Origin of the sequence: Actinoalloteichus sp. GBA129-24, from assembly GCF_001941645.1 — a bacterium.
Lineage (GTDB): Bacteria > Actinomycetota > Actinomycetes > Mycobacteriales > Pseudonocardiaceae > Actinoalloteichus_A > Actinoalloteichus_A fjordicus.
On the sequence record NZ_CP016077.1, the window covers coordinates 1491466 to 1549136 of the forward strand.

General features: G+C 70.4%; 49 protein-coding genes, 2 tRNA genes and 1 pseudogene (2 of these 52 only partly in view). 32 read left to right on the forward strand and 20 right to left on the reverse strand.

Going from position 1 to position 57671, the window contains the following annotated elements; genetic code table 11:
* The 3 genes from UA75_RS06830 to UA75_RS06840 form a co-directional block, all read left to right on the forward strand.
* On the forward strand, positions 1-138 hold the end of the coding sequence (locus UA75_RS06830) for a DUF7019 family protein (protein ID WP_075739531.1). 588 nt of this gene lie to the left of the window's left edge; only the last 138 of its 726 coding nucleotides appear in the window; its start codon lies off the left edge, out of view; its stop codon occupies positions 136-138.
* A gap of 256 nt (positions 139-394) precedes the next feature.
* A complete protein-coding gene (locus UA75_RS06835; RefSeq protein ID WP_083683939.1) occupies positions 395-1144 on the forward strand; it encodes a chitinase in 750 nt (249 codons plus the stop codon).
* A gap of 394 nt (positions 1145-1538) precedes the next feature.
* Positions 1539-2099 carry a hypothetical protein gene (locus UA75_RS06840; RefSeq protein ID WP_075739533.1) on the forward strand — a complete coding sequence of 187 codons (561 nt, stop codon included), beginning with the start codon at positions 1539-1541 and terminating at the stop codon, positions 2097-2099.
* 257 nt (positions 2100-2356) lie between these two features.
* Here the strand turns inward: UA75_RS06840 and UA75_RS06845 are convergent, their stop codons facing one another.
* From UA75_RS06845 to UA75_RS06860, 3 genes and pseudogenes are all read right to left on the reverse strand, one after another.
* On the reverse strand, positions 2357-3535 hold the full coding sequence (locus UA75_RS06845) for an epoxide hydrolase family protein (protein ID WP_075743497.1): 1179 nt from the start codon (positions 3533-3535) through the stop codon (positions 2357-2359).
* 203 nt (positions 3536-3738) lie between these two features.
* Positions 3739-4314 (reverse strand): TetR/AcrR family transcriptional regulator, encoded by a 576-nt coding sequence (locus UA75_RS06850; RefSeq protein ID WP_075739534.1) that lies wholly within the window; start codon positions 4312-4314, stop codon positions 3739-3741.
* 788 nt (positions 4315-5102) lie between these two features.
* A pseudogene (locus UA75_RS06860) lies at positions 5103-5300 on the reverse strand (helix-turn-helix domain-containing protein); the annotation flags it as partial.
* Positions 5301-5546: 246 nt separating this feature from the next.
* Here UA75_RS06860 and UA75_RS06865 point away from each other — a divergent pair.
* Positions 5547-6137, forward strand: a complete 591-nt coding sequence (locus tag UA75_RS06865; protein WP_075739536.1) for a TetR/AcrR family transcriptional regulator — start codon at positions 5547-5549, stop codon at positions 6135-6137.
* A 108-nt stretch (positions 6138-6245) separates the two neighbouring features.
* Entirely contained in the window at positions 6246-6980 is a 735-nt protein-coding gene (locus UA75_RS06870; RefSeq protein WP_075739537.1) for an SDR family NAD(P)-dependent oxidoreductase, read from the forward strand.
* A gap of 556 nt (positions 6981-7536) precedes the next feature.
* On the opposite strand, the gene UA75_RS06875 is transcribed toward UA75_RS06870, so the two are convergent.
* Positions 7537-7610, reverse strand: a tRNA-Leu gene (locus UA75_RS06875).
* Between the two features lie 77 nt (positions 7611-7687).
* Positions 7688-8104, reverse strand: coding sequence for a hypothetical protein (locus UA75_RS06880; RefSeq protein WP_157434037.1), 417 nt, complete (start codon positions 8102-8104; stop codon positions 7688-7690).
* Positions 8105-8257: 153 nt separating this feature from the next.
* Here UA75_RS06880 and UA75_RS06885 point away from each other — a divergent pair, with 153 nt between their 5' ends.
* Positions 8258-8479 carry a DUF3618 domain-containing protein gene (locus tag UA75_RS06885; RefSeq protein ID WP_075739539.1) on the forward strand — a complete coding sequence of 74 codons (222 nt, stop codon included), beginning with the start codon at positions 8258-8260 and terminating at the stop codon, positions 8477-8479.
* Positions 8480-8532: 53 nt separating this feature from the next.
* Here the strand turns inward: UA75_RS06885 and UA75_RS06890 are convergent, their stop codons facing one another.
* Positions 8533-9066 (reverse strand): hypothetical protein, encoded by a 534-nt coding sequence (locus tag UA75_RS06890; protein ID WP_075739540.1) that lies wholly within the window; start codon positions 9064-9066, stop codon positions 8533-8535.
* A gap of 168 nt (positions 9067-9234) precedes the next feature.
* On the opposite strand from UA75_RS06890, the gene UA75_RS06895 reads away from it, so the two are divergent.
* Together UA75_RS06895 and UA75_RS06900 are read left to right on the forward strand one after the other, a co-directional pair.
* Positions 9235-10044, forward strand: a complete 810-nt coding sequence (locus UA75_RS06895) for a DUF6319 family protein (protein ID WP_198042947.1) — start codon at positions 9235-9237, stop codon at positions 10042-10044.
* 311 nt (positions 10045-10355) lie between these two features.
* Positions 10356-13625 carry a S8 family peptidase gene (locus UA75_RS06900; RefSeq protein ID WP_157434038.1) on the forward strand — a complete coding sequence of 1090 codons (3270 nt, stop codon included), beginning with the start codon at positions 10356-10358 and terminating at the stop codon, positions 13623-13625.
* Positions 13626-13994: 369 nt separating this feature from the next.
* On the opposite strand, the gene UA75_RS06910 is transcribed toward UA75_RS06900, so the two are convergent.
* The 3 genes from UA75_RS06910 to UA75_RS06920 all read right to left on the reverse strand — a co-directional run bounded on the left by UA75_RS06910 (position 13995) and on the right by UA75_RS06920 (position 16552).
* Positions 13995-14189, reverse strand: coding sequence for a ferredoxin (locus UA75_RS06910; RefSeq protein ID WP_075739544.1), 195 nt, complete (start codon positions 14187-14189; stop codon positions 13995-13997).
* A 38-nt stretch (positions 14190-14227) separates the two neighbouring features.
* Positions 14228-15433 (reverse strand): cytochrome P450, encoded by a 1206-nt coding sequence (locus UA75_RS06915; RefSeq protein ID WP_075739545.1) that lies wholly within the window; start codon positions 15431-15433, stop codon positions 14228-14230.
* Between the two features lie 153 nt (positions 15434-15586).
* On the reverse strand, positions 15587-16552 hold the full coding sequence (locus tag UA75_RS06920) for a ketopantoate reductase family protein (RefSeq protein ID WP_075739546.1): 966 nt from the start codon (positions 16550-16552) through the stop codon (positions 15587-15589).
* A 91-nt stretch (positions 16553-16643) separates the two neighbouring features.
* On the opposite strand from UA75_RS06920, the gene UA75_RS06925 reads away from it, so the two are divergent.
* Complete coding sequence (locus UA75_RS06925) at positions 16644-17213, forward strand: TetR/AcrR family transcriptional regulator (RefSeq protein ID WP_075739547.1); 570 nt, start codon at positions 16644-16646, stop codon at positions 17211-17213.
* 420 nt (positions 17214-17633) lie between these two features.
* Here the strand turns inward: UA75_RS06925 and UA75_RS06930 are convergent, their stop codons facing one another.
* The 3 genes from UA75_RS06930 to UA75_RS06940 all read right to left on the reverse strand — a co-directional run bounded on the left by UA75_RS06930 (position 17634) and on the right by UA75_RS06940 (position 20990).
* Complete coding sequence (locus UA75_RS06930; RefSeq protein ID WP_232237660.1) at positions 17634-18944, reverse strand: cytochrome P450; 1311 nt, start codon at positions 18942-18944, stop codon at positions 17634-17636.
* Positions 18945-19008: 64 nt separating this feature from the next.
* Positions 19009-19617 carry a TIGR00730 family Rossman fold protein gene (locus UA75_RS06935; RefSeq protein ID WP_075739548.1) on the reverse strand — a complete coding sequence of 203 codons (609 nt, stop codon included), beginning with the start codon at positions 19615-19617 and terminating at the stop codon, positions 19009-19011.
* 74 nt (positions 19618-19691) lie between these two features.
* Positions 19692-20990 (reverse strand): Bcr/CflA family multidrug efflux MFS transporter, encoded by a 1299-nt coding sequence (locus UA75_RS06940; RefSeq protein ID WP_075739549.1) that lies wholly within the window; start codon positions 20988-20990, stop codon positions 19692-19694.
* Between the two features lie 802 nt (positions 20991-21792).
* On the opposite strand from UA75_RS06940, the gene UA75_RS06945 reads away from it, so the two are divergent.
* Entirely contained in the window at positions 21793-24348 is a 2556-nt protein-coding gene (locus UA75_RS06945) for a cellulase family glycosylhydrolase (RefSeq protein ID WP_198044231.1), read from the forward strand.
* A gap of 127 nt (positions 24349-24475) precedes the next feature.
* Here UA75_RS06945 and UA75_RS06950 read toward each other — a convergent pair whose 3' ends face one another.
* Complete coding sequence (locus tag UA75_RS06950; protein ID WP_075739551.1) at positions 24476-25480, reverse strand: CHAD domain-containing protein; 1005 nt, start codon at positions 25478-25480, stop codon at positions 24476-24478.
* A 449-nt stretch (positions 25481-25929) separates the two neighbouring features.
* On the opposite strand from UA75_RS06950, the gene tatA reads away from it, so the two are divergent.
* Both tatA and tatC read left to right on the forward strand, forming a co-directional pair.
* Complete coding sequence (tatA, locus tag UA75_RS06960) at positions 25930-26196, forward strand: Sec-independent protein translocase subunit TatA (protein WP_075739553.1); 267 nt, start codon at positions 25930-25932, stop codon at positions 26194-26196.
* 182 nt (positions 26197-26378) lie between these two features.
* Positions 26379-27242: a twin-arginine translocase subunit TatC gene (tatC, locus tag UA75_RS06965; RefSeq protein ID WP_083682991.1), complete on the forward strand. Its 864-nt coding sequence runs from the start codon at positions 26379-26381 to the stop codon at positions 27240-27242.
* A gap of 186 nt (positions 27243-27428) precedes the next feature.
* Here the strand turns inward: tatC and UA75_RS06970 are convergent, their stop codons facing one another.
* A complete protein-coding gene (locus UA75_RS06970) occupies positions 27429-28271 on the reverse strand; it encodes a PhzF family phenazine biosynthesis isomerase (protein ID WP_075739554.1) in 843 nt (280 codons plus the stop codon).
* A gap of 551 nt (positions 28272-28822) precedes the next feature.
* Between UA75_RS06970 and UA75_RS06975 the strand changes: the two genes are divergently transcribed.
* The 3 genes from UA75_RS06975 (at position 28823) to UA75_RS06985 (ending at position 32239) form a co-directional block, all read left to right on the forward strand.
* On the forward strand, positions 28823-30016 hold the full coding sequence (locus tag UA75_RS06975) for a Glu/Leu/Phe/Val dehydrogenase dimerization domain-containing protein (RefSeq protein WP_075743500.1): 1194 nt from the start codon (positions 28823-28825) through the stop codon (positions 30014-30016).
* Positions 30017-30059: 43 nt separating this feature from the next.
* Positions 30060-30485 carry an ectoine synthase gene (locus tag UA75_RS06980; protein WP_075743501.1) on the forward strand — a complete coding sequence of 142 codons (426 nt, stop codon included), beginning with the start codon at positions 30060-30062 and terminating at the stop codon, positions 30483-30485.
* Between the two features lie 665 nt (positions 30486-31150).
* Complete coding sequence (locus UA75_RS06985) at positions 31151-32239, forward strand: amidohydrolase family protein (protein WP_075739555.1); 1089 nt, start codon at positions 31151-31153, stop codon at positions 32237-32239.
* Between the two features lie 339 nt (positions 32240-32578).
* Here UA75_RS06985 and UA75_RS06990 read toward each other — a convergent pair.
* Positions 32579-32651, reverse strand: a tRNA-Arg gene (locus tag UA75_RS06990).
* 400 nt (positions 32652-33051) lie between these two features.
* Between UA75_RS06990 and UA75_RS07000 the strand changes: the two genes are divergently transcribed.
* Positions 33052-33984 carry a cation diffusion facilitator family transporter gene (locus UA75_RS07000; protein ID WP_075743502.1) on the forward strand — a complete coding sequence of 311 codons (933 nt, stop codon included), beginning with the start codon at positions 33052-33054 and terminating at the stop codon, positions 33982-33984.
* A gap of 72 nt (positions 33985-34056) precedes the next feature.
* On the opposite strand, the gene sigJ is transcribed toward UA75_RS07000, so the two are convergent.
* The 4 genes from sigJ to UA75_RS07025 form a co-directional block, all read right to left on the reverse strand.
* Entirely contained in the window at positions 34057-34989 is a 933-nt protein-coding gene (gene sigJ / locus UA75_RS07005; RefSeq protein ID WP_075739557.1) for an RNA polymerase sigma factor SigJ, read from the reverse strand.
* Positions 34990-35249: 260 nt separating this feature from the next.
* Complete coding sequence (locus UA75_RS07015) at positions 35250-36308, reverse strand: NAD(P)/FAD-dependent oxidoreductase (RefSeq protein ID WP_075739559.1); 1059 nt, start codon at positions 36306-36308, stop codon at positions 35250-35252.
* Positions 36309-36923: 615 nt separating this feature from the next.
* On the reverse strand, positions 36924-37811 hold the full coding sequence (locus tag UA75_RS07020; RefSeq protein WP_318533291.1) for a DUF305 domain-containing protein: 888 nt from the start codon (positions 37809-37811) through the stop codon (positions 36924-36926).
* Between the two features lie 14 nt (positions 37812-37825).
* Positions 37826-38704 carry a DUF3105 domain-containing protein gene (locus UA75_RS07025; protein ID WP_404799963.1) on the reverse strand — a complete coding sequence of 293 codons (879 nt, stop codon included), beginning with the start codon at positions 38702-38704 and terminating at the stop codon, positions 37826-37828.
* 270 nt (positions 38705-38974) lie between these two features.
* Here UA75_RS07025 and UA75_RS07030 point away from each other — a divergent pair, with 270 nt between their 5' ends.
* The 6 genes from UA75_RS07030 to rho all read left to right on the forward strand — a co-directional run bounded on the left by UA75_RS07030 (position 38975) and on the right by rho (position 47154).
* A complete protein-coding gene (locus tag UA75_RS07030) occupies positions 38975-39919 on the forward strand; it encodes a DALR anticodon-binding domain-containing protein (RefSeq protein WP_075739561.1) in 945 nt (314 codons plus the stop codon).
* A 2-nt stretch (positions 39920-39921) separates the two neighbouring features.
* On the forward strand, positions 39922-41343 hold the full coding sequence (gene lysA / locus UA75_RS07035) for a diaminopimelate decarboxylase (RefSeq protein ID WP_075739562.1): 1422 nt from the start codon (positions 39922-39924) through the stop codon (positions 41341-41343).
* A 1-nt stretch (position 41344) separates the two neighbouring features.
* Positions 41345-42652 carry a homoserine dehydrogenase gene (locus UA75_RS07040; protein ID WP_257787502.1) on the forward strand — a complete coding sequence of 436 codons (1308 nt, stop codon included), beginning with the start codon at positions 41345-41347 and terminating at the stop codon, positions 42650-42652.
* Positions 42653-42681: 29 nt separating this feature from the next.
* Positions 42682-43758 carry a threonine synthase gene (gene thrC, locus UA75_RS07045; RefSeq protein WP_075743505.1) on the forward strand — a complete coding sequence of 359 codons (1077 nt, stop codon included), beginning with the start codon at positions 42682-42684 and terminating at the stop codon, positions 43756-43758.
* Positions 43755-44633, forward strand: a complete 879-nt coding sequence (gene thrB / locus UA75_RS07050) for a homoserine kinase (RefSeq protein ID WP_075739563.1) — start codon at positions 43755-43757, stop codon at positions 44631-44633. The genes thrC and thrB overlap by 4 nt, the downstream gene beginning before the upstream one ends.
* 478 nt (positions 44634-45111) lie before the next feature.
* Positions 45112-47154 (forward strand): transcription termination factor Rho, encoded by a 2043-nt coding sequence (gene rho, locus UA75_RS07055; protein ID WP_075739564.1) that lies wholly within the window; start codon positions 45112-45114, stop codon positions 47152-47154.
* A gap of 217 nt (positions 47155-47371) precedes the next feature.
* Here the strand turns inward: rho and UA75_RS07060 are convergent, their stop codons facing one another.
* The gene (locus tag UA75_RS07060; protein WP_157434041.1) at positions 47372-47725 is read right to left on the reverse strand and encodes a hypothetical protein; all 354 of its coding nucleotides are present in this window, start codon (positions 47723-47725) and stop codon (positions 47372-47374) included.
* 269 nt (positions 47726-47994) lie between these two features.
* Between UA75_RS07060 and rpmE the strand changes: the two genes are divergently transcribed.
* The 10 genes from rpmE to UA75_RS07120 form a co-directional block, all read left to right on the forward strand.
* Complete coding sequence (rpmE, locus tag UA75_RS07065; RefSeq protein WP_075739566.1) at positions 47995-48207, forward strand: 50S ribosomal protein L31; 213 nt, start codon at positions 47995-47997, stop codon at positions 48205-48207.
* An 85-nt stretch (positions 48208-48292) separates the two neighbouring features.
* Positions 48293-49369 carry a peptide chain release factor 1 gene (gene prfA / locus UA75_RS07070; protein ID WP_075739567.1) on the forward strand — a complete coding sequence of 359 codons (1077 nt, stop codon included), beginning with the start codon at positions 48293-48295 and terminating at the stop codon, positions 49367-49369.
* Positions 49370-49712: 343 nt separating this feature from the next.
* Positions 49713-50585: a peptide chain release factor N(5)-glutamine methyltransferase gene (prmC, locus tag UA75_RS07080; protein WP_075739569.1), complete on the forward strand. Its 873-nt coding sequence runs from the start codon at positions 49713-49715 to the stop codon at positions 50583-50585.
* Positions 50586-51569: 984 nt separating this feature from the next.
* On the forward strand, positions 51570-52217 hold the full coding sequence (locus UA75_RS07090) for an L-threonylcarbamoyladenylate synthase (protein ID WP_075739571.1): 648 nt from the start codon (positions 51570-51572) through the stop codon (positions 52215-52217).
* A 94-nt stretch (positions 52218-52311) separates the two neighbouring features.
* Positions 52312-53595, forward strand: a complete 1284-nt coding sequence (glyA, locus tag UA75_RS07095; RefSeq protein ID WP_075739572.1) for a serine hydroxymethyltransferase — start codon at positions 52312-52314, stop codon at positions 53593-53595.
* 17 nt (positions 53596-53612) lie between these two features.
* Positions 53613-54779 carry a glycosyltransferase family 4 protein gene (locus tag UA75_RS07100; protein WP_075739573.1) on the forward strand — a complete coding sequence of 389 codons (1167 nt, stop codon included), beginning with the start codon at positions 53613-53615 and terminating at the stop codon, positions 54777-54779.
* A 571-nt stretch (positions 54780-55350) separates the two neighbouring features.
* Positions 55351-55839, forward strand: a complete 489-nt coding sequence (locus UA75_RS07105) for a hypothetical protein (protein WP_075739574.1) — start codon at positions 55351-55353, stop codon at positions 55837-55839.
* Between the two features lie 310 nt (positions 55840-56149).
* Positions 56150-56953 (forward strand): F0F1 ATP synthase subunit A, encoded by an 804-nt coding sequence (gene atpB / locus UA75_RS07110; protein ID WP_083682994.1) that lies wholly within the window; start codon positions 56150-56152, stop codon positions 56951-56953.
* A gap of 81 nt (positions 56954-57034) precedes the next feature.
* Positions 57035-57310: an ATP synthase F0 subunit C gene (atpE, locus tag UA75_RS07115; RefSeq protein ID WP_245856601.1), complete on the forward strand. Its 276-nt coding sequence runs from the start codon at positions 57035-57037 to the stop codon at positions 57308-57310.
* Positions 57311-57339: 29 nt separating this feature from the next.
* Positions 57340-57671, forward strand: the 5' portion of a protein-coding gene (locus UA75_RS07120; protein WP_232237661.1) for a F0F1 ATP synthase subunit B. It continues 211 nt past the right edge of the window; the window shows 332 of its 543 coding nt (coding positions 1-332); its start codon is at positions 57340-57342; its stop codon lies off the right edge, out of view.

The following is a 57671-nucleotide window of genomic DNA, read 5'->3' on the forward strand; positions in this document are numbered from 1 at the left end:
CTCGACGGTCCCACCCAACACGTCGAATTCGTTGCGAAACGGCTGTTGCACGGCCCAAGCACGCAGCGGACGGCAGCCGGGCAGGGCGCCGCAACCGTGTTGCTGGGCAGCCCGCTCTACGTCGCGCTCGTCGACTGACGGTGAATCAGCACAGCCCAGGCGACGCCGCGGCGGGCGCGACGGATCGCCTGCACCGCTCGACCCGGCAGCAGGACCGCCCGGCGGTGAAGAGATCACCGGATTCGGTTTAATCTCGTTCTTTCCTTGACTGGTGTAGACCAATCCGGTTCCCTGGTAGTCGTTCCATCCGGCTACCTCCAGCGACGCACTCGGCATGGCAGTTCGCATCGGCGCCCACCGGGTGTGCTTCGCAGTCCAACGAAGGAGCGATCACATGCCGAGGAAGCGCCTCATGGCCTCACTGGCCTCCTTAGCCCTCGCGGGTGCGCTGACCGTCGCCGTGCCGACGGTCGTCGCCTCCGCGGCGGCGCCGTCGCCCGAGACGAGTTCGACGACGGTGGAGCAGTCGTTCGTGGTGAGCGAGGCTCAGTTCAATCAGATGTTCCCGAACCGGAATCCCTTCTACACCTACAGCGGGCTGACCGCCGCCCTCGGCTCTTATCCCGGATTCACCAACACCGGCGACGAGACGACCCGGCGACGGGAGGCTGCGGCGTTCCTGGCCAACGTCAATCACGAGACGGGCGGACTCGTCCACATCGTCGAGCAGAACGAGGCCAACTACCCGCACTACTGCGACTGGAGCCAGCCGTTCGGCTGCCCGGCAGGCCAGGCGGCCTACTACGGCAAGGGGCCGATCCAGCTCAGCTGGAACTACAACTACAAGGCGGCGGGCGACGCGCTCGGCCTCGATCTGCTCAACAATCCCTGGCTGGTCCAGAACGACCCTGCGGTGGCCTGGCAGACCGGCCTCTGGTTCTGGAACACCCAGAGCGGCGCGGGTCACCGGCCCGCCCATGAGTCCATCGTGAACGGTCACGGCTTCGGCGAGACCATTCGCAGCATCAACGGCAGCATCGAGTGCAACGGCGGCAACCCCGCTCAGGTGGAGGCCAGGGTCAGCGCCTATCGGAACTTCACCGCGATCCTGGGCACCACGCCAGGTGAGGCCCTGTACTGCTGAGGTTCGGTTCCGCCCGGGCCGTGATCGTGTAGGCCCGCCGTTGCGCAGGCACGGTCGTGCCGAGTCGCCGAACTGCGGTGTCTTGGCACTGCGGTGTCCCTGCACCCGACGTCTGCCGAGTCCGCTGATCGCGGACCCCGCACTGCCGGTCCCTGACCACCCGGTCACCACCCTGCTACGACCGTGCTGCACGGCGGCGAGCCACCCTCCTGCTCGGCTCGTCGAGAACGACGTCCCCGCCTATCGGAGCCCACCGTAGGTCGACTCCGATAGGCGGAGCGCCGCCCGAGCCGCTCGGCAGACGGTGCAGCCCACCGACGGCCCGCCCTTCGGCGAATCCCTCGGTCGTTGACGGTCATTCGCCCTTCGGACCTGCTCGAATATCGTTCCGAGGATGCACATCCTCTTCCTCTGCACCGGAAACACCTGTCGATCTCCGATGGCGGAGGCGATCACCTCGGCCAAGGCCCACGCCAGAGGAGTCCCCCTCGAGGTGTCCTCCGCCGGTGTCCGTGCCGAGTCGACGATCGCCCCGCCCGCCGTGGCGGTGCTTGGAGCCAGGGGAATCGTGGTCGGCGACCGCCCGGCCGTCCAGGCGACGGCGGAACTGGTGCGGGCAGCGGATCTGATCCTCTGCGCCACCGTCGCCCATCGAGACCTGGTGTTCGCCGAGTTCGTGGCGTCGGGACCCGACGGCGGTGCCGAGTCCGCCGCCGACCCCGACATCGCGGGACGCATCGTCGTGTGGGCCGAGTTCATCGCCAGGGCGCAGACCGCGTCGCCGGGGACCGACCTGGCGGGCCTGCTCGCGTCGCCGCCCCTGCCGTTGTCCGCATCGGAGATCGATCTGGCAGATCCGGCAGGCCGGGGCGACCCGGCCTATGTGGCCGCCGCCGCGCAGATCGACGCCCTTGCCGACGCGTTGCTGGACGTCCTGGAACCCCGTCTTCGTTGATCGGCCCTATGCCGCGGACCTCTGCACCGGGCGGACCGGCAGCGCACTGAGCCGACGACCGGGCTGGAATGTGCCACTGAGGAAGTCGGCGTTCTGCTCAGGACCGCGTCGATGCTGGGGAGGCCGACCTCAGCGGCGCAGCTGGCCCGACCCGTTCGGCGCCTCAGGCAGGAGACGGCCGTACGGCGTCGCGACGTCTCTACGGTGAACAGGGCTCTCCCCGACTCCCCGATGCGCGGGCGGGGTCGCGCCGACGTCTACAGCTCCGCGAAGAACCGGACGATGTCCTCGGCAACCGGTTTCGGAACCTCCACCGGGGCGAAATGGCCACCGCGATCGAACACCTGATAGCGGGTGACGTCGTACAGCCGCTCGAGCCACTCGCGCGGCGGGACGCCGGGGGAGCGGCGGTAGTTGCGAAAGAGGGCGAAGGCAGTCGGCGTCGTCACCCTGCTGGTCTGCGTCAGGGCCGGTGGGAACGCGGTGTTGTCGGAGTAGTCCCGGATCGAGGTGCTCAGCGTTCCGGTGGCCCAGTAGATCATGATCGTGGTCAGCAACAGATCACGCGAGAGGTAGCTCTCGAAGTTCTCGCGGTGATCGGTCCACGCATGCCACTTGTCGACGATCCACGCGGCCAGCCCCACCGGGGAGTCGTCAAGGCCGTAGGCAAGCGTGGTCGGTCTGGTGGCCTGGATGGCGTGGAATCCGCTGTCGGTCTGGTAGAACAGTCGCGCCTCCTCGCGGTAGGCCGTCTCGGCATCGGTGAGCGGCGGCGCACCGGGGCCGAGGTAGGGCGTGATCTCCGGATGGGTGAGGTGCACCCCGATGACCGACTCGGGATGCTCGAGGGCGAGCAGCGTTGCGACGCCGGCGCCGAAGTCATCCCCGCCCACCCCGAAGCGCTGATAGCCGAGATTGCGCATGAGTCGATGCCAGAGGTCGGCGACGAAGCGATAGTTCACGTCCCGGCGGTCGGGTCGGTCCGAGAATCCGTATCCCGGGAGCGACGGCACGATGACGTCGAAGGCCGGACCGGGCAGGCCGACCGACTTCGGCTCCGTGAGGATGCGGACGAGCGGGAGGTACTCGGCGAAGGTGCTGGGCCACCCGTGCCCGAGGAGCAGGGGGATCCCGGACCCGTTGCGCGCGCGGTGGTGGACGTAGTGGACCCGGAGGCCGTCGATCAGCATCGTGTACTGCTGATAGCGGTTCAGTAAGCTCTCCTGAGACCGCCAGTCGTAGCCGGAGCGCCAGTAGTCGACCAGCCGACGCAGGTAGGCGGAGTCGACACCGTCCGCCCAGTCGGTCGACGGCGTCATCCTCGGCCAGCGGACCATGGCCAGCCGAGTGTGCAGATCGTGGAGGACGTCCTCCTCGATGTGGATGCGAAACGGCACGGCCTCTGCGGACGCGCGCGACTCCTGGCCAGCGGGCATGGTGTCTTCCTCACGGTCGGTGCGGTCGGTCTGTCGTCGGACGGCGGCTGCGCCGGGCACAGGTGCAGGCCGGAAGTCGAGTATGCGACCCGGCATCGCTCCTCGGGCGGCGCCGCCGATGCTGCTGCGGGCCGACGGACTCGGGACTGCTGCCGGCCGAAGGACTCGGGACTGCGGCGTGCGGAGGCCGAGGGCGTCGTGCGTCAGCCTGCGAGGGCCGGGGCGACGACCGCGACCACCCGGCGGGCGAGCGCGGGAACCTCGGCAGGCTCGTCGTGGCCGGCGAACGCCGCGAGGAAGGCCTCGAACATCGCCGCTCCGGTGAGCGTCACCGCGACGGCGTCGGTGTCGACCGTGGACGACACCCGACCGGCGGCGATCTCGGCGTCGAGATAGGACCGCACCGCTGCGGCGGCCAGGTGCGGCCCCTTCTGACGCGCGTTCATGCTCTCCCGGTGCGCGGCGAGCAGGCTGGGACTGCTGAAGATCGACGCGGCGATCGGGAAGCTCTGCGCATAGAAGCGGAGCAGCCCCTCGACGATCACCCGGAGATTGCCGGTGACGCTGCCCTGCCCCACCATGCCCGGGTCCATGGCGATGGGCGGCATCCGTTCGGTGAGCACCCGCACGAAGATCTCCTGCTTGTCGGCGAAGTGCTTATACAGCAGCGCCTCCGAACATCCCGCCGCCCGTGCGATCTCCTTCGTGGTCGTCTTCGCGAGGCCTTCCTCTCGCATGACTCGCGCTGCGGCGTCGAGGATTCGCTCTGTGGTCTCCATCGGGATCGGGTCCTGTCGTCAAGGTGAGTGACCGCTCACCGTAGCACCGGTCGGCCAGGCCGCCGGGTGACGATCAAGTGGGACGCGCCGACCTCGGCGCGGGCTCCTCGCGGCAGCAGTGCCGAAGCCTGCGACACGACGGCGAGGACTCCCGGTCAGACCGGGCGGGTGTGCCGCGTTCCGTGAGTCTCGGCGACGCAGACCAGCGCGTCGAAACAGTGGAAGGCAGGTTGGTCGCAGAAATAGTCCGCCGTGCGCATCCGGGGATAGGCCTCGGCATCCGAGACTGCGGTGGACGGGGGCAGATCGACGAGCGTCCATGCCTGCGAGGCAGGGAAGGCCGATTCGATCGTGTCATGTTCCAGCGCTGCGAGCGGCGCCTCCTGAAAGGGGAAATCGCCGGCTGAGGTGAAGTCGCCAGAGGCGACCCCGGCGTGACCAGCGCGTGCGGCGCTTCCACCGCGACGACGGTGAAGCCGCACCGCTCGACGAGGAAGCGCAGCATCCGATGGCGCACTGGTAGAACTCCTCGACGTGGTGGGAGCTCTCGCCCAGCCCCACCACGCGCGCCGATCCGACGATCTCCGCCAACGGGCCGAGGTCCTCCAGCGGAGCGTCGAGGTCGAGCGTGGACACCGAATGCCCGTGGGTGCGAATCCAGTCAGCCAGGCTGTCCGAAGCCCGCACCTGCGCCACGCGACCGAACGATGTCATGGGAAGTCTGCCTCCGAGCTCGAGTACGTCTGCCTTCGTTGTGCGGGGAACGCGCGAGGCATCGTGGAGAAGCCATTGCGTTCGCGAAACGGCACGTCCAACTCGTCGCACAACCGCTCGATCATGGCGCGGCTCGGCTGTGACCGGCCGGCCTCGATGAAGCTCAGGTGCCTGGTGGAGACGTCCGCCGCAATCGAGAGATCCAGCTGGGAACGTCTGCGTCGTTCTCTCCAGCGACGCACCAGGACGCCGATCGGCTCTTGCTGACTCATCTCGCCACGCTATGCCGCACCGGAGTACGTCCAGTACCTCCGAGCCGATCCACTCCCGGTTCGGTGCGGCCGCGACGACGGCGGCAGTCTGGTCGCTGATCGTGGACGGACTACTCACGACGGCCACCGGGAACTGTGGAAGACCACCGGGCGCGCGCGGTGAGCGGTGGCCGGTGGGCAGCGTGGCTGATGTCGCCTCGTGGCGCAATGATGGACCGGGCGGTCCACTATAGGTAGCCTGGGCGCATGCCGCGTCCACGCCAGTTCGATGAAGAGCGCGTCTTGGCGGCCGTGCAGGCGACGTTCTGGGACAACGGGTACGCAGGCACATCACTCGAAGATCTCCTGGCAGCCAGCGGACTGGGCAAGGGGAGTCTGTACGGGGCGTTCGGAGACAAGCGGAGCTTGTTCCTGCGCGTGCTGCGCGAGTACGACGAGGCCAATGATCGGATGCTGCGTACGTGGCTGGAGCAGGCCGACCACGCCATCGATGTGATTCGCGGTTTCGTGACCGGCCCCGTACGTGATCCTGGCGGCGAACAGGCACGTCGGGGTTGCCTGCTCGCCAATACCGCGATGGAGCTCTCCGTGAGCACCTCCGAGGTGGCGGCCGAGGCTCGGCGCAGCTACGCCGCGACCACTTCTGTGCTGGTCGACGCGATACGGCGAGCGCAGCGCGAGGGCGACATCGCGCCTCATGTCGACCCGGACGGCGCCGCCCATGCGGTGCTGGCGGGTCAGCTCGGACTGATCGTCCTCGGCCGAGTGGGTCAGGATCCGGCCGCTTTGTTGATCATGGCCGACACCCTGCTCGACGGTCTACTGCCTCAGTCTTGAGTGTTCTCGGAATGGCATGAGGTAGATCACCGACCGAGTTCTTGACCGATCAGTCCACATGAAGTTTTATGGACTGGTCGGTCAATAACAGGGAAGTGGGAAGCTGCCATGAAGGTCCTGGAGGGCAAGGTCGCGGTCGTGACCGGGGGGAACGCGGGTATCGGACGGGCGATTGCGCGGGCTTACCTCGACGAGGGTGCCCGGGTGTTCGTCGCAGGCCGTCGCCAGCCGCAGCTCGACGAGGTCGAGGCCGAACTCGGTCCCGGGGTGACCGGGGTCCGCTGTGACGTGGGCAGGCTCGAGGACCTCGACGCGCTCTATGCGACGGTCGCCGAGCAGGCGGGTCGGATCGATGTTCTGGTCGCCAACGCCGGGATCGCGATCGTGGCGCCCTTGGGCGAGATCACCGAGGAGCAGTTCGACGCCATGTTCACCACCAACGTCAAGGGTTCGCTGTTCACCGTGCAGAAGGCGCTGCCGCTGCTCTCGTCGGGGGCGTCGATCATCCTCACTGGATCGACGGCGGTCTCGCGGCCCCAGCCGTTCCTGCCCGTGTACGGGGCGACCAAGGCCGCGATCCGTAACCTGGTTCGCGGGTTCGCCCACGAGGCCGGGGAACGTCGGTACCGGATCAACATGCTCTCCCCCGGCGGTACCCGCACGCAGGGTTTGGTCGACTTGATCTCAGCTGAGGCGGTCGCCGCCGCTGGGGCGTCGGTTCCACTCGGCCGGTTGGCCGAGCCCGAAGAGATCGCCGCGGCAGCCGTCTTCCTCGCCTCGGATGCGTCCAGCTATGTCAACGGCTCCGAGCTTGCCGTGGACGGCGGCTCCGCCCAGGTCTGAGGCGCGCAGGCGCACCCCGCCCACCCGACAGGAGCTGTGGAGAGCCCGAGCGAATGGCACTGTCTGCCAACCACGAGCTGTAGCGGGCTTTCCTCCCGTGTTCGAGCTGAGGCGATCTCCTCGCGGCGCGCATCCCTGCCGGGCCGGGTGGTGCCGGTCAACCGAGCCCGGCGACGGCCACCGCCTCTCCCCGTCCATATCTGGCACCGCTTCCAGCGCCAGTAGGTCCGCACCAGTGTCGGCCAGTACTTTCAACAGACGATCCCGGAACTGAATCTGCGATCGGAGTCGGGTACCGAGCCGCCAGAATGACGACGGACCCGACGCCGCCGCGCCGGCCGAGGTCGCCGATCACCTCGGCGGCGTGATCACCGAAGGCGGCCATCCCCAGACCAGAGCCCTCATCGAAGCCCTCGTCGCCAAGGTCACCATCACCGGACCCGACACGCTCAAGCCCGTGTTCCGCATCCCACCACTCCGCAGTGCAAACGAGGCCGTAACCGCTCTACAGCGGAAACGGCCCCGAAAGGAGTGGTTCGCACCATGACTGCATCGGTGGGGCCGGTGGGACTCGAACCCACACTGGCACGGACCTAAACCGTGTGCCTCTGCCAATTGGGCCACGGCCCCGAAGCATGGGCCGCCGAACGGCTCATGCAGCGGTTCGAGCCTACCCGCGCCCGATGCCCCCGCGACGCTCGCCCTGATCAGGAGCTCGATCCGGTCAGCAGCCCGATGCCGAGGCTGACGACTCCGACGACCAGACAGAGCGCTCCGGCCCAGAGCAGCACGACGGCCTTGTTCGGGCTGGTGCGACCCCGTCCCGCCGAGGAGGCGAAGAAGCCGCCGGACATCAGTGCCGCGGCGAGGGGAAGGCCGAGTCGGGCGGCCCAGCCGAGTGCGCCGGTCATCATGTCCGCGTAGAGCAGGCCGACCAGGCTCAGGATCACCAGCACGCCCGCGTGGCCGTGTCCGGCGCGGGCGAAGGACTTCTGGAAGTCGGTCATCGGGACCCGCCCCTGGGCGATGCGGGTCATGAACCAGCCGCCGACGGCGATGCCGACCACGGTGAGCAGCACCAGACCCGCGATGATCCGGGTGTGCGGCTGGAGTGTCGCAGTCATGGTCGTCATTCCCTCTGGTGATCGAGGCGTACCCGCCCACATTTGGTAACGGCGTTATAAAACACCGTGCGGATGAGGCTGTCAACCGCCCCGTCGTGGCATGCGAGCTGGTGATCTAACGTTGTCCGCACCGCATCAGCGCGAGGAGGAGACGTGGCCCGCCATCCCCAAGAGATCGAACGCGACATCGAGCAGGCCCGCGACGCGCTGGCCGAGACCCTGGACGAGCTGGGCACCCGTGCCCATCCCAAGCGGTTCGTCGAGACCGCGCAGACCAGCGTGCTCGCGAAGTTCGACAATCCCAAGGTCCGCATCTCGCTGATGGTGATCGCGGCCCTGGTCGTGTTCGCCATTCTGCGCAGGCTCTTTCGCTGACATCGGATGAGCGGCGTTCGGGGGTGCAGCGGCCCCCGAACGCCATCGTCTCCTCACGCCGAGTCGGCCTCCGGTCGCTCGACGTCGTCCGACCCCGAGGTATCGGCGGCGCTGCCGGTCGCTGAGCCCTGTTCCGTGTCCTCGGTGGATACGGTGGCGGTGCGGGTGCCGCGACGTCGCCGCGATGCGGTGCTCTTCTTCTTGCGCGGTGCCTCGTCGGCGGTCTTCTCCTCGCCTGCGACGTCGGCCCCGGCGTCTGCCGCGACCGAGTTCTCGGGCGAGGCCTCGGCGGCCCGTGGCTGGTCGGGTCTGGGGGAGACGTGTCGGGCGGTGAGATACGCGGAGGTGAACGCCAGTGCGTCTCCGTCCAGCAGATGCACGATGGTGGGGCTTCCTTCGCCTGCGTGGAGCTCCCCGGCAAGTCGGTCGGTGGCCTCCCGTGCGGCGAGGATGCCTGCTGCGTGTGCGCTGCGGGTCTCGACCCCGTTCGAGACGGTGATGGTCCAGTCCTCGCCGTCCGATGTGTACTCGGCGACGAGATGAGAGGAGGCCTGCACCCCGTCGGCCTGATGGCTCGCTTTCCGCATGGGCCTATCGTCCGACGGCGATGCCCCGTTCGCACGGCGGGGTGTGGGCTGAACGGTCCATCAGTCACTGGTCTGGACGGAGCATCGCTGTCTCCGGCGGACCACGTGACGTTCCTGTCGGTGCGATAAGGCAACCTGATAGGGCTAATTGTTGATCAAGGAGAGGCGATGCCCCGAGTGCTGTCCGAGCAGGACCTTGAATACTTAGCGACGGAACTCGCGGCGGGGCGCCCACCCATGGTGTGGTTCACCTCCCGCGCCGTCGGCGTCGAGTCCGGGCGATCCGGCAAGGTGACGGCTCTCGACGAGCCTGCCGAGGGGGAGTTCATCCAGGTTCGTCCCACCGGGTCACAGGACGTGCTCTCGTTCTCCGCAGGCGAGGTGACGCTCACCAAGCCCGCCCGCAAGCCGCGCAAGCCGGACTCGCCGGAGACCCCGCAGGCCGAACAGCCTTCGGTCCCCGGCCCGATCGAACCGGTCTGGACGCCCGAGCCCCCGCCTGCGCCGACGAGCCGGGGTGCCAAGCCTCGACCCAGTACGGAGAACGGAGATTCAGTGACCGAGCCGACCGCGACTCGTAAGCCTGCCGCAGGCAAGCGAGCGAAGCCGGGTGCCGCGGCGACGATCGTCCTCAATTCCACCGCCGAAGGGCTGTGGACGGCAGAGGTGACCGTCGGCACGAAGAAGGCGCTCAAGCCGACGACGGTCAGCATGGGCGCCGTGGCGCAGGCCGTGAAGATCCTGCACCCCGAGGCCGACGCTGCGGTGCAGCCGGTGCTCGACGCCGCGCGTGAGCAGCAGCGTGCCAAGGTGGAGCAGCTTCAAGCCGAGTTGGAGGAGGCCCGCCGACTGCTGGGCGACCTCGACGAGCCTGCGCCGCAGGCCGAGTCGGAGGCGGGCGAGCAGACCGCCGACGCCGTCGACGCCGAGGCGGACGCCGAGTCCACCGGCTCGTCGCCGGAGGTCGCCGGCGCCTGAGCCGACCCCGTCGCAATCAGTGCCCGGTCGACCTCGTCGGCCGGGCACTGTGCTGTTTCAGGGTTGTTCCGACTCCTTTCCGGGCTGCCGGTTGCTTATCTCATATCAGAAGTGATCTGAATCACTGGTTTGCTTCGGCATACGAAATGGCGACTATATTTGTGATCGGTTCGTTAATTTCCGATTATCGGTCGAGTCCGTCGGGAACGGTTCTCCGCCGAAAGGGCCAAGTAGCGGCGGCCGAACGGTCGATTGAGAGGACGGTGGCGATGAGGCGCAGAAAAGTACCCGCAGTGGTGTTAGGACTTGCCTTGACTTCCAGTCTTGCCGCGGGCGCGGTGCAGGCGGGGGCCGAGGAGGTCGCGGGCGGCGGGGGAGCGGACACGAGCCCCCTCGCGAATGCGGAGTCCGAGGTCCTCACGCTGATCACCGGCGACCAGCTTCGGGTCGCCAGGACGTCGGACGGCCTGCCGTCCGTCACGGTGCTGCCCGGTGATGGACGGGAGAACATCGCCTTCCACCGGATCGCGAGCGGCGACACACTCTCCGTCATTCCGGCGGACGCGCTCGGTCTGGTCCAGACGGGCAGGCTCGACGAACGACTCTTCGATGTCACCGGTCTTCTCGAGCAGGGTTTCGGTGATGCGGGTCCGCTTCCGTTGATCGTGTCGTACGAGTCGGGTGTCGATCGTCCGCTTGCCGATCCGTTGTCTGCGGTGGGTGCGGAGGTCGTGCGGGAGTTGCCGAGTGTGGGCGGCGTGGTGGTGGAGACCGAGTCGGGTTCCGCTGCGGAGGTCTGGGAGGTGCTCGGTGCGGAGCAGACCACGTTCGCGGGCGGGGTTGACCGGGTGTGGTTGAACGGTCGGGCTGAGGTCTTCGACGAGGAGAGCAACGCGCAGATCGGTGCTCCGGAGGCGTGGGAGGCCGGTTACTCCGGTGCGGGTGCGACGGTGGCGGTGCTCGACAGTGGTTATGACGCCGAGCATCCGGACCTTCAAGGTGTGGTGGTCGAGGCGGAGGACTTCACCGGCAACCCTGACGGACCTCACGACGGCAACGGCCACGGCACGCATGTCGCCGCCACGGTCGCGGGCACCGGTGCGGCTTCTGACGGTGCGCACCGGGGTGTGGCCCCGGACGCGAGCCTGTTGGTGGGCAAGGTCTGTACTGACGACGGCTTCTGCGCCGATGACGCGATCATCGCGGGTATGGAGTGGGCGGCCGAGCAGGGCGTGGACGCGGCGAACCTCAGTCTCGGGGGCGGGCCGACTGATGGCACTGACCCGTTGTCGGTCGCGGTGAACGCCCTCACCGAGCAGAGTGGCACGCTGTATGTGATCGCGGCGGGCAACTTCGGCGCCGAGGAGTCGGTGAGCTCGCCGGCTGCGGCTGATGCCGCGCTGGCCGTCGCCAGTGTCACCAAGACCGACGAGCTCAGCGATTTCTCCAGTCGGGGCCCGAGGTTCGGTGACAAGGCGATCAAGCCCGATATCGCCGCGCCCGGCTCGGACATCATCTCCGCCCGTGCGGGCGGCACGACCGATAACGATCCTTACACGTCGTTGAGCGGCACCTCGATGGCGTCTCCGCACGTCGCGGGTGCTGCCGCCGTGCTCGCCGCCCAACACCCCGAGTGGCAGGCCGACGAGTTGAAGGCCGCCCTGACGGGCTCCTCCGTTCCGTTGGACGGCATCGGCGTCACCGGACAAGGCTCCGGCAGGCTCGACCTCGCCGCTGCGGTGTCGGCCGAGGTCCTCGCCTCGCCCTCCTCACTCAGCCTGGGGGCGTTCCCGTACCCGCATGACCAGGAGCCGGCGACTCGGGAACTCACCTACACCAACACCGGAACCGAAGACGCCGCCTTCGACCTGACGTTCGACGCGGCGGGAGCCGACGGCACACCCGCGCCGGACGGGCTGTTCAGCCTGAGCGCCGAGCAGATCACCGTGCCCGCAGGCGGCGAGACCACCGTCGAGCTGACCGTAGACCCCTCGGCCAATGCACAGCTCGGCTTCCTCAGCGGCTCGGTCCTGGCCACCAGCACCGACGGCGACACCACGGTCTCAACGGCGGCGGGCGCCTTCCTCGAGCCCGAAAGCTACGACCTGTCCATCGAGGCCACGACCCAGTCCGGCACCCCAGTCGAGTTCCCCTTCATCGTCGCCGCCAACCGCGAGACCGGCGACAGCACCCTGGTCGACTCCGACGCCGAGGGCAACATCACCGCCCGCCTTCCGGCAGGCGAGTACGACGTGGTCGCGGTCCTCGACGAGTACGTGGAGGAGGACGGCGAGGTCGTCGGCGGCTCGATGACCGCCGTGGCCGAGCTGGACATCGATCTCACCTCGGACGCGTCGATCACCCTCGACGGCACCCAGGGCGTCCCGGTGGCCGTGGAGACCGACCGAGAGACCGTCATCGAAGGCACCGTCACTGAACTGTTCGTCGGACAGACCAGCATCGGCATGGCCGGCTTCGGTGGCGTTCTGGACCCGTTCGCGGTGCCGACCGACCCCGGCGACAGCGGGCTGCGCTTCGTCTACCGCCCGTCGCTCGGCTCACCGGAGGGTACGGCCGAGCCCTACGGGTACAACCTCGTTCTGGAGGAGTCGGGGATTCCGGAGTCGCCGACCTTCGCGGTGAGCGATGCCGATCTGGCTCGCGTACAGACCGACTACCACGCGCAGGGCGTCCCGGCGTCGGGTTCTCGAGGCGCGATGGGAATTCTTCCGCAGGACGGCTTCACCTTCGGGCTGAGCTTCCCGATCGAGGTGCCCACCCAGCGGCTCGAACTCTTCAGCACCGGCGACATCGACTGGACCGAGTTCCTCACCTTCTCGGATGTCGAGGCGATCGAGGACTACTCCAAGGAGAACAGGTACGAGCCGGGGGACAGCACGGCGACGTGGAACAGCGCACCGCTGGGCGTCGGGGTCGGAACCGAGACGGTGCCCGCCGGGCAGCGGTTCGGTGACGAGATCCTCGTCAACCCCGGAGTGTTCGATCCCAGCGGCGATCCCGTGAGCTACTTCTCGATGGCGGAGACCTCCATCGTCGGCACCACCACGCTGTCGCACGGCAGTGAGGTCATCGGGACCCAGCCGGGGATCGGCAATGCACTGTTCGCGGTGCCCTCGGGCGACGAGGTGTTCACCCTGGACGTCACCGGTACTCGCGCGCTGCCCTGGTCGGTGTACGGCACTGAGATCGACGCGTCGTGGACCTTCGCCTCCGGCACGGTCGACGGCGAGCTGCCCGAAGGCCTGCCGCTGCTGGGCGTCGGCTTCAGCGGCGAGGTCGACGAGCTCGGGCAGGCGCCCGCAGGCGTCGAGTATCCGCTGGAGCTGACCGTGAACGGCGTGGCGGACGACCAGCTGACCGAGCTGAGCCTGGAGGTCTCCTACGACGACGGTGCCACCTGGACGGCCGTCGAGGTGACCTCGACCGAGGACGGCGCGACGGCGCTGCTCACCCACCCGGCCGAGGACGGCTTCGTCTCCCTGCGGGCGAGCGCGGCCGACGCGGCAGGCAACACCGTGGAGCAGACGATGCTGCGGTCCTACGGGATCACCGCAGGCTGATCACGCGAGACGCGCCCGCGTGTTCGCGGTAGGAGCGCGCCTGTGGGGTGTGGTCGGGATGCGGCGGCAGGGTCGCCTGTCGTCGCTCCCGATTCCGCGGCCTTGCCGAGGTGTTCGCCTGCGCGGGCGCCCATCCGGCGGTGAGCCTCGAACGTGCCCGGCGAAATGCCGAACTGGACGACCAGTTCCGCCGACACGCCTGCCACGACGCCGGCGTGATCCCGGTCGGCCGAGGCACACTGTCACACGGCAGTGACGGCCTGGTGCCGCATCGTGCGAGTTCGCCCTGTTCGAGCGACGACGCGCCGTTCGGCGTCCCACCCCGATCAGCGTGATCCGTTCAGGCTGTGAGGCCATCCACGGATCGACTCACTCCTCCAGGGAGAGGGCCTGGCCAGGGCACACGTGCGCCGCTTCGCGGGCCTTCTCGACCAGCTCGCCCTCCGGCGTCTCGTTCAGCACGATGATGGTGCCGTCGTCCTCGCTCTGGTCGAACAGCGCGGGCTCCGTGAGCACACACTGTCCGGCACCGACGCACCTGCTGGTGTCCACGATGATCTTCATGGCCCTCGCCTCCTGCGACGGGGATGGCAGTTCGTCCGCTACCAGGTCACCGGGAGCTGGTACAGGCCATAGATGTTCGCGTCGTCCTTGAACGGCAGCTCGTCGATGTCCATCGCCTGCTCCAGCGTGGGGACACGGCGGAACAGCGTGTCGAACACGATCTGGAGTTCCATCCGGGCCAGGTTCTGGCCCAGGCACTGGTGCGGCCCGAACCCGAACGCGACGTGGTGGCGGGCGCCGCGCTCGATGTCGAGTTCGTCCGGATTCTCGAACGCCCTCGGGTCCCGGTTGGCCGAATAGCCGAGCGCCAGCACGCCTTCGCCTGCGCGGATCAGCTGCCCGCCGACCTCGACGTCCTCGACGCACAGCCGGGCCGTCGCCACGTCGATGATCGTGAAGTACCGCAGCATCTCCTCGACCGCGCTGAGCGTTCTGCTCGGGTCGGCCTTGATCATCGCGAGCTGCTCCGGGTTGCGCAGGAACGCCAGGGTCGACAGCGAGATCATGTTCGCCGTCGTCTCGTGGCCTGCCACGAGCAGCAGCAAGCCCATGCTTGTCAGTGCCGTCCGCCGGTAGGTGCCGTTCGCGCGCAACGTGACGATCTGCCGCCCGAGCAGGTCGTCCGGCGGGTTCTTCTCCTTCTCCGCGATGAGGTCGGCCATATAGCCCTGGATGGCCCCCATCGCCGCCCACCGCTCCTCGGGCGGCGTCGACTGCTTGATCACCCTCACCGTGTTCTCCTGGAAGAACTCATGGTCGGCGTAGGGCACACCCAGCATCTCGCAGATCACCAGCGACGGGACCGGCAGCGACAGCGCGTCCACCAGGTCACCGGGCTGCGGCCCGGCCAGCAGCATGTCGATCCGCTCGTCGACGATCTCCTGGATCCTCGGCCGCAGCGCCTCCAACCGGCGCACCGTGAACTCGCCGAGTACGGCCTTGCGCGCAGGCCCGTGCTCTGGCGGGTCCATGGCGATCAGGAAGCGCTCCTCGTCCGGCCGCCGGGATGCCGCCTCGCCCTCGACCAGCGCTGGGAAGTCCGGATGCTGCCGGTCGGCGCTGAACCGCCGGTCGTTCAACACGGTTCGCACGTCTTCGTGCCTGCTGACCACCCAGGCCCACCCGCCGTCGGGCAGGCGAACCCGCGAGACCGGCTCTTCTTCGCGGATCTCCTCGTACGCAGGCGGCGGCGCGAACGGGCACGTACGGGCCATGGGGAACTCGTGCTTCTCGGCGGTGGTCATGACTTTTTCCTTCCACGACGTCACGGACAGGCGAGAGAGGCTGGACAGCGAAAAGCCGTGTGTGAACGGCAGCTGGTCGACCAGTGCGACCGGGTTCGGTTCTGGGACTCGGCGGACCGAGGAGCCGCAAAGGACCACCGGGACATCGGTATTTCAAACCTGCCCCGTCCCCTCCCGCGCGAAGCTCGGCTCCACCGCTTCCAGGCGCGGTACCGAGATGTTCAACCGTCGTGCTTCGGCCAGGGTGTCCCGGCAGACCGCACGCGGCTCCTCGGCGTCGGGGGCGGACTGAGCCGAGAAACTCACGCGCACGAGCGCGACATGAGCAGTCAGCCAGGCGAGCGCGGGGGCCGTCAGCCAGGTGGGCGCCCGGAACAGCAGCACACTGCCCCGGTGACGTCGCAGGTCGAGGCCGCGCGCCTGGAGGAGCGGCAGCAGTTCGCGGCCGGCCAGCAGCCCCTCGCGCAGGTCGCTCGTCGCCCCGACCAGTCTGGACAGGGAACCCCGCCGCAGGCCTTGCGAGAGCAGGCCTGCACCCAATGCGAAATGGACCCAGAGCCAGTCTCGGAAGTCAGGCTGCTCCTGAATCCGGAGCCCGGCCTCGCGAAAGGCCTGGCGCACGGCCCGCTCCCGGTCGGTCGGGGGTCGGCCGAGGGTGCCGAAGACGACCGACGGCCGCAGCGCCCCACGGAGCACGCCGTCCGCGTCGAAACCGCCACCGGCCTGGGGAAAGCCCCAGGCGATCTGGTCGACAGGGAGTGTGCCGATCGCGGCAGGCGGCTCGGTCCAGATGTTGCCGAAGACCAGCACCGTGGCGTGGCCGACACGTGGGGACAAGAAGGCCGTCGCCTCTGCGAGGCGGTGGTGCGGCACGCTGAGCACGATCAGGTCGAAGGAGTGGTCCGGCTCCAGTGCCTCGCGGTAGCGCACCGGCCACTTCTCGACGACGCGCTGCCCCCACACCCGGCGCCGCGCATCGAGCAGGTCGAGGTCCACTGCGTCTCCGTACGTCGCCGCGCGGCCCGGCCGGACGTAGAACTCGACGTCATGTCCCGCCTGTTCCAGGGCCCAGCCGTAGAGGGTGGCGATCACGCCTCGGCCGAACATCAGGATCTTCACGCTGCACCTCGTGGGGTACGATCGAATTGGAGACGATCTCCACTTTCCAAAATATGGAGATCATCTCCATTTGTCAACCGCGAGGTAGCGCATGACCGCCGACAAGCCGCTGCGGGCCGACGCCCGACGCAACCGCGATGTCCTGATCGCCAAGGCGCGAGAGGTCTTCGACGCAGGCGACTTCTTCGACCTGCGCTTCGATGACTTCGCCCGCCTGGCCGGGGTGGGCACCGGCACGCTGTACCGCCACTTCCCCACAAGGGAGGCCCTGGCCGAGGCGGTCTACCGAGGGGAGGTCGCCGTGCTGTGCGACCGCGCCCGCCTGCTACAGACCACGCTGCCCGCGACGGAGGCCTTGGCGACCTTCCTACGCGGCATGGTCGACCACATAGACACCCACGAGGGCCTGGCTCGGACGCTGGCCACGATCATGGCCGATCGCTCGGGCGCCCTCGCCGAGGGCAGCCGGGCGCTGGAGCAGGCGGTCACCGACCTGGTGGCCGCCGCCGTGCAGGACGGCGCCGTTCGCGACGACGTGGACGCCGGTGCCGTGATGATGGCGCTGCACGGCATCGGTGCGGCCCATGACCGCCCGAACTGGCGGGCCGAGGCCGACGATGTCATCACCCTCGTGCTGGCCGGGCTGCGCCGCCCGCGATGACCAGGCGCGATACGAGGTCGCATGCCGCGAGCGAAGGATCCGGTGCGGGGTACGGCGGCGACGGCGCGGCCCGGGGTGCTCACCCGGCTGATGCCGGCTATCGGTTCGCGACCGGCTGACGACGGGCCGGGAGGAGCTCGGGGCGAGTGACCTCGGTCGTCGGCCTGCCCGGGGTTCGGCCGCCGCCTGCGGTGAACGGGCGGGACAGGGAAGGGCGCGGTCCCTGTCCCGCCTTGGGGATTCGGACGTCGAGAACCGACGTCCGACTTCGACTCCAGGAAGGAGAGTGATTTCACGGTACGGCCTGGTAGGCATTGTTGCGACGAGTGAACGCACCAACCGACTACCGACTTCTGGCCGCCACGGTTTCACCCGAAAGGAGTATTTGCATCATTCCCGTCCGGTAGTAAATCCGGAGAGTCACAGCGACACCGGTAGTTCGGCGACTCCGCTGATCAAGACGCGTCGCCAGCGCAGCTCCTCCGGCGCCACCGCGAGGCGCATCGTCGGGAACCGCGCGGTGAGCACTCGCAGGCTCTCCTGGAGTTCGACACGGGCGAGCGGCGCACCGAGGCAGTGGTGCACGCCGTGCCCGAATGCCAGGTGTGGATTGTCCGTCCGTGCCAGCCGCAGCTCGTCCGGCGCGTCGAAGGCCGCAGCGTCGCGATCGGCCGAGCCGATGGCCGCGATCACCCCGTCGCCCGCGCGAATCCGCACCCCGGCCAGCTCGACGTCCTCGGCCGCCACGCGGTACTGCCCGGTCTCGCCGAGCCGGTTGAACCGCAGCAGCTCCTCGACGGCGGTCGGGATGTCCTCCGGAGCCGACACGAGCCGCTGCCATCGGGCGGGCTCGCGCAGCAGCGTGATCAGGAAGCTGCCGATCTGGTTCGCCGTCGTCTCGTGCCCGGCGACCAACAGCGTGAGGCCGAGCGAGACGAGTTCGTCCTCGGAGAGCGCGTCTCGTTCGTCCCGCACGAGGATCAGCTCCGCCAGCAGGTCGGCGGGAGCCTGATCGGTGGTGAGGGCCCGGCGCTTCGTGGCGACCAGCTCGCCGATGTAGGCCTCCAGGCTGCCGTAGTCCGCCTCCACCTGACTCCGCTGCGCGAGTTCCATGCTGTAGACCTGCTCGGACCAGCGTTGGAACAGCGGCCGGTCGTCGGCAGGGACGCCGAGCAACTCGCAGATGACCGCGATGGGGAGCGGGAGCGCGAAATGCGCTCTGGCGTCCACCGGCTGCGGCTGATCCGCCAACCGGTCGGCCAGTCTCTCGGCGGTCTCGGCGATCCAGGGCCGCATCTGCTGCATGCGCCGATGGGTGAAGGCCTTGGTGACCAGCTTGCGCAGCCTGGTGTGCTCCGGCGGGTCCATCGCCGTCATGGCCTGCGGCCTCGGCGTGGCCACGGCGGTCCGAGGCGCCCCCGGCCGCACCGTCAGCGCGCGGGAGAACCGCGGGTCGCCGAGCACGGTGCGGACGTCGGCATAGCGGGTCACCAGCCAGACCTCGTCGCCGGTCAGTGTCCGGACTCGGACGATCGGCCGGTTCGAGCGCAGGGCGGCCCAGGTCGGGGACGGGTCCAGCCCGAAGGCGTCGGGGAAGGGGAGGGACAGCACCCCGTCGGGTTCGGCGTCCGGTCCCGCCGAGTCCGCCCCGCCGGAGCCCGGTCGGTCGGAAGCGTGGTCGTCGGAGTGGTGCGGCATCGACGTCGTGTCGAGCCCGTCGTCGCTCGCCATCGGATCACCTCACGCATCGCCTGCGGGAATGATCACCGAGCGTATCCCGCTCACCCCGTGAGGGTCACTTCTCGGTGATCCCGAACAAGTCGGCGGCCTCCGCGGCTTCGTGGGGAGCCCATTTCGGGCCCGGCGCCCGGTAGTCGGCGAACCTGTCGAGCAGCCGCTCGGCGTCGGAGTCGATCAGCAGCGCCCTGCTGTGCCGCTCCTGGAGGAAGCCCTCGGTGGTCATGTGATCGATCATCGCCCGCAGCGGCTCGTAATAGCCGTTCACGTCGAGCAGGCCGATCGGCTTGGCGTGCAGGCCGAGCTGTGCCCAGGTCCAGATCTCGAACAGTTCCTCCAGCGTGCCCGCCCCGCCCGGCATCGCGATGAAGGCATCCGCGTTCGCGGCCATCATGGCCTTGCGCTCATGCATGTCGGCGACGACATGGAGCGTCGTCAGTCTCGGATGGGCGATCTCGCGTTCCACGAGCTGACGGGGGATCACCCCGACCACTCGGCCGCCCGCGTCCAGGCTCGCATCGGCGACGGCGCCCATCACGCCGACGGCGGCCCCGCCGTAGACGAGTACGTCGCCACGTCGGGAGATCAGCCGTCCCAGCGTGCGCGCCGCGTCGAGATAGACCCGGCCTCGGCCGTCAGACGATCCGCAGAACACACAAATCCGCACGGAGCCGACTGTATCGACAGCGCGTCCCTGACCGGGAGAACCCGATCAGGGACGCGGTGACACGAGCGAGCGAATCAGCGGACGCTGGTGGCGGCGGCCTCCGCCCCGGTCTCCTCGTTGATCACGGCCGCGAGTTCCTGCTCCTCGGCCGGGATGGGACGGGTCATCGTGCGGTAGATGACCAGCGCGCCGAGTGAGACCGCTGCCATGACCACCGCCATCGGCAGCGCGGTGTTCTCGCCGCCGAGGCTGACCAGCGGAGCCGCCAGCGCGCCGAGCAGGAACTGCAACGTCCCCAGCAGCGCCGATGCCGCGCCTGCGGCGTTGGGGTACTCCGCGAGGGCGAGCGTGGTCGCGTTGGGCATGACCAGGCCGAGGCTGGAGACGCCGACGAACAGCGCGACCATCACCCCGGGCAGGCCGAACAGGCCGGTGCTCACCAGAAACAGCAGCGCGAGGCTGGCCGTGACCGAGGAGGCCATGCCGATGTTGAGCAGGGTGCGGGGCGCGACCCGGCCGACGAGCCAGCCGTTGATCTGTCCGAAGATCAGGATGCCCACCGAGTTCAGCGCGAACAGCAGGCCGTAGACCTGCGGCGAGACCTCGTAGACCACCTGAAGGACGAACGGGGACGCCGACACGTAGGCGAAGATCGTTGCGAAGCTCAGGCCGCCCGCCAGCGCGTAGCCGACGAAGGAGCGGTCCTGGAACAGGCGGCCGAAGCTGCCGAGGGTGTCCTTCACTCCGCCTCGGCGCCGCTGCTCCCTGGGCAGGGTGTCGGGCAGGCTGACCAGTGCGGCGATGCCCATCACCACGCCGTACACGGCGAGGATGATGAAGACGCCGCGCCAGGACGTGAAGCTCAGCAGCTGACTGCCGATCATCGGAGCCAGGATCGGTGCGGCGCCGGTGACCAGCATCAGCATCGAGAAGAACTTCGCTGCGGCCACGCCGGTGTACAGGTCGCGGATGATCGCCCTGGCGATGACGAGCCCGGCCGCCCCCGCCATGCCCTGCACGAAGCGGAGCACCACGAGCACCGTGGTCGAGGGCGCGAAGGCGCAGAGCAGGGAGGCGATCAGGTAGACGGCGACGCCGACCAGCAGCGGCCTGCGTCGGCCCAGCGCGTCGCTGAGCGGACCGGCCAGCAGCTGGCCGAACGCCAGGCCGATCAGACAGGCGGTGAGGGTCAACTGCACCTGGGCCGCGGTCGAGTCGAACTCGACGCTGATGTCCGGGAACGCGGGTAGGTACATGTCGATGGACAACGGTCCGACGGCGGTGATCGCGCCGAGGATGAGAGCGAGTCGCCAGCGCGACGGCACGGACGGGGCGGTTCGAGTCGTGTCGGTGAGTTGACCGGTGAAGCTCAACGAATTCTCCAGACGAGTACAGGGGGTCTGGGGAGAGCGCATACCCCCGGCGGTCCAACACGACCTTGACTCGCGTTCATCTCGAACGTGATGCAGCTAACCCATAAGGACGCCACACTGTTCCGCCTGGTGAGATGCGTTCCGCCGTTTCGAGGGATGGTCCGCTCGACCGGCGGGTGCTGGCCGGCGCTCCGCCGGCGGTGTGGCGGTCGGGCGGTTCATTCGGTGTCGGCGGTCCGGCCTGATCGGCCACCCGGTCATAGCCGGGCCGGGGGAGTCGGTCGAACCGGAGCCCTCGCCCCGGCGTGCCGAGGTCGGCGACCACGAGCACCCGCCTGCGTCGGTCCGGGGAGGGACTCGCAGTCGATGCTCGAGGCGTCCATCCCGGTCATGGGGCCCGCAGCAGGGCCCGCGGCGCCGAGGATGACGCAGTCGAACCGGAGCGAGGCACCGCGCGGGGGCGGACTCCCCGATGGCGGAATGCCAGCGTCGACGCCGCAGCAGCACGGCGAGGACCGCCGCCGAGCCCTTGCCGCAGCGCACCGGACGCAGACCGGTCGCCCTACCCCGGTCTGCCAACGATCCGGTGACTTCGGCGCTGTCGAGCTCGGTGTGGCCGTAGGGTCCGATGGCGGACCGTCGACCTGTCGGGACCGTTCGTGTCGGTCGGCGCGGGGCGGTCGACACCCGAGGTCGACACGGGGCGGCGCCCGCCGGTTCGCCCGAGGGCTCGTCGGCGGGGCGGCACGAGCCACTGCTCGCGGTGCGCCCTGCCGACATCGGCGCCGTGGAGGCACACAGCATGCGCATGTCGGGACTCGGCCGGATGAGCCGCACTCCGGTCCTCGCGTCGGTCGCGGTCCTCATGCTGATCATCGGCGCGGGCGTGATCATCGACCCGACCGGACTGATCGCGCTGCACACTCCGCCGCAGGGCGGTCCGCTCGCCGTCGGCGGGCTGCGCGACGTCGCCCCGCTCCTGCTCCTGCTACCCGTGCTCCTGCTGGGCACGGCGGCGTCGACCTCGATCGTCTTACGCGACGCCGGACCCCGCGCGCCGTGGTGGTGGATCTTCCTGCTCGTCTGGGGCGCCACGGTGCTCGCCGCGATGATCGGCAGGACCGCCGCCGATCTGCTCGCCGTCGCACCGCTGCTCGCCTCACCGGCAGGCATGGGTGCGCTGTCCTTCGCCGAGACGCTCGGGCACCTCGCCTGGGCGAGCGGATTCACCGGGGTCACGGCACTGCTGTGCTGCTGGCCGTCGGCGTTGACCGCAGCCCTGCTGCATCGCAGGCGGAAGAACGACCGAACGACGGACACCGAGAACCCGGTGGTCCGGCGGGCCGACCGGCGGATGGTGATCGTCTACGGACTCGCTCTCGTCAGCTTCACCGGCCTGGTCGGCCCGTGGCTGGGCGGCCACTGGTGGGCGGGTTCCTCCCTCGGATTCACCTATGACCACGGTCTGCGGCTCCTCGCGCCGAGCCGGGCAGCGGGCGTCGCGGGCTATCTCGTCGGTCTGACGATCCTCACCGCCGCCTCGGTCGCGGTGTTCGCGGTGCTCGTCCGGCACATCGGGGCGAGGCGGCGCGCGAGGTCGGCATTCCTGGCCGGCTGGATCGCCACGACGCTCGGGGCCTCGATGCTCGGGCTGGCCCAGCTTCTGGCGTTGCTCGGCACGCCGAGTCCGGCGGACCGCCTCGGCGGTGATCGATGGTGGATCTCGCTGGTGCTGATCCGGCAGGCCGACGGCCTCTCCTACGGGCTCGTCGTCGGCGGGGTGGCCGCAGGTGCGGTGGTGCTCAGCGCCTTCTGGCGGCCGATCTCGGGCAGGCCGACCTCGGCGGGCAGGCTGATCGCCCTGCGACGCGTCCGAGGCCTGCCCACCCTGGCAGCGCTGGCCTTCGTCCTGATCCTCGCCGCGCCGCTGGCACTGAGTCCGACCGAGCCGAGTCGGATCGGCCGAGACGACCTGCTGCTGGCCGAGCCGGGACTGCCGCAGGGCACCGGCCTTCCCCGGCTCACCGTCCACCCCGGCGAGCCCGCCGTGCTCGGCACCGCCGACGGCAGGGCGGTGCTTCTGCGCGGCGTCAACGTCCCGGATCTCCTCGCAGGCGCGGCAGGTGTCGGCGAGGGCAGCCTGGCGGCGCTGGCGGCCCGGGGCGCAGGCGTCATCCGCGTCGGGGTCTCCAGGCATCGCCTGGAGCCAGCGCCGGGGCGCGTCGACGAGGCGTATCTCGCCGAGATCCGCGCTCTGGTGGATCAGGCCGCGCGGCATGAGGTCTACACGGTCCTCGCGCTGCACGCCGACCTGATTCGACCTGCCATGCCCTGCCCCGGCGAGCCCGATCGCGAGCCCACGGGTCCCGGCGTGTCCTCGGCGGACGTCGGGCCCTGCGCATCCCCCGATCCCGCAGGCGCCCGGCTCGTCGACCCGACCGACTTCGCCTACGACGACGACGGCAGCCAGACGCGACTGGTGAACCTGTGGGGCCGCCTCGCAGGCGAGTTCGCGACGAACTCGGCGGTGGCGGGATTCCACCTGCTCGACGATCCCCGGATCGGCGACGGACCCCCACTGACCTCGGGTCTCCTGCTCGGCCGCTTCTACGACCGCGCGGTGCGGGCGGTGCGGACGGCGGAGGAGTCGGTGGCGGGCGGCTTCCCGCACCCGGTGTTCGTCGAGCCGAGCGCCGGCTGGGCCGCCGTCGGGGTCGACGTCCCGCCGCCGCCCGGTTTCACCGACGATCCTCGGCTGGTGTTCGCTCCGCCGTCACGGGCGGCGGCCGGGCCGGGCCGCAGCGCTGAGGCCGGGGCTCTCCGGCTCGGACGAGGACTGGCCTTGGCCGAACGGCTGGTCGCCGACCACGGCGCCGCACTCTGGATCAGCGAGTGGGGCGCGGCGGCGGATGCGGCGGGGGACGGGGACCTCCTGCGTGGTCAGGCCGTCGTCGCGGATCGGCATCGACTCGGCGGCGCCTTCTGGCGGGCCGCCCCCGACTGCGGGCAGCAGTCGGGACCCGTGCCGCCGAGGAGCGCGACCGCTGGCGCGGCAGGCTGCGACTCCGGCGGCGCCGAGACCGACACCGAGGTCGCGGAGGTACTGGGCAGAAGCTATCCGCGGGCGGCGCCGGGCAGGCTGCATCGGCTGGTCTCCGATCCGGCCCGACGCACGATGGAGTTGGCGGGCAGCAATCAGCAGACGGCGTCGAGCTGCGTCCTCGACGTCTGGGTGCCGGGTCGCGCCGAGCCGGTCGTGCAGGCCGACGGCGTGCGGGACGTGCTGATACGGGCGGTCGCAGGCGGCTGGCGGATCACCGGCTGTGCCACCGGGGACTACCGCCTCGCGGTGCGATGACCGAGGCGCCGAGCCCGTCGGTATCTCATCGGATCACGGCGAGCCGGCGGCGCCGGGCGTAGTGCGGCATCGGTCCCGCCGCCACGGCGGGGCCCGTCGGTCCCGTCGCGTCGCCGGGTGGCGCGGGTCAGCTCGTCCACCGCCGCAGCCGGGGGCGCGCGGCGTGCTGCCAGTGCCCGGGGAAGTCCTCCTCGATGCGCCGGGCGATCTCCTGGTCCCGGCCGTACCAGAGGCCGAAGGTGAATCCGTTCCGTCCCTGCGTCTGTGCCTGTGCTCCCAGATCCCGCAGCATCGCGCGGCTGAGCACGGTGTCCTGGTGGGCGCCCAGTGTGTGCTGGAGTCGGTGCAGGGCCTTGCCCAGTCTGCGGGCCTTCCGCCTTGCGGCGGGGCGGGCCACCTCGGCCGCGTAGCGCGTGCGCTTGGCGAGCTTGCGGACCTCGTGCAGCGCCGCAGCCCGCGCGCCGTTCGACACGGGCACCGTCGAGGGAGCACCGCTCGAACCGGCGGCGGCCGCCCCGGCCGATTCCGACGGCTCGACCGGCGTCGCGAGTGCCGTGCGCGCGGCGCGGTCGAGCTTGCGCCAGCTGCGGGCCACCAGCGCGGGCAGCACCTCGGCCGCCCACTGCTCGGCGGCCGGGGTGAGCGGCGGCCGTTCGAGCAGCAGCCGCGCCGACTCGGTCAGCGCCCGGTACCGCGAGCCTGCCAGCACCGCCGTCACCGTCTCGTCCGCCGTGGCCTGTCTGCGGGCCGTCCGCCGGGTGAGCTGTCGGTCGATCTCGCCCAACAGCAGCTCCGGGGCGGTGTCTTCGAGCCGGGTGCGCAGCCTCGCGGTCACCACCTCGGCGTCGCGCGACTGCCCCAGGACACCGGCCAGCCACTTCAGCTCGTCGGTCAGCTTCCTGGTCTCGGCGCGATCGACGACCGCGCCGAAGGACTGGAATGCGCTGCGCATCCGTCGGGTCGCGACTCGCATCCGGTGCACGGCGTCCGGCTCGCCCCGGTGGAAGGCCTGTTCGTTCTCGAGCAACGCGGCCTCCTGTCTGCGCAGGTAATCGAGGACGACGTCGCCGGCGGGCGATTTCTTGCCCAGCCGGGTGGTCGGTGACGCGGCGGGCCGTGCTGCGGTGCTCATCGGTGCTCTCCTGACGAACGTGAGAAGGGGTCTTTTACTGCGGTACCCGGTGAATCGGGGTGGTACACGGTCAAGATCGCGGTGAGCAGGTGCCGGGCCCGCCGACCGACGGTTCGCCGGACCCGCGCCGAGGGCCCGCCGCATCGCGGATCTCCGCCCGTCATGACGGGGCAGGTCGGCGTCCGGCACGAGGTGCTCATCGGCTCGCCGCCGATCTGCATCGATGCGCTGCCGTCGATCGTCTCGGACCCGGATCGCCCCGGCCCCGCCCCGTCGGCGGGCACCGATGACCCGGCGTCGGGCTCGGTGCCCGACGGTCGCGTGGTCCGGACGGGCCGACGAGGCGGTGGACCCGAGAAGAAGTCACGGACAACGATGGGCCACCGCTCTCGCTATCGCCGGGGTCGGCTGCGTACGATCGGCCCCAGCCACTGATGGGAGGCCCGCGAATGTTCGGTCTGGGCGCAACCGAGTTGTTGATCATCGCCGGAGTACTGGTGCTGCTGTTCGGCGCGACGAAGCTGCCGCAGATGGCACGGTCGCTCGGCCAGTCGGCCCGAATCCTCAAGGCCGAGACGAAGGGATTCCGCAACGACGGCACGGCCGAGACGCCCGCCGTCGAGAATGCCCCCGTGCAGCAGGTGCAGGCGGCCCAGCCCGTCCCGGCGGCCCAGCCCCTCCAGGCGGCTCAGCCCGTCCAGGACGACAAGCGCTGAGTCGTCTCGCCCGGCAGTGACGCCGGAGCGGGAAACCGTCGGTCGCTCCAGACCGGCTGCTGCACATCAGAGAGAAGGCAGGTCGCCTGGTCGTGGTCCGATGGATTCGGTCGCTGCGCTGGTTGAAGGTGCTTCGGTTCGGCCGACGTGGAAGCCGTGGGCGAAGCAACCCCGACGGCACGATGCCGCTCATCGAGCACCTCTACGAGCTGCGATATCGGCTGGCGCTGGCCTTCGCCGCAGTGCTGGTGGGCGCGATCATCGGCTTCATCTGGTTCGACTTCGGGCCGGGGCCGATCCCGACGCTGTCCTCGCTGATCACCGGGCCGTACTGCTCGCTGCCGACGGACATGCGGTTCGAGGCCAACGACGGCACCTGTCAGCTGATGCAGACCACGGCCTTCGAGGTCGTCGGGCTGCGTTTCCAACTCGCGTTCGCCTCCGGTGCCGTGCTGTCCTCGCCGGTCTGGCTCTACCAGATCTGGGCGTTCATCACGCCGGGCCTCTATGCCAAGGAACGCAAGTTCGCGGGCATCTTCGTCGCCTGCGCGAGCGTCCTGTTCATCACCGGCGCGGTCCTGGCCTACCTGGTCGCGCCGGAAGGCCTGTACTTCATGGCCAGCTTCGGCGCCGGGAACTTCTTCACCGCCCTCACCGGCGGCGCCTACGTCGGCTTCATCCTGCTGCTGCTGATGATCTTCGGTATCAGCTTCGAGCTGCCGCTGCTGGTCGTCATGCTCAACCGGGCGGGCGTGCTGCCCTACGCCAAGCTCAAGAAGTGGTGGCGGGGCATCGTCTTCGGCCTGTTCGTCTTCGCGGCCTTCGCGACGCCGGGCCAGGACCCGCTGTCGATGGTGGTCCTGGCCTCCGCGCTGGTGCTGCTGTTCGGCATCGCCAGCCAGCTCGCCCGCGTGCACGACAAACGCAAGGCACGCAAGCTGGCTGCGGCGGGCCTCGCCGAACTGGACCCGGACACTCCCTCCGAGGTGGATCTGCGACCCAGCGAGACGCCGCCGAGCCAGAACCGCTACGACGACTCGACCTGATCGGGCACTGAGCGAGCCGCCGACGACCCCCGGCCGTAGACCGGCCGGGGTCATCGACTCGGGGCGCGGCAGGCCGTCGGCGTCCGTCTGACGCCTGCGGAGCCTCGCCTCGGCCGTGTTCGCTCCCGTGTCCTGGTCGGCCGAACCCGGCCGGGCGCAGCGTCTCGGGCGGCGGCGTCGGCCGAGTCAGCCGATCGACGTCGCCGTGCCGGAGATCCGCACCCGCCGGTCGCCCGGTTCGAGGTCGAGGAGCAGCTCGCTCGGCCTCCCCATGTCCTCGCCCTGGCGGATGCGGACCTGTAGCGGCTCCCGCACTCGACCCAGGGCATGCAGCAGTCCGCCGAACGCGGCTGCGGCGGCGCCGGTCGCCGGGTCCTCCACGACGCCCCCGATCGGGAAGGGGTTCCGGGCGTGGAAGCGGGTCGGCGACTCCGCCCAGAACAGGTTCACCGTGGTCCAGCCGTGCTCGTGCATCAGCTCGGCGAGGCCGTCGAAGTCGTAGTCCAGGTCGGCGAGCCGCTGCCTGCTCCCGGCGGCGAGCATCAGATGTCGGTTGCCGCCGAAGGCCGCCGTCGGCGGGAAGTCGGGGTCCAGATCCGACGCTGCCCAGCCGAGCAGGTCCAGTGCCCGCGTCACCGGCTCGGGTTCGAGCGGCTCCGCGAAGGTCGGGACGCTGGTCAGCGTGGCCAGGAGGCCGCCGTCCGACTCGCTGCGGACCTCCACGGGAATCTCGCCTGCCTGCGTGTCGAACACCAGCGGGCCCGGCCCGATCGACTCGCCGAGCGCGACGGCCGACGCGATCGTCGCGTGCCCGCAGAAGGCGACCTCGGCAAGCGGGCTGAAGTAGCGGATCAGATGACGACGGTCGCCCCGGCGGGTCAGGAACGCCGTCTCCGAGTAGCCGATCTCGGCGGCGATGCGCAGCATGTCCTGCTCGTCGAGTCCGTCGGCGTCGAGGAGCACCCCGGCCGGGTTCCCGCCGTCGGGCTGCCGACTGAATGCGACGTAGCGCTGGATGTCTCTCGTCATGCGGCCATTCTGCGGACCCGTCATCATCGAGACAAACGATGAATCGGGATGAATGCCATCGGCGATTCCGATGGACTGAGTGGCTGCGCCGAAGCGGTGGCGGCGTGCGCGACGACTCGTCGGGCCTCGGGTGCCGGGCCGGGCGCCGCGTCAGCCCGGTCGCAGCCGCAGGTTCTCATACGGCCGAGTGGGTGATCTCCGCGCGGCAGACGGCTCGGCCGAGCCCGTGACGTGCGACTCCGGCTCGGCCGATCTCGCCACTACCGGTCGAAGGATCGTCAGATTGTTGACAATAAATCGCTACCGGAGCTAGCTTTCGGTGACGTCCCGGCGGCGGAGTGTGGAGGTGCGTTCCATGACGATCAGTGGTGGTCTGCGTGCCTGGCTCTGTCTGCTTCGGGTCTTCTCATTCAGGCTGTGACAGCCCGTTTCGGGCGCAGCGGCGTGCGGCGGCGCGGATGGCGCCGCCGGTGCACGCATCCCTCATCGGCCTCAGCCGGACGCCCGACGGCGTTCGGCGGCTGCACGGCACACGGGAGGAGGTTCGGCTGGTGGCTCTCATCGACGACGACCCGCTGGTTCGGGTGACATGGACAGACCGCGATACCGGGGTTCGCGGATACCTGGTGGTGCACACGCTGGTGTCCGGCCTGGCCACCGGCGGCACCAGGATGCGCGCGGGCTGCACCCTGTCCGAGGTGGAGGACCTGGCCAGGGGCATGGCGATCAAGGCCGCGGTGTTCGACCTGCCGGTGGGCGGTGCGAAGGGCGGGATCGACTGCGACCCGAAGGACCCCAGGGCCAAGGGCGTGCTGCGCCGTTTCGTCCAGGCCATGCGCCCCTGGCTCGACGACCACTGGGTCACTGCGGAGGACCTCGGCGTCCCGCAGCACCTGATCGACGAGGTGTTCGGCGAGGTCGGGCTGGACCAGTCCTATCACGCCGCGATCCGCCGGTCCGCCAATCCCGAGCTGACCCTGCGCCGGGTCCGGGCGGGACTGAACTCGCCGGTGCCGGGCGGCTATCTGCTCGGCGACGTGGTGGGCGGTTACGGCGTCGCGCAGAGCTGTCTCGGCGTGGCGGCGGCGCGCGGCTGGCACAACTCCGACACGACGGTGGCCGTCCAGGGCGTGGGAACGATGGGCGGCGGTGCCGCCTGGTACCTGCACGAGGCCGGAATGCGGGTCGTGATGGTCGCCGACGCGGTCGGGGCGCTGCTCGACCCGGCCGGGCTGGACGTCCCCGCCCTGCTCGACGCCCGCGACCGCTTCGGCGAGATCGACCGGACCAAGGTGCCCGAGAGCGTGACCCGGCTTCCGAGGGAGGCCGTGTTGAGCGCCGAGGTCGACCTGCTCGTCCCGGCGGCCGTGTCCTACGCCATCACCGAGGAGACGGCCGACGCGGTGGCCGCCGGGGTCGTCGTGGAGGCGGCCAACGTCGCCACCACGCCCGCCGCCGAGCACAGGCTCACCGAGCGGGGCATCCCCGTCATGCCGGACTTCGTGGCGAACGCCGGTGCGGCGGCCTGGGCGTGGTGGCTGCTCCTTGGGCGAGTGGACGCGGACGCCGCGTTGTCGTTCTCGGTGCTGCGACAGGAGATGCTTGCCAGGATCGCCCCGTTGGTGGCCGACTGGGATCACGGCCGGGTGCCGCCGAGGGTCACGGCGCTGGCGCTGGCCGACCTGCAGGTGGAGCGGCACCGGGCTGCCGAGGCCGACGGGCTGCGGCTGGTGACGATCCCGTGAGACGACCGGCGGACGAGTCCGGTGGACGAGAGTGGAGGCAGTCGTGATCGTGCGTTCCGTGGCCGAGATCGAGGACGGCGACCGAGACGTCAAGACGCCGAACTGGCGGAGCAAGCGCATCGTGCTGGCCAAGGAGGGCGTGGGCTTCTCGGTCCACGAGACCACGCTGTATCCGGGGACGGTGAACGACTTCTGGTACGCGAACCACATCGAGGCCGTGTTCGTTGTCGAAGGCGAGGGCGAACTGCTCGACAAGGAGACCGGCATCGTCCACCAGTTGGCCCCGGGCACGCTCTATCTGCTGGACGGCAACGAACGCCATCAGCTTCGTCCGACGACGTTGATGCGCACGGTCTGCGTGTTCAACCCGCCGGTGACCGGTGCCGAGGTCCATGACGAGAACGGGGTCTACCCGTTGATCGTCGAGGAGGTTCGCGACCCGGCGGACGAACCGGCCGCGGCGGGCTGATCGCTGGCGGGCCGGCCGAGGCGGGGCTGACCGCAGGCGGGCGACCGCCCGCCGCCGAGACCGGTTCGTCGGCGCGTCGCCCCGGCCGGGTGCCTGACGAGACGGCCTCGGCTCCGCATCCACCACCGGCTCAGCCGGTGCAGGGCTCCTGCCGAAGAGCGGCCGCCGTTCGTCGACGTCCACGTCACGAACGGCGGCCGCCTGGCGGAGGTCCGTCGCCAGGGCGGCCTGCTCCATCGAGGCGCCGGATCGCGGACCGGGGCTACCCGGCTCGTCGTCGACCAGCCCGTCCCCGGCTGGATCGCCTGCCGATCGGCGCACGGCTCGCGCCGGGGGTCGCCACCCGCAGGATGTCGACCTCGCTGCGGATGCCGCCGCCCACCGACACCTCGGCCGCCGCCCGCATCGTCGCGACGACATCAAGGCACCGCCTCGGCAGATCGACCCGGTGCAGGCCGGCTCGGCAATGCCCATCGGGAGACCGTCCTGTTCCCGGGTTCCCGGGTTCCCGGGTTCCCGGGTTCCCGGGTTCCCGGTCGGGTGCGGGGCGGTGTACCACCTCGCCTCGTCGGGGCATCCGCGCCGGAACGGGCGGCATGGGAGCACCCCCGGCGGGAGACGACCCTTATGTCACGCTTGCCGACGATGCACGCGGCGAGAGGACGATGGTGACGAGCACGGGGCATCTCTCTGCGGACACGGCGGCGCTGCATCTGCGCGCCCGCCTGCTCCCGGAAGACCGGGAGACCGATCTGTGGATCGACAACGGGGCGATCAGCCGGGAGCCGGTCGACGACGCTCGGACGGTCGCCACAGGCGGCTGGATGCTCCCCGCGCTCATGGACTCCCACCTCCACATCGGGGTGGCCGAGGTCGGCGGGCCCTTGGACCTCGACGTGCTCGAGCGTGACCTGCAAGAGCTGGCCAGGACGGGCGTCGGCGCCGTCCGGGTGCTGGGGAGCCCGCAGCCGCTTCCCGCCGACGCACTCGCGAGGCCCGGCGGTCCGCTGGTCCTCACGGCCGGGGTGCCGGTCGCCGCACCGGATCGCTTCATACCCGGCTGGGGACGCCGTGTCTCCGACGAGGAACTGCCTGCCGCGTGCGTCGCCGAGGCGGGCCACGGCTGGAGCAAGATCATCGCTGACTGGTTCGACGACGAGGGAGGGTACGGACCGACCTTCTCGGCGACGGCGCTGACGGCAGCCGTCGTCGCCGTCCACGGTCGAGGAGCACGGGTCGCGGTGCATGCCCAGAGCGCCGCAGCCGGCCGCGACGCCGTGGACGCCGGGGCCGACACGATTGAGCACGGAATGCATCTCCCGTGGTCGGTCCTGCCCGATCTGGCGGCACGCGGCGGGGCGCTCGTGCCGACCGGCGGCGTCTTCGCCGCCTTGGCCTCGGCGATGACCGACGACGCCGTCCCCTCGGCGATGCGGCGCTGGTACGCCGATGGCTTCGCCGCACACCCCGGTCTCGTCCGCCGGGCGCGGGAGGAGGGCGTCACCGTGCTCGCGGGCACCGACCTGCCGGTCGGGGCGCTCGTCGACGAGATCCGCTGGCTGATCGAGGCGGGACTGCCGGTGGCGGACGCCATCGGTGCCGCGTCCTGGACCGCGCGCGAGGTGTTCGATCTTCCCCGGCTGCGTGCCGGGGATCGTGCCGACCTCATCTGGCTGGAGCATGATCCCCGCGAGGACGTCGAACTCCTGCGGACCCCGACGAGGGTGATCCTCGGCGGGCGCGAGATTCGCTGAGTCCGCCGGGCCGCGTCGGTCTCAGGCCTGCGAGCCGATCCCGCGTGGGTGCCGCGTCGCGTGCGACGGCAGGCGAGGCCGCCCGCGCCGTGCGTTCTGGCGCCGGTCGAGCCGCCGCCTTGATCGGCGCCCACCCTGCCGACCTGCTGCGACGAGACCTGCTCTGCCGTCGCGCACCCGGCCGTCCGGCGGGCCGCAGGCGACACGCCCGGCGAGCAGGCGGCCGATCGGATCGTCGGGCAGACGACCTGCTTGAGCCCCGAGGATTCGCAGCGAACACGACAAAGGCCCGCGAGCGTGACTTCGCTGCTCGCGGGCCTTCATCGGATGTGACGAGTGTGCCGTCGGCAGGATTCGAACCTGCGACACCTGCCTCCGGAGGGCAGTGCTCTATCCCCTGAGCTACGACGGCGTGTCGCCGTGGCGACGGGAGTAATCCTAGCGCACGCCGACAGGCGATTTTCCCGGGCCCATGGTCGACGGGGCGGGTCGATGATCGCGCTGGTCAGTGCCGGTCGGACGGCTTCGGCGGCGGCCGCGCTGCGCCGGCGGGCGGAGACGGCCGGTTCGCGGAGTCGGCGTCCTCGTCGATCGCGGCGGCCTGCTCGTGGGCGCTGATCTCGGCGAGGGTGCCGAGTCGCCCCCTGGTCGGTGACGAGGGGCGGCGCCGCTGCCGTCGGGCTGCGATCGAGTCGCCGAGTGAGCGCCCGCCCACCCGTGGCGCCCGGCCGCATCGGTCCACGGACTGGGAGTCGAATCGAGGATCTTTGCATTCATGCGCATGTCACTATATGTTCTGGGCGGAGGTGGTCATGGGACACGGTCACGGGCACGGAGTGCCGGCAGTCAGCGCATCGGGACGGCAGATGAAACGGCTCGCCCTGGCGTTCTTCGTCCTGCTCGTCTTCCTCGTCGTCGAGGTGGTGGTGGGCCTGGCGACGTCCTCGTTGGCGCTGCTCTCCGACGCGGGCCACATGCTCACCGACGTCCTGGGCATCGGGATGGCGCTGGCCGCGATCGCGGCATCGCGAGCCTCGGCACGCAAGGCCGCAGGCTCCTCCCGCACCTTCGGGCTCTATCGGCTGGAGGTGCTCGCCGCGTTGGCGAACGCCGTCCTGCTGCTGGTCGTCGCCTGTTTCATCCTCGTGGAGGCCGTCGGTCGCTTCGCCGATCCGCCGGAGGTGGCGGGCGGCCCCGTGATGATGGCGGCGGGCGCCGGACTCGTCGCCAACCTGATCGCCTTCCAGCTCCTGCGCTCGGGGGCATCGGAGAGCATCAACATGCGGGGCGCCTACCTCGAGGTCCTCGCGGACACGGTCGCCTCCATCGGCGTCCTCCTCGGCGGCGCGGTGACGGTGCTCTTCGGCTGGGCGCTGGCCGACCCGATCGTGGCCATCGGGATCGCGCTCTTCGTCGTGCCCCGCACGCTGCGGCTGGCCGCCCAGGCGCTGCGCATCCTCGTCCAGCAGGCTCCGGAGGGCCTCGACGTCGCCGAGTTGACGCGGCGGCTGAAGGACCTGCCGGGGGTCGCCGAAGTGCACGACCTGCACGTCTGGACGCTCACCTCCGGGATGGAGGTGCTCGCCGCCCATCTGATCGTGGCGGAGGGCACGGCGGGCTCCGATCCCGACGCCGTGCTGACCTCGGCACAGCGGATGCTGGCCGAGACGTATCGGATCGAGCACGCCACCCTGCAGATCGAGTCCACCGCCAGCGCCGTCCGCTGCCAGGAACTGACCTGGTAGCCGCCCGCCGAGGCCGAAGCCAGGAATCGCCGCCCGGCTTCGGCCGTCGGTCATGGACCGAGGAGAGCGCCGTCAGCTCTCCTGCCGGGTTCTCCCCGGTCGCAGAATCGAGTTGAGGTCGGCGACCGGCCCGAGGTGCGCCAGCTTGTCGGGGTTGGCGATCGAGCGGATGCCGGTGATCTGCCCGTCGGCGATGTCGAGCGCCCAGACCCCGAGCAGTTCCCGCCCCCGGTGCAGCCGGGCGCCCGCCCCGCCGTTCACCTCGACGGGGTGCAGGGACACCTCGGGAATCAGGGCACCCAGCCGGCCCCAGTTGACCACCAGCGTGCGTGCGACGCGGGCGCGTCCACGCAACGACCGCGCGAGGCTCGGGACCTTGCCGCCGCCGTCGCCCGTCAGCTCCACGTCGTGAGCCAGCAACGTCTCCAGGCCTGCGAGGTCGCCCTGTTCGACCGCCGCGAAGAATCGTCGGGCCAGTTCCTCGCGCTGCTCCCGCGTCGGCTGGAACCGAGGACTGCGCTGCCGGACGTGGCGCCTGGCGCGGCTGGCGAGCTGCCGCACGTTGCCCTCGCTCTTCCCGACGATCACCGCGATCTCCGGGTAGCCGTAGCCGAACACGTCGTGCAGCAGCAGCACGGCGCGCTGCTCCGGGGAGAGACTCTCCAACAGCACCAGCAGGGCCAGCGACAGGGAGTCGGCCGTCTCGGCGTGCCGAGCCGGGTCGTCCCGGCCGTCGGTGATGATCGGCTCTGGCAGCCATTCGCCGACATAGCGCTCCCGACGGGCCCGCGCCGAGCGCAGCTCGTTGATCGCCAGCCGGGTGGTCACGGTCGCCACGAAGGCCCGAGGCACCGCGATCGACTCGCCCCCCTCCAGCGCCTGATGCACCCGCAGCAGCGCCTCCTGCACCACGTCTTCAGCCTCGGAGACGCTGCCGAGCATCCGGTAGGCGATCGCGAATGCGCCGGGCCGCAGCTCGTCGAGCAGTCGCTCGTGATCGGTCATGCCGTGACCTCCTGCTCACTGTTCGACGAGTCGGCCGGACCGGCGGGCCTGGGCAGGATCGCCTGCCGCGCCGCACCGCGCGCGGCGGCAGAGCGGCCCTCGGTGACCGGCCGCCGTCGGAACCTCGGCACACGCGGCGCTCGCGCGGTGCCGAGCCGTCGGATCTGATGCCGCAGCCGCTTCCCGGCCAGACGATGCCCCGCGATCACCGGTCGCGGCCCTCGCTCGTCCGGCATCGGCTGCCGTCGGTCGCCGCCCATTCAGGAGCCGATCCCCGCGCGGGCCGAGAACTTCGCGCCTCGAGTCCCCATCTCCTTGATCACCACGGCGGGACCCCCGGCGACATAGGCGCGCAAGAGAGTGTCGTCGCGCCGGGTGAACTGGCCGACCGCGTCCTTCCGGCCCAGGGAGACGCCCCGCCCGAGGTAGCGCGCCGAGTACGGAGCGGGCGCGCGCCCGCCTGCCAGGAGCGCCACGGTGTCGGCCGCGTGCGCACCCTGCGGTCCGGCGACCTGACAGGCCATCCGGCCGCCCGTCGCCGCCGCGCAGTCGCCCACCACGAGAATCCGCTCGTCGGTGACGCTGCGCAGGGACTCGTCCACGATCGCCCGGCCCGATTCGTCGACCGCGAGACCGCTGCGGGCCGCCAGATCGGGTACGCCGCTCACGATCGCCCACAGGGTCAGATCGGCGGCGAAGGTCTCGCCCGACCGCAGGTGCACGACGCCGTCGGTCACCTTCGTGACCTCGTCGTCCACGATCTCGACGGTCAGCCGCTCCAGTCCGGCACGGACTCGTGCTTGCGGCCCTGGCGAGAAGGACCCGGCGACCGACGACCCGACGAGCCGCACCCGGAGATCAGGCCGCGCGGCCGCGATCTCCGCCGCCGTCTCGATGCCCGTCGGGCCGCCGCCGACCACCGCGACCGTGCTGCCGGCGCCCAGCGTGGCCAGCGCCTCACGTGCCCGCTCCGCCCCCTCCCAGGTACCGACCGGAACCGTTCCCGGCAACGGCTGCACCGTGCTGCCGACGGCGAGGACCGCGTAGTCGTAGTCGAGACTCCTGCCGTCATCGAGGGTCACGCTGCCTGCACCGACCTTGTCGACCGCGCCGACCAGCGACGTGATCCCCGTCCGGAGCATCGTCGTCAGGGGCGTCGCGGCGGCGGCCGTCCCCGCGACCCGCTGATGAAGCCGGACTCGCTCGACGAAGTCAGGTCGAGGGTTGATCACCGTGACCTCGGCCTTCGGCAGCTTCTTGGCCAGCCGGTTCGCCGCAGCCGTGCCCGAGTAGCCCGCACCGATCACCACGATCTTCATCCTGGTCTCCTAGGGAGGCGACGACCGCCTCGTCGGGGAATGTCTGCACCCTTCTTGACAGGACGGCGAGCCCGGCTGTGACAGCTCTGGGTCCGCGGATACGAGAGACGGCTGTGGAGCGGATGCCGGGGACCCGGTGGCAGCGGTCGCGGGAGGGTCGGCGCGCGTCCGGAGTCGAGGAGATCGGCGGAGACCCGGGTGCGGGTGAACACGAGGGCACCGACGGCCGGTGCAGGCGCGATGCCAGGTCGCGAGCGCAGGCGCGCCCGGCGCGGCAGCGACCGGCCCGGCGGAGGCGTTCCCAGGCCTTCTCGGTCTCACGAAGCGAGGCCGGGCGCCGACGGAAGGTCGGCGGTCGGCGGCCTCGGCGGGCCGCTGCGGCCGCTCGCGCCGCTCAGGCCCGCCGCCGTCGAACCGGCAGGCCGCTGAGTCCGAGCCCGTGCGTCGAGCCTCCGCCGGGGCGAAGCGCGGCGTGTGGTCGACGGGTGGGGTGGCCGGCCACACCACACGGCAGACCGCACGATTCACGGCCCGCGAGGCGGCAGGGGTTCGACGAGGACGGTCCGCCCGACGCCTGGCCGCGTCACCGTCTGTGAACAGCGGGACGCGGTCGGCTCAGCCTTCGAAGGGCAGCGGTTCGGCCCCGAGTTCGGCCAGCATGCCGACCATCTTCTGCGTCTCCGCCGTCTGATGGTTCAGGATGTTGCTCGCCAGATTGCGCACCTGGGGTATCGCGGCCCGTTCGGCAGCATAGGCCGCCATCTCCACGCCGCCCTCGTGGTGCCGCAGCATCAGCTGGAGGAAGTAGACGTCCAGTTCGGCGCCGCGCAGTGAGCGCAGGCGCTCCAGCTCGTCCGGGCTCGCCATGCCCGGCATCGCCTGTTCGGCCGAGGCCCCTGCGTCACCGCCGTGTCCGTGGCCCGCGTCGTCGCGCATCCAGGCCATGTAGCCCTCGGTGGGGGTCAACGGTCGGTCCCACAGGTTGAGCCAGCCCTGCATCCAGCCGATCTGCGTCCGCTGATTGGTGTCGATGTCGAAGGCGAGCGTGTCGATGCCGATGTCCTCGCCGTTGACGCGGTACAGGGTCGCCATCGTGGTGGCCTGGCGATGGTGCACCGTCATGTCCTGGGCGAAGCCGACGTCCACCGAGTTCTCCGGCGGCGCCGCGCTGTTCCCCGAGCCGGGCAGGCCGATGAGCATGCCCGCTGCGGCACCGAGCAGCAGCAGGGTGAGCACCGCCGCCGAAGCGACGAGGACACGCACCCAGTTCGTCGAGGAGGCGGATTCCCCCGTGTCCTCCCCTGCCTGCCCGGTCTCGGCCGGTCCGGTGTCCTCGGCGCCCGCTCCTACGGACTCGGTGCCCGCAGCGGCCGCGGCGGCACCGACACCCGCCTGCGCGTCGGACTCGCCGACGGCTGCGGAACCGGTCGACTCGGGGTCGGTCGTCCGCCGAGATCCGGTCTCGGCGGACGACTCGTCACCCTCTGGGATGCGTTCGGTCACGGTGCGGACGGCCCTCAGTCGCTGCTGGAGCCGTCGCCGGCAGGCTCCTCGGCGTCCTCGGGCTGATCGCCCTCGGTCTCCTCGGCGTCGGCACCGTTCTCACCGTCCTGCGCGGGCGCGTCCGGGTCCACCGGAGCGTCCGGGTCGACGGGGGCGTTCGGGTCGATGTCGCCCATGTCCTGGTCGCCCTCGCCGGTGAAGCCGCCGAAGTCCTCGGGGTTGCCGTTCATCGGCATCGAGTCGGGGCCGGGCTCGCTCGCGTCGAAGGCGGGCGGGGCGTCGATGTCGAAGGCGCCGGGGTTGGCCTGGCAGGTCGCGCCGACCTCCGGGTACGTGTAGGCGTTGAGCTGCAGCGCCATGATGAACTGATCGATCCGCTCGTCCTCGGCGTCGTCCAGCTTGAGCTGGTGCCCCCACGCCTGGAGGGAGATCGGGCTGTCCAGGTCCGGGTACGGCGACAGCATCATCGCGGGCTGGTTCTCGACCCGGTCGACGAGCAGGTCGAGCTGCTCGCCCTCCACCTGGTCAGGGTTGTAGGCGATCCACACCGCGCCGTGCTCGAGCGAGTGGACCATGTGCTCGGTGCGCACGGCCTCCTCGTAGACGACCCCGTCGCAGCCCGCCCAGATCTGGTCGTGCGGTCCGCCGAAGGGCGGCGACGACTCGTAGGCGACGCGCTGGGGCGAGAGCACGTGCTGCTGTGCCTCGAACTCCTCCACCACGATGCCCTCGATGTCGGTGGACGGATCTTGATTCTCCGCCGTCGGGGTGAACGCCCGGATGTCCGCCGTGGCGTCGTACCGGTTGTAGACGTAGAAGAAGACACCCGCCGCGAAGACGACGACGGCGAAGACCGCTGCCACGGTGCCCCACGGCCGCTGCTTCTGGGTCACCACTGCTGCTCGGGCGTTTCGTAGTGCCTTCGCACTCTTTCCGCTGGCCATCCCTGCCGGACCTCGTCTCCGTACCGCGCACAATGCTGACGTTGCCGGGCGCCAGTGTAGGGATGTCTCGTCAGCACAGAGTCAGCTAGATGGACCAATGCCGTCGGCGGGAGCGATCTGCGTCACGCGGGGCGGGGACTCCTCCTGCGCCCATCCCACGGACTGGGAGCAGGGTAAGGGCATGATGAGCAGGGAATACCCGACTCTAGAATCCACCAGGTGAGCGCCGAGGAGCTGGCCGAGCTGGTCCGGGTCGTCGCGGCGGACGTGCTGTCCGACCGGGGCCTGGACGTCTCGCTGCTGCCCGCTCCGGTCGTGGTCCGCCGCCGAGACGCCGTGTCGGACACGGACGGCGAGTACGCGACCACGTTCGCGTTGCGCGCGGCCGGTCCGGTGGGGCTGCCTGCCCGCGAACTCGCCGGACTGCTCGCGGACGGACTCGCCCGGGCACCGGGCGTGCGCGGGGCGGCCGCCGCTGGTCCCGGCTTCGTGAACATCGCCATCGAGCAGCCGACCGGCCCCGACGTGCTGCATCACGTCCTGCTGGCGGGCGCCGGGCACGGTCTTCCCGCCGACGGCGGTCTCGACCTCGACGCCCATGCCGACACCGTGCGCGTCGTGGATCAGGCGGGCGTGTCGGTGGGCGCGGCCGAGCGCTCGACGATGGTCGGCGCGGCCGCCGCCCGGTACCTGGTCGCGCGGGCTCGGCCGCACACCTCGGTGCGGTTCGACCCCGAGCGATGGCGTGGCCGCACCGACCGGAATCCACTCTTTCGGGTGCAGTATGCCCACGCGCGGCTGACGATGCTGCTGCGCGGCGCGGCCCTGCTGGGCGTCGCCCTGCCCGGCTCGGCCGAGCGGGCCGCCGGGCACGCCGAGCACGCCGACGGTCGGCCGGAGGACGTCACCCTCACCCGTAGGCTGAGCGAGTTCCCCTCGGTCGTGGCCGATGCCCTGCCTGCCCGACCCGACCGGGTGGCCCGATACCTGGAGGACCTGGCCGACGACGTCCGACGCCTCGCCGACGCCGGGCGACTGCTGCCCAGCGGCGACGAGCGGCCCTCGGCAGAGCACGCCGCCTGCGCGCTGCTCTGCGCGGCGAGTCGCCAGGTGCTGAACAACGGTCTTGCCCTCTTGCGCATGAGCGCTCCGGAACGGATGTGATGATGCGAGCGCACCCCGCTGGCCCCCGGCACGCCGACGTGCTGCTTCCCACGAACACGGCGGGCCCCCGCCCCGAGGGGAACACGCAGCTCGACGAGCTGCACCCCCTGGTGTGGCCGCGTCACGCGGCACGAGGGGCCGACGGCGCCGTGCGGTTCGCGGGCGTGGACGTCCGCGACCTCGTCGCCCGGCACGGCACCCCGCTGTTCGTGATGGACGAGGCCGACTTCCGGTCTCGCTGCGCCGAGTACGCCTCGGCGTTCGGCGACGCGACACTCGTGCACTACGCCTCCAAGGCCTTCCTCTCCACCACCGTCGCCCGCTGGGTCGACGAGGAGGGGCTCAGCCTCGACGTGTGCAGCGGCGGAGAACTGGCCGTCGCCCTGCGCGCCGACTTCCCGGCGGAGCGGATCGCCCTGCACGGCAACAACAAGTCCGTCGCGGAGCTGGAGGCGGCGGTCCGCGCGGGCGTCGGCGTCGTCGTGGTCGACTCCTTCCACGAGATCGTCCGACTTCAGGAGATCGCCCGTCGGCTCGGTCGCGTCCAGCCGGTCATGGTGCGGGTCACCGTCGGCGTCGAGGCGCACACCCACGAGTTCATCGCCACCGCCCACGAGGACCAGAAGTTCGGCTTCTCGGTGGCGGCGGGCCATGCGGCGGAGGCGGTGCGCCGCATCCTCAAGGGCGACACGCTTCGACTAATCGGACTGCACAGTCACATCGGCTCGCAGATCTTCGACGTCGCGGGCTTCGAGGTGGCCGCCCATCGGGTGGTGGGCCTGCTCGCCGACCTGGTGGCCGAGCACGGCGCGGCGGCACTGGCCTCGGTGGAGACCATCGACCTCGGCGGCGGGCTCGGCATCGCCTACACCGTCGACGACGACCCGCCGCCCATCGCCGAGGTGGCTCGTCAGCTACGGGACATCGTCGCGCGGGAGTGCGTCCAGGCAGGCCTGCGGGTGCCCAAGATCGCGGTGGAGCCGGGGCGGGCCATCGTCGGGCCGGGCACCGTGACGGTCTACGAGGTCGGCACGATCAAGGACGTCGAGCTGGGACACGACACCCGCAGGCGGTACGTGAGCGTCGACGGCGGGATGAGCGACAACATCCGTACCGCCCTCTACGACGCGGTCTACGACTGCAGGCTGGTCTCGCGCGGCGCGGAGGGCCCCGGCACGCTCTGCCGGGTGGTCGGCAAGCACTGCGAGTCCGGCGACGTGGTGGTCCGCGACTGCTGGCTGCCCGACGACCTCGCCCCCGGCGACCTGATCGCGCTGGGTGCCACCGGCGCGTACTGCTATGTGATGGCCAACGGCTACAACCGGGTGCTTCGTCCGCCGGTGGTCGCCGTGCTCGACGGCACCGACCGGGTGCTGTTGCGTCGGGAGACCGAGGACGATCTGCTGCGGCTGGAGGTGTCCTGACGTGCACGATCAGAACGGTGCTCCGATCACCATCGCGATGCTGGGCTGCGGAACGGTGGGCAGCGAGGTCGTCAGGCTGCTGGCCGACCAGGCGGCGGACCTGACGGCGCGGGTGGGCCGACCGCTGGTGGTGACCGGCGTCGCGGTGCGCAGGCCGCACCGGCATCCCGACGTCGCCCCCGAACTGCTGACGACCGACGCCGAGGCGCTGGTGGACAGCGGTCCCGACCTGGTCGTGGAGGTCATCGGCGGGATCGAGCCCGCCCGCAGCCTCCTGCTGCGGGCGCTGAAGGCGGGCACCTCGGTGGTCACCGCGAACAAGGCGCTGCTCGCCGAGCACGGGCCCGAGCTGTATGCGGCGGCCGACGCCTCCGGCGCCGACCTCTACTTCGAGGCCTCGGTGGCCGGGGCGATCCCGCTGCTGCGCCCGCTGCGCGAGTCGCTGGCGGGCGATCGGATCGCCAGGGTGATGGGCATCGTCAACGGCACCACCAACTACGTGCTCTCCGCCATGGACGCCACCGGCGCGGGCTATGCCGAGACGCTCGACGAGGCGGGTCGGCTCGGCTACGCCGAGGCGGACCCGACCGCCGACGTCGACGGGTTCGACGCGGCGGCGAAGGCCGCGATCCTGGCGTCCCTCGCCTTCCACACCCGAGTGCGAGCCGAGGACGTGCACCGGGAGGGCATCAGCGGGCTCAGCGCCGCCGACGTCGCTGCGGCGCGGACGCTGGGTCGCACGGTGAAACTGCTGGCCATCTGCGAACGAGTGGTCGACAGCACGGGCACCGAGTCGGTCTCGGTGCGCGTGCACCCGGCGATGATCCCTCGGGACCACCCGCTCGCCTCGGTCGGCGGCGCGTTCAACGCGGTCTTCGTCGAGGCGGACGCGGCCGGACAGCTCATGTTCTACGGGCAGGGCGCTGGCGGCGCGCAGACCGCCAGCGCGGTGCTCGGCGACGTGGTCGCGGTGGCCCGCAATCGGGTGGCGGGCGGTCGAGGCCCCCGCGAGTCGGCCTATGCGGACCTGCCGGTACGGCCGATGGGGCAGACGCCGACGAGATACCACGTCAGCCTGGACGTGGCGGACAAGACCGGGGTGCTCTCGCAGGTCGCGACGGTCTTCGCCGAGCACGAGGTCAGCATCGCCGTCGTGCGGCAGGAGGGCCGTAGCGACGATGCCAGCCTGGTGCTCGTGACGCACACCGCGAGCGACGCGGCCCTGCGGTCGACAGTGGACAAGCTTGCCGGTCTCCCCGCCGTGCGCGAGGTGGTCAGCGTGATGCGAGTGGAGGGTGAGGAAGCGTGAGCGGCAACGACGCCTCGGTGGTCGATCCCGTGGCGGCCCGGCAGTCTGCGCGATCGGGCTGGCCCGGAGTGATCGAGGCCTACCGGGACCGCGTCTCGATCCCGGCGGGTGCGCGGGCGGTGACCCTGCACGAGGGTGGGACGCCGCTGCTGCCCGCGCCGTACCTGAGCGAGCGCTCCGGCGCGACGGTCTACCTGAAGGTCGAGGGGGCCAACCCCACCGGCTCCTTCAAGGACCGAGGCATGACGGTGGCGATGACCCACGCGCTGCACGAGGGCAGCAAGGCGGTGATCTGCGCCTCCACCGGGAACACCTCGGCCTCGGCCGCCGCCTACTCCGCCCGGGCGGGCCTGACCTGCGCGGTGCTGGTCCCCAGCGGCAAGATCGCCCTGGGCAAGATGGCGCAGGCCGTCGCCTACGGCGCCCGCATCCTCCAGGTGGACGGCAACTTCGACGACTGTCTTGAGCTCGCGCGCAAGACCTCCTCCGAGCATCCGATCACGCTGGTCAACTCCGTGAACCCGGTGCGGATCGAGGGCCAGAAGACGGCGGCCTTCGAGATCTGCGACGAGCTGGGGCGCGCCCCCGACCTGCACTTCCTGCCCGTGGGCAACGCGGGCAACATCACGGCCTACTGGCGGGGATACGCCGAGTACGCCGAGGACGGCGTCGTGGACTCCACGCCGAGGATGTTCGGCTTCCAGGCGGCGGGCGCGGCCCCGCTGGTCTCTGGCGAGCCGGTCGCCAGGCCCGAGACCATCGCCACCGCCATCCGGGTGGGCAGCCCGGCGTCGTGGGCGGGCGCGGTGGCGGCGCGGGATGCCTCGAACGGCCGGTTCGGCGCGGTGACCGACGAGCAGATCCTGGAGGCGTATCACCTGCTGGCGCGGCGGGAGGGCGTCTTCGTGGAGCCCGCCTCGGCGGCAGGGGTGGCGGGGCTGTTCGCCAGCGTGGCCGAGGGGCGCGTGCCGCCCGGCTCGGTCGTCGTGTGCACGGTGACCGGACACGGACTGAAGGACCCGGACACGGCCCTGGGCACGCCGGTGCGGGTCGAGCCCCTGCCGGTGGACCCGGCGGCCGTGGCGAGGGCCTTGGAGCTGGTGTGACGCGCCTGCGGGTCACGGTGCCCGCCTCGACTGCCAACCTCGGGTCCGGCTTCGACGCGCTGGGGCTGGCCCTGGACTGGCATGACGTCGTGACGGTCGAGACGGCACCCGCCGGTCTGGTGATCGAGGTCGAGGGGGCCGGGGCGGGCGAGGTGCCCACCGATGACGGTCACCTGCTGTTCCGGGCGTTACGCGCTGCGGTGGAGGCGGCGGGCGAGTCGGTGCCCGGCCTGGTCATCCGCTGTGCCAACACGATCCCGCACTCCAGGGGGCTGGGTTCGTCGGCCGCTGCGGTGGTGGCCGGGGTGGCGGCGGGCTGTGCGCTGGTCGGCCGACCATTGGACGAGCGGGCGCTCGACCTGGCCGCCCGCTTCGAGGGACATGCCGACAACGCTGCGGCGAGCCTGTTCGGCGGGCTGGTGGTCGCGTGGCGCGACGGGGACACGGGGCCGTTCCGGGCTGCGCGGCTGGAGCCGCACGACACCCTGAGTCCTGTCGTCCTGGTGCCTGCGACCGAGTCGACGACGGCGGTGACGCGGGGTCTGCTCCCGGAGCGAGTGCCGCTGTCGGACGCCGCCTTCGCGCTGGGTCGTGCCGCCCTGGCGGTCACGGCGCTGACCAGCAGACCGGACCTGCTGCTGCCCGCCATCGACGACCGCCTGCACCAGCCCTATCGGGCTGCGGCCTGGCCTGCCACGATGGCCGTGGTGACGGCGCTGCGAGCGGCGGGGGTGCCCGCCGCCGTCTCGGGTGCGGGGCCGTCGGTGCTCGCGTTTCCCGAGGCGGGTGTGCTGCCGGAGTCGGTCGAGGTCGCAGGCTTTGCGGTGCACCCGGTGGCGGTCGATCCGACCGGGGTCCGGGTCGTGATCGAATGACCCGGCAGCCGGCCCCCGACCAGGACGGACTCCGACGTGCCGTAGGGTTGGGGACACTACGGGGGGACACGCTGGCGGTTCCGTTGTTGCATGTGGTTGGTCAGCGGTCTACCCTCGAAGGAGATCAGTCACCGGGCGCACGGGCGCCGGTGCAGTGCCCGAGTCATCAGTATTCGGGCCGCATCTCTCACCTCACGCTGGTCTCTTCACTCTTCATACGAGGTCAACGCTGGTGAGTACCCGAACGCCCTGGTGGCAGAGGGAGCCCGCGAAAGCGGTCCCGTCGTCCTCGTGGATACGGGGTGTCAGCGTCAGGAATCGCCGGTAGCGAGCGAGCAGGGTGCGCGTAGGTACGGAACCTCCAGGGCAGGTCGCTGTCAGGAATCTTCGCCTTCGCCCACACTGTCGCCCTGCATCCGCAGTGCGACAGGTCCGCTGGCCCGCGTAGAGAGGCGCGGACCGGTCAGGAAGGACATTAGTGAGCAACACCGAATTGTTGAGCGGCGAGGCGGCCACCGCCGGATCAGCCGCGGGCCAGACAGAGACGGGTGAGCCGAGTTCACGCCAGGACGTCGCAGGTCAGGGGGATGTCGTGACTCAGTCGAATGGCACGCCTGCCCGTCGTAGGGGCGGCCTGTCCGGGATGGTGCTGGCCGAGCTGCGCCAGCTCGCGGGCGAGCTGGGCATCTCCGACACGACCGGAATGCGCAAGGGGGATCTGATCGCCGCAATCCGGGAACGCCAGGGCGGTTCCACTCGGCGGACTTCCGCGCCGCAGGCCGAGGCGCCTGCGCAGTTGGCGGTCGAGATCCCGGAGAAGCCTGCCACTCCCAAGGCAGAGACTCCGCAGCCGACCAAGACCGAGGACGCCCCTGCCCAGTCCGGCGGAGAGGCCGAGGAGGAGGGCGGTCGTCGCGGGCGCCGTCGTCGCTCGTCGACCCGCTCGGCAGGCAGCCAGGAGCAGACCGACGGTCGAGGCGACCGTTCCACGGGCGAGGACCGTGCCGAGCGCAACGGTCGCGACGACCGTGGCGGCGAGCGTCAGGAGCGCGGCGAGGGCCGAGGCCGTGGCGAGCGTCAGGAGCGCGGCGAGGGCCGCGACCGCGGTGAGGGTCGGGACCGTGGCGAGGGCCGCGAGCGCGGCGAGAACCGGGACCGTGGCGAGCGTCAGGAGCGCGGCGAGGGCCGCGACCGTGGCGAGGGCCGGGACCGTGGCGAGCCGAGGGACTCGCGGGACAACCGCGACGACGACGATGACGAGGCAGGCGGCGGCAGGCGGCGCGGCAGGCGCTTCCGCGACCGCAGGCGTGGCCGCACCCGCACCGAGGGTGGCAGCGGCGGCGGCGGCGGTGTCGCGAACGAGCCCGAGGTCCGCGAGGACGACGTGCTGCTCCCGGTCGCCGGAATCCTGGACGTGCTGGAGAACTACGCGTTCGTCCGCACCTCGGGATACCTGGCCGGATCGAACGACGTCTACGTCTCGCTGTCGCTGGTGCGCAAGTACGGCCTGCGTCGCGGTGACGCGATCACCGGCGCGGTGCGCCAGCCGCGCGACAACGAGCAGCAGCGGCAGAAGTTCAACCCGATGGTCCGGGTCGACACGATCAACGGCCTGGAGCCGGACGCGGTCCGCAACCGGCCCGAGTTCACCAAGATGACGCCGCTGTACCCGAACGAGCGGCTGCGGCTGGAGACTGAGCCGCACGTGCTCACGACTCGGGTGATCGACCTGGTGATGCCGGTCGGCAAGGGCCAGCGGGCGCTCATCGTCTCGCCGCCCAAGGCGGGTAAGACGATGGTGCTTCAGGCCATCGCGAACGCCATCACCACGAACAACCCCGAATGCCATCTGATGGTCGTGCTCGTCGACGAGCGGCCTGAAGAGGTCACCGACATGCAGCGCTCGGTCAAGGGCGAGGTCATCGCGGCCACGTTCGACCGGCCGCCCGCAGACCAGACCACCGTCGCGGAGCTGGCGATCGAGCGGGCCAAGCGGCTGGTGGAGCTGGGCTTCGACGTCGTCGTGCTGCTGGACTCGATCACCCGACTGGGCCGGGCCTACAACCTGGCCGCGCCCGCCTCGGGCCGGATCCTCTCCGGTGGTGTCGACTCCACCGCGCTGTACCCGCCCAAGCGGTTCCTGGGTGCGGCGCGCAACATCGAGAACGGCGGCTCGCTCACCATCTTCGCCACCGCTCTCGTGGAGACGGGATCGACCGGTGACACGGTGATCTTCGAGGAGTTCAAGGGCACCGGCAACGCCGAGCTGAAGCTCGACCGCAAGCTCGCCGACAAGCGGACCTTCCCGGCCGTGGACGTCGACGCGTCGAGCACGCGGAAGGAGGAGCTGCTGCTCTCGCCGGACGAGCTGGCCGTGACGCACAAGCTGCGTCGGGTGCTGGCCGCGCTGGACGACCAGCAGGCGCTCGACCTGGTGCTCACGCAGCTCCGCAAGACCCGTACCAACATCGAGTTCCTCATGCAGGTGGCCAAGAGCACACCGGGCAACGGCGATCAGTGATCGCCTGCCGCTAGCCGAGCAGGCCCGGTCTCGACAACGAGGCCGGGCCGTCTCGTTCACCGCCCCCGCAGGCCGAGGCCGGACCCCGGTCCGTGGCCTTCGTCTCGATGACGAGCGGCGGAGCAGGCCTGACGGGGCGCGCTTCGGCGGATCGGCTGCCGCCTGACCTGCCAGGCCGTCGAGATGCCTGCGATCGGGTTCCGCGCGGGCCGTCCGATCAGCGACACCCGACCCGGAAGGCACCCCAGCAGCCCGCCCCGACCAGCCCGATCGCCAGCGCGATCGGCACGGGCAGCTCGATGCCGTCGATCATCAACGCGGGCAGCAGCAGTACTCCGACGTACGCCCACCCCGCCCAGCGCAGAGCACGGATGCCGTGCCAGTCGACGTCGACGCTGGTCACCATGGCTATCGCGGCCGCAGACCCGAACAGGATCGGGCTGGACAGGGCGACGTCGGTGCCTGCGACCGCGCAGATCGCTCCGGCCAGTCCGACGACCGTCGCCAAGAACAGCGGCGGCAGGAGAAGCCACGACCGCACGGTCACCAGATCGGCCACGCGACACAACACCGAGACAGGATGCTGGTTCGATCTCGAATCCGCATGCCTGGCGGCGCCGAGTCTCGGCGGGCGGTCGTCCTCGCGCGTTGGATGGCACCCGTGGCGACCAGGGACGCCGGGATCGCGGAACAAGTCCGCATCTGATGGCGTTGCAGGGGGCGGTCGGCACATCTGGCAGACTGAACAGTCGAGTCCGGCACCGGTTCACCCCTGGTCGAGAAGGCTGTGCGCGAAGCGCCGCAGCGGGGACCCGGCGGCCACGATGAAAGGGACAAGACGTGAAGAGCGGCATCCACCCCGAGTACTCCACCACCCAGGTCAACTGTGGTTGTGGGAACAGCTTCACCACGCGGAGCAGCAGCACCAACAACTCGATCACCGTCGAGGTCTGCTCCAACTGCCACCCGTTCTACACGGGCAAGCAGAAGATCCTGGACACCGGCGGCCGCGTCGCCCGGTTCGAGGCTCGTTACGGAAAGCGCGCCAAGTAGCCGCTCCTTCGGCGCCCGCACCGCTGCCTGAAGCAGTGGTCGGGCGCCGTTGTCGTGTCGGCTGCCCAACGAAAGGGATCGGTGGATGGACACCTCGGCGCTGGAGGCCTTGTCCTTCGAGTTCGGCGACCTGGAGGAGCGGCTCGCCGACCCTGCGGTGCATTCCGATCACGCCCTGCTGCGCAGGCTGAGCAGACGACATGCCGAACTCGCTCCGGTGATCCGCACGGCACGTGAGCTGGAGCAGACCCGCGTCGATCTGACGGCCGCCCGCGAACTGATCCTCGAGGACCCGGCGTTCGCCGCCGAAGCCGAGGAGCTGGCCGCCCGCATCCCGATCCTGGCCGAACGCCTCACCGAGCTGCTGCTGCCGCGCGACCCGCACGACGCCTCCGACATCGTCCTGGAGATCAAAGCGGGGGAGGGCGGCGAGGAGTCGGCGCTCTTCGCCGCCGACCTGCTGCGCATGTATCAGCGCTACGCCGAACGCCAGGGCTGGCGGACCGACGTGCTCGACGCCAACATCTCCGACCTCGGCGGCTACAAGGACGTCACGGTCACGGTGAAGGGCGGGAGCACCGGCCCGGACGGCGTCTGGTCGCGACTGAAGTTCGAGGGCGGGGTGCACCGGGTCCAGCGGGTGCCCGTGACCGAGTCGCAGGGGCGGATCCACACCTCGGCCGCCGGGGTCCTGGTCTTCCCCGAGGTCGAGGACATCGAGATCGACATCGAGGAGAAGGATCTGCGGATCGACGTGTTCCGGGCCTCCGGCCACGGGGGGCAGAGCGTGAACACCACCGACTCGGCGGTGCGGATCACCCACCTGCCGACCGGACTGGTCGCCTCGTGTCAGAACGAGCGCAGTCAGCTGCAGAACAGGGCTCGCGCGCTGCACGTGCTGCGGGCCCGCCTGCTCGCGTTGGCCGAGGAGGAGGCCGCCGCCTCCGCGTCGGCGGCTCGGCGCAGCCAGGTCCGCACGGTGGACCGCTCGGAGCGGGTGCGCACCTACAACTTCCCCGAGAACCGGATCTCCGATCACCGGGTGGGATTCAAGGCACACAATCTCGATCAGGTGCTGGCGGGGGAGCTGGACCAGGTGCTGGACGCCCTCGGCGAGGCTGATCGCCGAGAGCGGATGGAACAGGCGGGGCAGGCTCGCTGACCCGGCCACGCCGTTGATTCCTGAGCTGTCGACGCCCTGCCACCGGCTTCGTCGCCTGCCCGGATCGCGGCGGCCCGACGGATGGCCTGCCTGAACGGAAGGGGGCGAGACGTTCATCGACGTGCGGGCCGGGCACGACCCGATGTCGGCGACGAGAGGGCGCCGCATCGTCGCGCCGCCACCGGCCGCCGCCACCGACCCGCATCACCGCGCCGAGCCCCGCTCGATCCGCTTCCGAACGACCGGATGGAATCGCGAGTTCCTCGACTGCTTCGCGGGCCGGCCTGCTCGTCGGGAGACGAGTGAGATGCGTGACGGCCACGACATGGCAAGCTGACGGACTGTGAGCAGACAGCCGTTGCGGATGGCGTTGATGGAGGCCGAGCGGATTCTCCGAGCGGCGGGGGTGGGCAGCCCGCGAACCGACGCGGAACTGTTGGCCTCGGAGGTGCTGGGCGTGTCGCGAGGCAGGCTGGCGTTGGTGACCCTGGTCGACGAGGACGTGATCGAGAACCTGCACGAACTCGTCCGCAGGCGGGCGGAGCGCATCCCGCTCCAGCATCTCCTCGGCTGGGCCCCGGCGGGCGCGATCACCGTGAGTGTCGGGCCGGGCGTCTTCATTCCCCGCCCGGAGACGGAGCTGCTGCTCGAATGGGGGCTCGCCGCGCTGGCCGGGGTCAGCAGGCCGGTCGTGGTCGATCTGTGCACCGGTTCCGGCGTACTGGCGCTCGGCGTGGCGAACGCCCGGCCCGATGCGATCGTGCACGCGGTGGAGCGGGAGCCGCGCGCGTTGGCCTGGGTGCGCAAGAACGCCGATGCGCGGGCCGCCGAGGGGGACACCCCGATCCGGCTCCACGCGGGCGACGTGACCGACCGCGCGACGCTGGCCGATCTGGACGGAACGGTCGACCTGGTGTTGTGCAACCCGCCGTACGTGCCGCTGGCGGCCCAGGTCGAGCCGGAGGTCTCCGAGCACGATCCCTTCGAGGCGGTGTTCGGCGGCCCGGACGGGCTGGACGTGATCCGGCCGGTCGTGAGTACGGCCGCGCGGCTGCTGCGGCCGGGCGGGGGAGTGGCGATCGAGCACGACGACACCCATGGCGAGTCCGTTCCCGCGCTGCTCGCGGCGCGCAAGGTGCTCACCGACGTCGCCGCCCACTCGGATCTCGCCGGGCGACCGCGCTTCGCCACGGCCCGCCGCACCGGCACGCGGTGATCGATCTCGACGGTTCTTCGCGCCTCGATCTTGCCCTGGTCCGCCCGTCTTCGATACCCTGACCGGCTCTGCGCAGTCGGGGCCGGGCCCGAGGAGACGGCTCTGGCGGGTGGGTCGGGCGGTGGTGCCGCTCGATCGGACATCGAACGCGACGTCCGATCGTGGCGGAGCCGACGGATGCGCAGCAGGCGATGACTCAGTAGAAGACCGCACGACAGCCGAAAGGAGCGTGACGCCGTGCGATGCCATACCTGGCCGCCCGCCTGGAGACTCCGGGAGCACGGGCGGCGGGTCTGAGAAAGAACGAGATGTCCCGTTCGGACAGGACGAAACCGATGTGGGTGCGCTGCATCGAGCACGCCGCCCCTCCGATTCATGATCACCGCTTCGGCACCTGTGACCTCCCGCCACGTCCGACGCGGGAGGAGACCGACACCCGTTGCCGATGGGAGACCGACAGCTTCTCGCCGTTCGGCCGCACGTGTTGTTCCGGTTGTCCGCATCGCTTCTGCCGCAATGAGCGACAGCGGATGAACAAGACCGCCAACCGCGATGAACGCCGAGCAGGCAGGCGTGCGGCACGCCGCTTCCTCCGGGGCGGGGACGACGACTGAGTCTTACCCGCATCGCAGACGTCCGAGACCGAGACGGACCCGCCGCCCCCGGGCAGCGTGTTCGGCCCGCCTCGGTCTCGGACGTCACCTCGTCCGCACCCGTCGGCTGCCGCTCTCCGGTGAGCCCGTGCGGCGGGCCGCAGGCGAGTCGGTTCACCGCGGCCGACCCCGGCGATCGCGGGATTCACGAACCGGCGACCCGCACCTGACTCCGGCCTCCGCGGACACGCGCTGCGCACCGTCGACGCCCGACTCGCCGCGCTGCCGGACCCGTTCCCCACACCGGACTCACGCCGGCCCCGCGCCGCGCCGAACCCCTTCGCTCCGGCCCCCTGACCGCGCCCGGACCGGTGAGTGCCAGGATCGTCCGGTGAGCATCAGCTACGACTGCAACAGCTCGGACACCCGGCAGGCAGGGCTGGCCGCCGCCGCCGACGCGGTGCGCGCCGGTCAACTGGTGGTGCTGCCCACCGACACGCTCTACGGCATCGGCTGCGACGCCTTCGACGCGGACGCCGTGCGCTCCCTGCTCAGTACGAAGGGCCGGGGCCCGGACATGCCCGTCCCGGTGCTGGTCGGCTCCTGGTCGACCATCGACGGCCTCGTGCTGACCGTTCCGCGCTCGGCCCGCACCCTGATCGAGGCCTTCTGGCCCGGCGGGTTGTCGCTGGTGTTGCCGCACGCGCCGTCACTGGCCTGGGACCTGGGCCGGACTCGCGGCACGGTGATGCTGCGGATGCCGCTGCACCCGGTCGCGCTCGAACTGCTTCGCGACGTCGGCCCGATGGCCGTCTCCAGCGCGAACCGCTCGGGTCGCCCGCCCGCGACGACGGCGGAGGCCGCCCGCGATCAGCTCGGCGACGACGTCCGGGTCTATCTCGACGGCGGAGCGGCCGAGCACGCGGTCGCCTCCACGATCGTCGATCTCACCGGCGGATCGCCGAGGGTGCTGCGGGAGGGCGCCGTCTCGACGGCGGAGATCTCCGAGGCACTCGGCGTCGACATCGCGGTCGAATGATCTTGAACGGCCGGTTTCCCCAGCGCCGGCCGCTCCGAGTAGCGTTGCCGAAGCATTCGCACGTCGTTGAGCCAGGCGCGAGGAGCAAGCAGAAGTGAGCACGCCGTTCTGGGGCCCGGACTTCGGTGCCCTCCAGTCATCCGATCCGGAGATCGCCGACGTCGTCCTGGGTGAGTTGGGCCGGCTGCGCGGCGGCCTCCAGCTCATCGCCAGTGAGAACCTGACCAGTCCGGCCGTGCTGGCCGCACTGGGTTCGACACTGTCGAACAAGTACGCGGAGGGCTACCCCGGTCGTCGTTACTACGGCGGCTGCGCGGAGGTCGACAAGGCCGAGCTGATCGGCATCGAGCGCGCGAAGGAGCTCTTCGGCGCCGAGCACGTCAACATGCAGCCGCACTCCGGTGCCAGCGCGAACATCGCCGCCTACGCGGCCTTCGCCAAGCCGGGCGACACCATCCTCGCGATGGACCTCAAGCAGGGCGGGCACCTGACGCACGGCTCGAAGGTCAACTTCTCGGGCAAGTGGTTCAACCCGGTCTCCTACAGCGTCCGCAAGGACACCGAGCTGATCGACTACGACCAGGTCCGCGACCTGGCGAGGGAGCATCAGCCGAAGATCATCATCGCGGGCGCCACCGCGTACGCCCGGCTGATCGACTTCGCCGCGTTCCGGGAGATCGCCGACGAGGTCGGCGCCATCCTGATGGTCGACGCGGCGCACTTCATCGGACTGGTGGCAGGCAAGGCGATCCCGTCGCCCGTGCCCTACGCCGACGTCGTCACCTTCAGCACGCACAAGGTCCTGCGGGGACCGCGCGGCGGCATGATCCTCAGCCGCGAGGAGCACGCGAAGGCCATCGACAAGGCCATCTTCCCGTTCAACCAGGGCGGGCCGCTGATGCACTCCATCGCAGGCAAGGCGGTGGCGCTCAAGGAGGCGGCCACCCCGGAGTTCGAGGCCTACGCCGCGCAGGTCGTCACCAACGCGGGCGCGCTGGCCAAGTCGTTGGAGGCCGAGGGCATGCGGGCCGTCTCCGGCGGCACCGACACCCACCTGGCCCTGATCGACCTCCGAGGGCTCGGCGTGACCGGCGCCCAGGCCGAACAGCGGGCCGACGCCGCGAACATCACCCTGAACAAGAACGCCATTCCGTACGACCCCGAGAAGCCGATGACCGCCTCCGGCATCCGGGTCGGCTCCCCGTCGGTCACCACCCAGGGCATGGTCGAGGCCGACATGGCCCAGATCGGCTCGCTGATCGCCCGCGCGGTGCGGGCCGAGCCCGGCACGCAGGCGGGAGACGCCGAGCTGGCCGAGGTCGCCTCCGCCGTCGGTGAACTCGTCGCCGCCCACCCCGCCTACCCGCGCCCCGCCTGAGCTGACAAGGAAGTTCCGTGGGCGTTCCGTCCGCTTTCGTCCCAGTGGGACTGCCTGTTCGGGAATACCTGCTGGTCTGCCTGACGGCGGCGGCGGTGACCTTCCTGATCACCGGGGTGATCCGGCTCTTCGCCATCAAGGTCGGCGCGGTCGCCCATCCTCGGCAACGTGACGTGCACGTCAAGCCGATGCCGAGGATGGGCGGGATCGCCATCTTCATCGGCGTTCTCGCCGGGATGCTGCTCGCCTTCCGGCTGCCGGTGCTCAGCCGAGCGTTCGAGTACTCCAACGACATCATCGCGGTGATCGTCGCGGGTGCGGTGATCGTGATGATCGGCGGACTCGACGACCGTTTCGAACTCGACTCGCTGACGAAACTCGCAGGCCAGGTCACCGCGGCGGGGATTCTGGTGCTCTACGGTGTCCAGTGGTTCTTCTTCTGGGTGCCCTGGGGCGGGGTCGACGGCGGCGTCGGATCGCTGCTCTCGCTCAGCGACAACCAGGGCGGCGTCCTGACCGTCCTGCTCGCGGTGGCGATGATCAACGCGATGAACTTCGTCGACGGCCTCGACGGGCTCGCGGCGGGGATCGGCCTGATCTCCGCCCTGGCGATCTGGGCCTTCTCGATGACCCTGCTCGAGGATGTCGTGGCCTATCCGCCCGCGTTGATCGCCGCGACGCTGGCGGGCGGGTGTCTCGGGTTCCTGCCCTACAACTTCCAGCCCGCGAAGCTGTTCATGGGCGACTCCGGGTCGATGCTGATCGGCCTGATGCTGGTGGCGGCCAGCACGACGGCCTCGGGACGGATCGACTACTCCCGGTACGGCGGCTCCGACGCGCTGGCGCTGCTCTCGCCGCTGGTGGTGGTGGCGGCGGTGCTCTTCCTGCCGATGCTCGACCTCATCATGGCCGTGGTCCGGCGGACTCGACGCGGCCAGAGTCCGTTCAGCGCCGACAAGATGCACCTGCATCATCGGCTGCTGGAGATCGGTCACTCGCAGCGGCGCGCGGTGCTGCTCATCTACTTGTGGGCAGGCGTGCTGGCCTTCGGCGCCGTGGCGTTGACCCTGTTCGAACCCGTCGTGGTCGGCTGGGGCATGGGCGCGGCGCTGATCATCGTGGTCATCACCTCGGCGATCCCGAGGCTGCGGGCTCGGCGTCGGGATCGGGCTCAGCCGAGCTGAGCGAGGCGTGTGGCGCGTCCGGCCGGGACGCGCCCAGGCGGGGATCGGGCCCGATCCGGCGGCGGCCGGTCGGGCCACGCCTGGTCGCGGGAATCCCGGCCGGTGCACCTGCGGGTAGCCCGGTCGACGGCGCACCGCACCGGGTCTCGTTCGGGCGCAGGCGGCCGTCCGAGAACCGCTCGGCTGCCTATCCGCCCGGCCGTCGGTCGACGCCCGTGTGATGCTCCGGCGGGTGACGCGGGCGAGTCGATGTTCGACAAGAGTTCGCCGAATGTTCCACTCCGCGCCGGACTCGGCGGGCGAGTCACGTCGTCGGAGTCGTCCCCTCGACACAGGCAGCCGCGCGGCGGCCCGACGCAAGGTTGATGGAGTCGGCGCTGGTCAGCGCCGACTCGCCGCCGAAGGGCGTGTTCAGTGACGACGACCGGAATCCGCCATTCCCGAGCGCCCGCCACGTCGTCGGCGTCGGGCGGGTGATGCCGAAGCCGGGCCGCTCCCGGCCGCCGGTGGTGTGGGCCGGTGGGCGTATTGGGCACAATGGGTGAATGACCGCACGAAAGAGGAGTCCCCGGTGACCGCTGTCTCCACGACGGAAGCGCTGCGCTCGGCCCTGCGGCAGGCCTCGTTCGCGGCGCTGATCCTCGCCCTGCCCGCAGTGGGCATCGGCTGGTTGGTCGCCGACCTGTCGGGTGTCTGGGGCGCGGTGCTGGGTGTCGCGATAGCCGCAGGCTTCCTGCTGGTCACGCTGGTGGCCACCCTCGCGACCGCCAATGCCTCCCCGGTGGCCATGGCCGCCGCCGTCCTCGGTTCCTGGGGCGGCAAGATGGTGGTCCTCTTCGTGGTGCTCTTCCTGATCCGTGACCAGGACTTCTACTCGCGGGGCGTGCTGTTCGCCGTCCTCGTGGTGACGGTGGTCGGCATCCTCGCCGTGCAGACGCGGGCGTTGCTCCGAGCGAAGACCCTGTATGTCGATCCGAACCCATCGAGTGCCGCAAAGGCCACCGAAGGTGACGAAATGGATGTGACCGGCGTCTCGCCAATGGGTGACAGGAGCGCCTGACCACGGAGGTTAGGTGAGCGTGATGACCCTGGTGTTCGAGGTTCTGACCGGCGATTGGTAGTGTTCGCCTCAGGATGAGATCGAACGGACATTCTCCCCAAATGGGTGAGGGCACCTGTTCGGTCTGTCACCTACGTCCGTATCGCAGCCGCGATGTCCGGATCACGCAGGTTCACTGTGGACACGCTCCAGGCCGACACTTCGTAACTCTGCTTGAGCATGGCCCCGGTGTGCCCCATCATCGACGTCCGTTTCGGCCGGGCTGGATCGACAGCCGGCTCCGACCAGGGAGACCACACTGAACGCGCAAGTGTTGGCCGCCACGCTGGCCGCAGGCGGAGCGCCCGAGTTCCACGCGCCGGGCCTGGAGGAGTTCTACCCCGCTGCGGTCCTGTTCGAAGGCACCATCTTCGAGATCAACCGCATCATGCTGATCCGCCTGCTCGTGGTGCTGGCGTTGTCGTTGTTCTTCATCTTCGCGCTGCGTCGCACCAGGCTGGTGCCGCGTGGCCTGCAGAACTTCGCCGAGTGGTGCCTGGACTTCGTCCGGTTGCAGATCGCCGAGGAGATCCTCGGCAAGGTCCAGGGACGCCGGTTCCTTCCGGTGCTGATGATCTTGTTCTTCGGCATCGTCGGGATGAACATCACCGGAGTCATCCCGTTCCTCAACATCGGCGCCACCAGTCTCATCGGCTTCCCACTGGTGATGGCCCTCTTCGTCTGGGTGGTCTTCATCGTCGCGGGCATCAAGGCCCAGGGCGGCGGAGCGTTCCTGAAGAACACCGTGATGCCGCCGGGGGTCCCCGGGTGGATGGCGCCGATCATGATCCCGATCGAGTTCGCCTCGGCCTTCGTGGTCCGGCCGTTCTCGCTCACGGTGCGACTCCTGGCGAACATGCTCGCCGGTCACATCATCCTGGTGCTGTTCTTCTCAGCCACCCATTTTTTGTTCTTCGAGGCGGGCTCCGCCTTGATCGCGCCTGCTGGCCTGCTCACCCTGACCATGGGTTTCGCATTCACCCTCTTTGAGATCATGGTCGCCGTCCTGCAGGCCTACATCTTCACTCTGCTCGCCGCGGTCTACATCGATCTCTCGCAGCACGCCGAGCACTAAGAGCGGGCAGCGTCAGAGCGGAGTCAGGAACGACCTCTCGGCAGGACTGTCGAGGGGCCAAAGGAAAGGGAAGACAGGAAAGTGGACATCCTCGCGCAGTCGGTCGACATCCTCGCCCAGACGACCGAAGGTCAGGCCGGCATCACCGGAAACATCGCGACCATCGGCTACGGCCTCGCGACGCTCGGCCCGGCCCTCGGTATCGGCATCCTGGTCGGGAAGACCGTCGAGAGCATGGCCCGTCAGCCCGAGATCGCGGGCCAGCTGCGTACCACCATGATCCTCGGTATCGCCTTCGTCGAGCTGCTCGGCCTGCTCGGCCTGGTCGCGGGCATCCTCTTCGGCGGCCTCGGCTGAGCCGACACTCAACGAGTTAGGTGACCAACGTGGCTATTGACGCAGTGTTGGCGGAGGCACAGAACCCGCTCCTGCCTGCCTCGTACGACATCATCTGGTCCCTGGTCTGCTTCGTCATCATCGCCTTCCTCTTCTGGAAGTTCGTGATGCCCCGCTTCGGCGCCCTGCTCGACGAGCGTTCGGCGAAGATCGAAGGCGGCATCGCCAAGGCGGAGGCCGCGCAGGCCGAGGCCGCGGAGCTGCTGGAGCAGTACAAGGCCCAGCTCGCCGAGGCGCGTTCCGAGGCGGCCCGGATTCGGGACGACGCTCGGGCCGAGGGCGAGCAGATCGTCGAGGAGATGCGGCAGCGTGCTCAGGAGGA

Coding starts and splice junctions, on each gene's coding strand:
- UA75_RS06835 (WP_083683939.1), top strand. CDS start 395: ATGCCGAGGAAGCGCCTCATGGCCTCACTGGCCTCCTTAGCCCTCGCG.
- UA75_RS06840 (WP_075739533.1), top strand. CDS start 1,539: ATGCACATCCTCTTCCTCTGCACCGGAAACACCTGTCGATCTCCGATG.
- UA75_RS06845 (WP_075743497.1), bottom strand. CDS start 3,535: ATGCCCGCTGGCCAGGAGTCGCGCGCGTCCGCAGAGGCCGTGCCGTTT.
- UA75_RS06850 (WP_075739534.1), bottom strand. CDS start 4,314: ATGGAGACCACAGAGCGAATCCTCGACGCCGCAGCGCGAGTCATGCGA.
- UA75_RS06865 (WP_075739536.1), top strand. CDS start 5,547: ATGCCGCGTCCACGCCAGTTCGATGAAGAGCGCGTCTTGGCGGCCGTG.
- UA75_RS06870 (WP_075739537.1), top strand. CDS start 6,246: ATGAAGGTCCTGGAGGGCAAGGTCGCGGTCGTGACCGGGGGGAACGCG.
- UA75_RS06880 (WP_157434037.1), bottom strand. CDS start 8,104: ATGACTGCGACACTCCAGCCGCACACCCGGATCATCGCGGGTCTGGTG.
- UA75_RS06890 (WP_075739540.1), bottom strand. CDS start 9,066: ATGCGGAAAGCGAGCCATCAGGCCGACGGGGTGCAGGCCTCCTCTCAT.
- UA75_RS06895 (WP_198042947.1), top strand. CDS start 9,235: ATGCCCCGAGTGCTGTCCGAGCAGGACCTTGAATACTTAGCGACGGAA.
- UA75_RS06910 (WP_075739544.1), bottom strand. CDS start 14,189: ATGAAGATCATCGTGGACACCAGCAGGTGCGTCGGTGCCGGACAGTGT.
- UA75_RS06915 (WP_075739545.1), bottom strand. CDS start 15,433: ATGACCACCGCCGAGAAGCACGAGTTCCCCATGGCCCGTACGTGCCCG.
- UA75_RS06925 (WP_075739547.1), top strand. CDS start 16,644: ATGACCGCCGACAAGCCGCTGCGGGCCGACGCCCGACGCAACCGCGAT.
- UA75_RS06930 (WP_232237660.1), bottom strand. CDS start 18,944: ATGGCGAGCGACGACGGGCTCGACACGACGTCGATGCCGCACCACTCC.
- UA75_RS06945 (WP_198044231.1), top strand. CDS start 21,793: ATGCGCATGTCGGGACTCGGCCGGATGAGCCGCACTCCGGTCCTCGCG.
- UA75_RS06950 (WP_075739551.1), bottom strand. CDS start 25,480: ATGAGCACCGCAGCACGGCCCGCCGCGTCACCGACCACCCGGCTGGGC.
- tatA (WP_075739553.1), top strand. CDS start 25,930: ATGTTCGGTCTGGGCGCAACCGAGTTGTTGATCATCGCCGGAGTACTG.
- tatC (WP_083682991.1), top strand. CDS start 26,379: ATGCCGCTCATCGAGCACCTCTACGAGCTGCGATATCGGCTGGCGCTG.
- UA75_RS06970 (WP_075739554.1), bottom strand. CDS start 28,271: ATGACGAGAGACATCCAGCGCTACGTCGCATTCAGTCGGCAGCCCGAC.
- UA75_RS06985 (WP_075739555.1), top strand. CDS start 31,151: ATGGTGACGAGCACGGGGCATCTCTCTGCGGACACGGCGGCGCTGCAT.
- UA75_RS07000 (WP_075743502.1), top strand. CDS start 33,052: ATGGGACACGGTCACGGGCACGGAGTGCCGGCAGTCAGCGCATCGGGA.
- sigJ (WP_075739557.1), bottom strand. CDS start 34,989: ATGACCGATCACGAGCGACTGCTCGACGAGCTGCGGCCCGGCGCATTC.
- UA75_RS07015 (WP_075739559.1), bottom strand. CDS start 36,308: ATGAAGATCGTGGTGATCGGTGCGGGCTACTCGGGCACGGCTGCGGCG.
- lysA (WP_075739562.1), top strand. CDS start 39,922: ATGCGAGCGCACCCCGCTGGCCCCCGGCACGCCGACGTGCTGCTTCCC.
- prfA (WP_075739567.1), top strand. CDS start 48,293: ATGGACACCTCGGCGCTGGAGGCCTTGTCCTTCGAGTTCGGCGACCTG.